Source organism: Halobacillus rhizosphaerae, from assembly GCF_046719735.1.
Lineage (GTDB): Bacteria > Bacillota > Bacilli > Bacillales > Halobacillaceae > Halobacillus_B > Halobacillus_B rhizosphaerae.
The window spans coordinates 57,672-115,342 of the sequence record NZ_JAUTWQ010000011.1 but is presented as its reverse complement, the minus strand read 5'-3'; the positions used below and the strand labels follow the sequence as shown (position 1 = coordinate 115,342).

Genomic DNA, 57,671 nt, shown 5'->3' with positions numbered 1-57,671 from the left:
CCCTTTACTATAAAAAAATCATTCAGGATGCACTTTAAAAGGAACCCGCGGGAACAGCAAAAAGGACTATTTATTATAATTAAATCCGAACAATGATGAAATGGTGCATCATTGTTCGAATTCTTTGTTAGGAGCAAGATTTCTAGACGTTTCTCTGCCGCCGCCATGGAATAATAGAGTATGGACGTATACATTATAAACTTAGGAAAAAATCTTTAGTCATCGTTTGTTTAAGTCAATCCCCAAGAGCCCTGCCAGCAAGCATTCTTAATACAGCGTCATCCATCGGCGGATTATGAAGTCCTGCTCGCACGTCACGATAATATTTTTCAAAAGAATATTTTCTGGATAATCCGCGGCCGCCGGCTATTCTCATTGCTAGATCGACAACTTCATTTGCCGCATTCGTAACGGCAAGCTTCACAGTAGCCAGTTCCGCTCCCATATTTTTTCGATATCCTGGTTCTTCATCCCATTTTCTAGCTGTTGCGTACATAAAAGAGTGGGCTTGAATCAGTTTCCATTCCATTTCACCGATCTTATCTTGAATATGAGCCGTTTCCGAAATCGGAGTGTCGAGACTGTTCGGCTGAAATGACTGGGCAAACTCTACGGCATCGTTCCTGGCCGCCACAGCAATCCCTAAATAACAGGCAGGGATATGGAGCAGCCAGCCTTTTGGAACAGGCTTTCCCTCAGCCTTAGTTTCCACCAGATCCTCTACATCAAGTTCTACCTGATCTAACACGAGATCATCACTAGCCGTGCCGCGCATCCCCATCGTATCCCATGTTTTATCTACAGAAACTCCAGGATGGTGACGATCGATTAGAAACCAGCCTACTTGGTCAAGATCTTCTACATAAGCAGACACAATGTAATAATCTAGATGTTCAGCCAAAGAGGTAAACGTCTTTCTGCCTGAAACGATATAAGTATTTCCATTTCGAGTGGCTGTAGTTTCCGGGATACCTCCTCTAGTAGGACTGCCCGTTGCTGGTTCAGAGGCAGCACGGTTAACGATTTTCTGTTCTTCTGAGACTTCCTTTGCCAAACGGGCAAACTGTTTCTTACTCCATATTTGTTCATCATTTAATTCCATAAGTATTCCCTGGTGCCATCCGATTGATAAAGCAACAGCACCGTCGCCTTCTGCAATCTTCTCCTGCAGCAATAAAAATTCATATAAAGATAGATCCTCTCCTCCAGAAGAAGGAGCCAAACTTAAGGAGGGATACTTTTCTTGTTTGATGACTTTCAGCGTATGAGGAGAAAATTGAGCATCCCGGTCTGTCTCTTTCACATGGGACTTAGCTTCTTCCGATATGCGTTTTGCTTTATCAAATAATCGCTTTTGCCGGTCATTTTTTACCCAATTATCAAAGATATCCTTCATTTCTCTTCACTCCTATCCTCTAGCATCTACTAAAACCTTACTAAACCAGTCGGGATTATGCTAACGAACGGCTCACTATAAGATCAGCCATTAAGCCATAAGAAACACTGCTCTCCAACCTTCCTCTCTCTTCTTTTTCCTGGATTCCCAATGATTTTTTAAAGGATTGGCCTGCTTTCTGGAGAAATAAGTATAGAGATCAAGTTTTTTCTACAAAAAGGAGGAATCGTGTGTTTAGACTTGGAAGTATCTTCATTCCCGTTACGAACCTTGATCAATCCATTGCTTGGTATCAAAAGACGCTTGAAGCTATATTAATCGATGAGTGGGATGGCAGTGAAAAAGGAGCGAGTTTCTTTTTTCCAGAGGGAGATATGCAGCTGGGTCTTATTGAAGTAGAACAAGCCCAGCCGACAGAGTTTAAAATCAGCGAGATAAAAAGCAATCCTTATTATAACTATATCGTTCAGGACATCGACCGAGCGTATCACCATTTACTGAATCAAGGTGTAGAAGTGAGCAGCTTAAAGGAAAATAAATGGATGTCTTATTTTGATTTTTTTGACCTCGACGGCAACGCTTTTAGTGTCGTGTATGAGAAACCAAGTTCTTCGTATCACGAAATGCAGCGAAAACAGCAAAAACGGAGCTCCTAGCCTCCCTCCCCTGGCCATATTTCCAGGGGAGTTCTTTTAGCGGATCGCGTGCAAAGCCTGCTTCACTGTAGCGTAACTTTTCAGTGATAGTTCGCTGAAATCAGCATAAGGAACACTTTGTATGGCAAATTCAGGCTTAATCCCCGTTATAATCAAGGTAGTACCCATCAAGTCCAGCAGCTGATTCAACTGGTAGATCCCCATATGAATCGCTTGATTGTAGGAATGTACGGCAGAAAGGTCCAGAATCAAGTAATCATCTTTAGACTCCTTCACATGGTGACTGACGTTATCCAGCATTTGCTGAAGCCGCTCTTCATCGATGGTTCCTACAAAGGGAAGTACAGAAATATGATCTTCTACAGGCACAATCGGTGTAGACAGACGTTTCACTTCTGAAGAGTAATGACTGGCAAGCTCCTCCGCTTCTTTCCTTACTGTAATGTCTTTCTGGACTCCCACAAAAAAGGTCTGGTTCATTTGCTTAATATAAACCGGGAAAATTTGCAGCTCATTCCAAAACATTCTGCCGTTCTTTTGATAATTCTTCAGCTCGACCTGAACCTCTTCATAGTTCTTAAGCCCATCACGGATTTTCATTAGGGCATTGGGGTCAGTACCTTCCCCTTGCAGAAAACGGCAGTTCTTTCCCACCACCTCATCAGAATGATAGCCGGTTAAATCTTCAAACCCTTTATTTATGTAGATAATTGGATTATCCTCTTGTTCAGGATCTGAAATAACCACTCCAGCCCCTACATAATCAATCGCCGTTTTGATAAACTCATTTTGCTGAATCTCTTTTAATTTTTCAAATGTATTTTCCTTCATATATGATCCCCTTTGGACAGTGAAATAATTATTATTATCATAGAATGTATTCACGATAATTTCCAATCATAAAGAATTCGATCCTGCCGTTTCTAGAAAAGAGACAAGACAATCTCAAATCCATGATTTATTCTCCGCAAACCGCACAAATGTATCCACTTGCGGTAAAGAGCGAATTCTCGGCTGGTAACATAGCCAGGTTTCCCGAGTTAACTGATGGTTATGGTCTTCCAAGGCTAGATGCGGCAGTTCTCTGCACTCGGGATCCAGAATACTTTGAGGCAGAACCGTCATCCCAAGCCCCCTTTTCATCAATTGCTTGGCAGTTTCAAACTGATCTACTTTGATGGATCGTTTGATGGAAAGCCCCTTTTTGTTTAACAGCCAGCCTTCTATCAGCTTTAAGAATTCTGAATCTGTTTTAAATTCGATAAAAGGGCGTGTTTCATTTCCTCCAATAGGTTTTGTATCACATAGATAAAGAGGATCGCTGAACATTTGGGAATAATGGTGGTCTTTCACCGGCTCGCCCCGCACAATACACACGTGAAAATCAGAGGCTGCCTGCCTGATTTCTTCACTCACTCCAGTGATCAGATCAATGCTCACCGCTGGGTATATTGCCGTATAAGCTTCAAGTAATTCAGGTAAATAATGCTGACTGACAAGAGAAGAAACACCAAGAGATAATTTCCCTGAGACCACCCCTTTAGAATGTGCCACTTGAGCATGAACCGCCCTTTCCTCCTTTAAAAGCTGTTTCGCATGCTCAATAATCAGCTCACCTGCTGCTGTCAGCACTAACTTCTTAGGGGTCCGGAGGAAAATCAATACGTCAAAATATTCTTCGATATACTTTAACCTCTGCGTGATGGCGGGCTGCGAAATCAGCACCTTCCTTGCCGTAGCACGAATGGTTTGGTTTTCAAATAAGTGCACAAGCAATTGATAATCATCTATTTTCATCCACTCACCCCCATAACAATTACTTATCACTTTTCATTATAAATCGATATTATATTTATTTCATCTGAAGTAATAAACTGGTAGTAATCAAAGGAAGGGGCGGATGAACGTGAATCGAGCCAATACGACTAAATTATTAGCTGCTTACTTCTTATACGAATGCGGCCGCGCCATGTATTTTGTATTAATCACCTGGTTTTTGTTCAAATGGACCCAAGACGCCATCTATACCGGTTTGTTTGTAAGCTTCGGCTTTATCCCTGGCCTTTTGTCTAATCTAGTGTTTGGAGTGCTGGTGGATCGATACAACCGTAAGCGATTAGCAAACCTGGCAGGTGCCATTAGCTTTGTGGTCCTCCTCTTGTTAATGGCAACAGCTATCACAGGGTATATTTCTCCCTGGACTATTATTGCCGCCCATATGATGATGCAGACAGCGGGGTCTCTCTATCGTCCATCCCTGCAGGCATTAACTGCAGAAGTATTCGATAAAGAGACCTTACCCAGAATTTTCTCTTTATCCAGTTCTGCCACAATCTCAGGAGGACTCGCAGGGGCAGCTATTGGCGGAATACTTTCAGGAATGGTTCCTATTAGCGGATCTCTAGGAGTCGTACTATCTTTATACGGGGCAGCCTGGACAGCCGTATGGCGGCTTCATTATGAAAGGAATAGCCAATTATCCCCTTCTAAATCCTTGAACATCATTGGAGAATTAAAAGATGGGTTCAACTATTTATCTCTGCATCCCATGCTATACGGCCTATTTGCTATGATGATGCTCGGACAATTAACTTTTCACACAACGATTGGGTTTTTATCTGTTTATACGAGCGAGTATCTGCATCAAAATTCGGTTACTTATGGATTGCTTGATGCTTGCTTTTCAGCTGGGGGGATACTGGCAGGAATTCTTGGCACCTGGTGGTGGTATAAGTGTAAAAACCGACTGGCAGTTTGGTCGCTTACGGCAATGGCGGCAGGACTTTTCCTGCTCGGTTGTACCCAGCATTTGCTATTCGTTTTCATTGGAGTTCTAGGTGTGGGGCTTGGTACCTCCTGGATAAGAGCCTTACTCCAATCCATCCAGCAAATGTCTACAGATAAAGAGTACCATGGCCGAATGTCCAGTTTTCGTATGCTGAGCAATCAGGCATCGGTCGTCATTTCCGGTCCTATTTTCGGGGTGATTGCGGCGTCACGCGGAGCAAATGAGGTCTTCTTGTTTCTTCTAGTTCCTGTAGCTCTAGGAATCATCTGGGCAGTCTTTCAATCCAACGATCCTGCTTTTGTCAAAATTACTAACAACAAAACCGCATAAAGATAAGGTATGTCTTTTGTTAAGACATACCTCATTACGTATATTGAACTTTTTTTATCATCTATGTCCAGGGTTGACTTGAGCGGGTTTTCTTCTTCGCTTACCTTGTTTCTTCCTTCGGTGTCCTATAAACCTTTTCAACCTCAACTCCCAGAGTCTTCAAATAATCGACAATCTGGTCTAGGCTTTTCATGATTTCACCTCAGTATTGTAAAAAAGATTTGGCTCGAAACCACACCACTTCGTTCCGATTTGTACTCTATACGAATGTCTCTAACTAAACGTTTCAATAAGTCGTATAATGCACCATACCCTGTATGCTGTTCAAGTATTCAATTTTTTACACATTTTAATATTTTTTATTGAAATGCCTTTGGTTATCTTTATTTGTCTTTCCACTACTTTAAATCCCATCACTTGAAAAAAAGGAAGAGCGGTTAAACTCGCTTCTGTACGCAAGTAATCATGGCGGGTACTTGCTTCTGCTTCCATCTTCCAGAGTAATCGGCTGGCCGCTCCTCTGCGCAGATAGTCTTTATGAACAAACAGGAGATCTGCAACTCCGTCCTTCGTTAATAGACTGCAGCCTGCTAATTCTCCATCCATGATAACGACCCAGGCTGAACCAGATTGAAAACGATCCGCCCAGACCCTTTCATCTTCAAAGCAAGACGCCCAAGCGCGGAGCTGAGTTTGCGTGTACTCCTTCTCATTTACTGTGAGGATCGTTTCTCTAATGATTCGGAGTACTGCCGGGAGATCTGCTCTTCGATATTTACGCAATTCCATAAAGGTTCACCCCTGTTTCTCTATCATAACAAACTACATGCTCCGAAAATATTTAAATTTGATGACAATTTAAAGGTGAAAGAGTTCATCTACCAATTGGATAAACACTTCAACATTTTTTGGCGTAGGATTTCCTGACCGTGTCACCCTTGAAAAGTAACGAGAAGCACGCTTTATAAACGGAAGCGGAAGCATGAGCTGAGTGACATCTGAATGATCCACCACTGTTTTCGAAACTAGCGTGATACCCAGTCCTTCTTTCACTGCCTGCACAACCCCATGGTTACTCCCTATCGTAATCATTTTCTTAGGTCTGATATTATAAGATTCCAGCATCGAGTCCATGACTGCCCGGCTCCCAGAACCTGCCTCCCTCGTAATCCAAGTTTGATCCTGCAAATCTTGAAACGTCGCTTCTCTAACTTTCCAAAGCGAATGTCCCTCCGGCACGAGGATGACCATTTCATCTTCTAAAAATGGGACGGAAGACAAATCCGTATGGTTTACCTGTCCTTCAACTAACCCAAGGTCTCGTTCATGTAAGTGGACCGCTTCATTAATTATTTCCGTATTAGCTATTTGAACATCTAAATCTACAGAAGGATATCTCGAATCAAATTCTTTAAGAAGTGCCGGAAGAATATATTCCCCTACAGTGTAACTTGCGCCGATCCGAATCAAGCCCCTTAATTGATTTTGGTGTTCCAAAACTTCTGATCTTGTATTCTCAATGATCCCTAAGATTTGCCTGGCCCGCTGATAGACAAGCCCTCCTGTATCTGTCACATGAAACCTTTTTGGGGAGCGGTCAATTAACGTGGTTTGAAAATATTCTTCAAGATTCTTTATGTGGAAACTTACCGTAGGCTGCGATAAATTAAGCGTTTTAGATGCCTTCGTGAAACTTTTAAGATCGATTACGGTAATCAAAGTCTTCATTGCTTCAAAGTCCATCATTCATCTCCTATCATTAATATTATTAATGATAAACATTATAAAGTTTTATTTTACTAATGTTAAGACCCTCTATATACTATGAAAGGTATAAATTTATTAGTAAAGAAGGGGTCCTGTTGGACGTTTCATTAAAATCATTCCACTCAAAAGCTGTGCTGACCGGAATCGGATTCACAGCACTCCTCGCATTCCTGAGCTTTGAGCTTGCCAAGCTTCCAGGAATCTCTAATGTAGGACCTCTTGCTGTCGGCATTTTAATTGCTATGGTTTACCGACATTTTCTTGGCTACCCTTCCACCATTCATGAAGGAATTCAGTTTTCTGCCAAAAAACTGCTGCGATTAGCCATTATTTTATTTGGCCTGAAGTTAGACATTCATGTCATTTATCAGGAGGGTCTCCCTCTTCTATTAAAAGATATAATGGTCATTCCCTTTTCCATCGGACTGATGATGCTGCTGGCCCGTGCATTTAAAGCAGATTATTCTTTATCCTTGTTAATCGGAATAGGTACTGGCGTATGCGGAGCTTCAGCCATAGCTGCTGTATCTCCCATTTTAAAAGTGAAGGAAAAAGATACTGCCCTCAGCGTGGCCATTATTTCGGTGATCGGGACCATCTTTGCGATCGGCTATACAATTCTTCGCCCCCTTCTTCCCATTAATATAGAAGCCTACGGGATATGGGCGGGACTTAGCCTGCATGAAATTGGGCATGTAGCATTAGCTGGAACCCCTGCCGGAGAAGCGGGACTTGGGATGGCTCTCTTAGCTAAATTAGGAAGAGTCTTTTTATTAGTACCTCTAAGCCTCCTTTTGGTATGGATCATGAAGAAAAGAAGTAAGGAGAGCAGTACTCAACAAGTTGTCTTTCCTTGGTTCCTCCTCGGTTTTGTGGCGATGAGTTTGTTCGGCAGTTTTGTAAATGGACGGTTGATTCAAATCTCTGCAAATGTACTGGATGGAATTTCCACACTCACTACATTTATTTTAACCATGGCAATGGTTGGACTGGGGCTGAGCGTTAGTGTGAGTGATTTGCGGACGAGAGCTTTCAAACCTATGGTTCTACTCATCCTCACTTCTCTTCTATTGTCATTGACTACGTATTTGATCTTATAGCATAGATTTGGAAGTCTTCCGTTACGGTTGGCATTGTTGAAGAGAAATACGGAAAATCAGCTCCTGCGTCACGAACAGCTTTATTAATTCAATAGATAGAAACTAAAGAGACCAAATCAAAATCGATTTGGTCTCCTAGTCTGTTTGCAGCCTCTCCATTGGAAAAGAACTGTTTTCCTAATGTATTCACTTGTTTAATCGTTTATCCGGTATTTATTTTCTTCATCTGAAAAACGATTATAACGGCGTTGAAACCAGAAGAAAAGATGGGTAACAAGCACTTTAATAATGGCATAACCGGGAATAGCAAGCACAATGCCTATCACTCCGAACAAATGACCCGCCGTTAATAAGACAAAAATTATTGTAACTGGATGGATATGCAGACTCTTCCCCATAATTTGAGGAGAAATAAACTTACCTTCTAATAACTGAACCACTGTCCAGACGAAAGCCAGCTTTAGGACCATAAATGGAGAGGTAACGATCGCGATAATTAAAGCTGGAGTAATAGCAATCGTCGGTCCAAGATAGGGGACTACACTGGTCACGCTTGCAATAGCGGCTAACAGCAAGGCATAGTCCAGTCCGATAATGACAAAGCCAATATACATCATGATTCCTATGCAAAAGCTTACAATAATCTGGCCCTGGATATAAGCGCTTAATTGATGGTCAATTCCATTGAACATACTGGCCAGTTCAGGTCTCGCCTTTGGCGGAAAAACCCGCAGCAGCATGTCGGGCAGTTTTTTTCCGTCTTTCAGTAAATAGAACAAGATGAACGGCAGCGTAACGATCGCAATCACTACACTTGTCACGGTGGAAATTAAATTTGTAATTCCCTGAACTGTCTGTCCGGCATAGGAAGACAGATTGTCCGGAAGCTGATTAAGTATACTATCCACATCTTGAAACGTATTTGTATAATAGCCGGCAAAAATGGAATTCCTCAGCCATTCATCAATGGAGTTTACTAACTGTCTCAAATAATGCGGCAATTCTTCAGACAAACTTACTAATTGCTTTTCCAGAAACGGGATGATTAAGACAACTAGAAATGTAATTAATCCAGCTACGAGCACAAGGGTGATTAGAATCCCCCAAATTCTCTTAATCCCCCAGCTTTCCATTAACATAATCAGCGGCCGCAATAAATAATACACGATGACTGCCAAAATAATAGGCAGAGCAATCGTTTCAAAAAACACAAGAATGGGCTTAAATAAAAAAGCAACGCTTGTGTACACAAACAGGTTCAAGCCCACCATTAACAAGACTCCTAATATGTAAAGCAAGTTGCGTCCGCCGAAAAAGCGAATGATCGGCGTCCCATCCCATCGATTCATAAGTCATTACCCCTTCTCGTATCTCCACACTGTTATTACATAGTTTACCATAAGAACCAAAAACGCAATCGCGCGGGCAGCCCTGATAAGCATAAGACAAGTGGTGAAGGGAAGCTTTCTTCGACTCGGGGGCTGGGCGCTGGTGCACGATGAAAACTTTCATACAGGAAATCATTAATAACTTTCTATACGACTAGAAAAAAATCGTGCCTGCTAAAGGCACGATACTCTAATATCTTTTGGAGCTTCTTTTTCTCATGAATTTCTTTACTACTGGATAAATAATCGGTCCATATTTCAACGCTCGCTTAAGCAATCTCGCCATAGTGGTACCTCCTTAGAAGCAGTATGGTCATACTTCTATTAATTCCCGAAAGATACTTCAAACAAACATCAGCGCCTGACGTCTAGCCTACAATTTTATGATACATGCTCTTTGCTTCTGCAATATCTTTGGTGCCATGAATTAATACCCGGCCATCTTTGAAAAATACAAGCCGTTGATTTCCATTCGTATAGGACAATAAAAATGGATTTTGCTCTACTATACCCTCGTGCAGTTGTTTCCGTAACTCATCTAAATTTCTCTCTTTTATTGGAGGACGGAGCTGAACCGTATCCCTTCCGCATAAAACGGCTGCTTTCGTCTGATAACCGGCGGATAAATAAGGGTAATCGGGATCCTTGCCGCATGAAGGGCAGTCATCCTTTTTCACTTGATTCACTTTAAACCCAGAGTATTGGTGGTTCCAAAGATCAAAGGTAATAAACTTATGATGAAGGGAGTCCATATCCTCTACTAATATCTTCATTGCTTCTGTTACCTGGTGAGCCGTAACCATTTGTACCGCTGGACTAATCACTCCAACCGTATCACATGTGGCTCCGCTCAAAGGAACAGTGTCCATTAAGCAATTCAAGCAAGGGGTCACACCCGGAAGGATGGTAAAACTGAGGCCATGACTTCCGACGCATCCTCCATAAATCCACGGAACCTGATATTTCTGCGCCATATCATTAATCAACATTCTGGTTTCAAAGTTGTCTGTGGCATCAAGAACCACGTTCACATCCGAAATAAAAAGCTCGAGTTCTTCACGCTGTACATCCATGATTCGGGCATCAACGGTAACCAGAGGATTAATTTCTGATAATCGCTTTCCAGCAGCAATTGCTTTAGGCATGCGTTCCAGAGCATCCGCTTCTGTAAAAAGCTGCTGTCTCTGCAAATTGCTCATTTCTACATAATCCCGGTCTACAATCGTTAGTTTTCCAATTCCGGCACGTACCAATTGCTCTGCACTAGACGTACCTAATGCACCAGCACCAACAACGAGAACATGCTTTTCACTTAATTTCCGCTGACCTTCTTCCCCAATGGGTGCGAAGAGCTTTTGCCTTGAATATCGATCTGAACTCATCTCACGACTTCCCCCATCCTGAATCTTCTTATCTATAAGTTTAGCATAGTCTTACCTCATTACACTGCCTCCGGAAATTTTGAGCGATTCCCCTACAATATTTTCAGCGGCATCTGTTAATAAATAGATAATGGTACGCGCTACTTCCTGAGGTGTACTTAATTTCCCAGAAGGAATTCCTTCTTTCGCAAGCTTTAATTGTTCCTCATAACTGCGCCCTTCACGCTCTCCCTTACCTTTAATTGCCTGCTGCCCCATTTCTGTATCTACGTAACCCGGACAAACTGCATTCACACGAATGTTATGTTCAATTGCCTCCACAGCAAGTGACTGTGTAAAGCCGGTAACAGCAAACTTGGACGCACTATATGCCGTATTACTATGGGTGCCTCTTAAACCGGATAAAGAAGAAAGATTCACAATGGCGCCTTTATTGAGCTGTTTCATATAATGATAGACTTCCTGAGTTAATAATACGGTAGAGAAATAGTTTAACTCCATAACTTTTCTAAGATCCTCTTCTTTTAATTGATCTAAAGATCCTCCGCCCATAATTCCTGCAGAATTGACTAACCCGGTGATGTCTCCATTTTTCTGATTTGCTTCCGTTACAAGTCTTTTGCGGTCCTCTGGTTTATTTAAATCTGCCGTTACGACAAGGACATCTGCTTGTTTACTAATTTGTATGCACTCATCTTTTAGTGCTTCCAGTTTTTCTTCCTTCCGTCCTGTAATGGTAACCCTCGATCCAGATCGCACTGCTTCTTTGGCCGTTTCATAACCAATGCCGCCTGTGGCTCCTGTGATCACAATATGCTGTTTTTCAAGTGCATCTTTAGCAAAAATTTGTGTCATTTTAAACGCCTCCTTTGCGATTGTATTGCACACTCGAGAGCGATTGAAACCTTCTCAGCGGGAAAAGTTGTTCGACAGGTTCACTATCTCCCATGGAACCCTGGTTTCATAGGTTGTTCATGGTTCATCGTCCAACTGTGTCTTTGAATAAGCAGTCTCTGATTGGAACGTGTCGGTATCTCAAGTAATTAGGTTGATACTGAGTCTTCAAGTAAAGCCCAGTATTGTGGAAGACTCATTTTCGAGATGGTTGGGTCCGTTATTGAAAATGAGAAGAGGGTGGCGAAGGAAATAACTCGCTTTCCTGTGGGGGAACCGGCAAGTCTCCTCGCTCGTATTCACTCCCTGCGGGGTCTTGCCTAGTACCTTCTCCCACGGGAGTCTCGTCATTTCCTTCGCCACCCATCGTGTGAAAATGAACGGCCCCATCCTGGTCTCCGAATCTGTCTCTTCCTCTGATACTAAACACGTGATTCGAATGAGTCCTGTTCAATATCTCAAGAAACTTTAAGAAATAGCTTAATTTAATAGTGTCCAAATATAGGAGGCACTTCATTGGCCAAGGAATGTCATCCGCCGCCCATGGAAGTGAGCAAATATTGAATTGCAAATTTCTGTGCTGATGCATATGGCTAAGTCATTTCCCGGTTCTTCACGCTTAACCAAACGCAATGGAATTGCTGAGATCTTTAGTAATGCTCCTGCATACTAACATTAGATTCTTTTTTTCCATGAAGGGGTTTCGAGATTCTCTTATGGTCAAGGGGCGGAGGGAAACGGCGAGACTCCTGTGGGAATTGCGGGACAGGTGAGACCCCGGAGAGCTTTGCTCGTGGAGGCTCAGCGCCCGCCCCACGGAAAGCGAGCCTTTTCCCGCAGCCCTAAACTCTCCTTGTAGTCTCGAAACTTATTTTTCTATATATGGGATGTTTAGTGTAATAATGAGCATGCCAAATCCATAAAAAAATCAGCGCTAAAACATCGAAATGTTTTGATTAGCGCTGACTCCATGGCACTCCATAAGGAATTACCGAAAATTTATTCATTTTTATTCGCATAGCTGACTTCACCACATTGTTTGATTATTTCCGTTTGCTGTTATGCTTACGGAAAGGGGAAAGAATTTTTCCACTCCGAGTTTTCTTCACGCCAGTTGAAACAGGCTTAGCTTCCTTAGCCTCGGAGCTATTCTGATAATCCTTCTCAAACATCTCACGGGCTTTGGAATAGAGCAGAGTCATTGTGGTGTACCTCCTTTCATTTGAAGTATACTTATCATTTTCCCGCTATGTTTTTACGTAAAACATAGCGATTGAAAGAAAACGAGAGATAAACGGCTAAATTTCTTGCTTCATCACCATTAGCCATCCTTTTTTCCCCATTTTCTTCTCCCCATCATGAAGGAATCCGGTTTTTTTGTAAAGAGATTGAGCAGAAATATTTTTTTCATTTACTGCCAATACTATCCAGTCAATTTCAGGAAAGTTTTCCCTCACATAATCTGGTAATTTATACAAGGATTCTTTAGCTACCCCTTTACCTTGCCGAGAATAGTCAATCATATAAGCGATCAGCAGGATCGCGTTAGTTCTTGCCGTATATTCCTGGACTCTAGGACCTGTTTGCAGGACAAACATTCCTGCTGGCTCGTCCCCAGACATGATCACCACTGGAGTTCGGGTAAAATCTTTCTTTGCTTTTTCAACAGAATCGCTGGCCATCGCCGTATAATACAATTGCTCTTCTGGTAAGTAAAATTGTGTAAGGGCAGCATCATCCGTAGGTTCATAAGGTTTCAACCATACTGACATGTTATTTTCCTTTCTCTTCCTGAATTCAATTGCGAGCAGAATGCTAGAAACAAACGCTAATCCTTCTTATAATATATAGTTAAGCATATGAAGAGGAGGAACGGATTCATGTTAAAAGTCGCTGCTCTTGTCGGAAGCATTCGTAAAGATTCTTATAATATGAAATTAACTCAATTTATTAAAGATCGTTATAAAGATCAATTTGACCTGAAAGTAGTCCCTATTCGTGACCTTGCCCACTATGATCAAGATATCGAACACGAAGCCCCACCTTCAGTCCAGAACTTTAAAGCCCAATTGTCTGACGCGGACGCATTTCTAGTTGTAACTCCTGAATTTAATCATTCTATTCCAGGCGTTTTGAAAAATGCGCTTGACTGGCTGTCACGTGGAGATCGGGAAATGGCTGGCAAACCCGCCTTTATCGCCGGTGCTACAATGGGGGTGCTCGGAACTGTTCGTGCGCAAATGCATTTAAGACAAATTTTGAACTCGCCAGGAATGAACTCCAATGTACTGCCAGGAAATGAAATTCTCGTTGGAACCATTCAAGATAAAGTCGATGAAACTGGAAAAATCACTGATCAAAAGACTATTGAATTTATTGATCAAGTGGTCGATAAATTTATTGTATTTGCTGAGACTCAGCGCGAGAAAGTTAATCAATAGAGATATTAACCTCCTGAATCGAATAGAATCAGGAGGTTTTTTGTATCCCGCTTCGTTGACAAGAATTAGTCTCTTTTTGAAACAGGACGCCCTTCCATTAATAAATCTACTAAATGGAGAGCTTCCACTGATTCATTAAGCTCCTCACGCTCTATCCCCATTTTCATTTGCAGTAAACACCCAGGATTAGTCGTAACAATGGCTTCCGGCTTCGTTTGTTTCACATCTTCCATTTTCACATCCAGAATCTCCATTGAGTCTTCATAATTTAAGATATTATAAATCCCCGCTGATCCACAGCAGAAATCTGGTCGGGAAAGCTCTTTCATGTGCAGACCTGGAAGGCTTTCCAGCAGAATTCTTGGCGATTCTGTGACTCTCTGTACATTCGACATATGGCAGGAAGGTTGATAAGTCACTTTACGATTGACTGAGGTGGTAAACTCGATGCCGTCCAGCTCGACTAGGACCTCGGAAATATCGCGAACTTTGGACACAAATTCCTCAGCTCTTTCATGCCATTCAGTTCCTGGTTCGAATAAATGAACATACTCGACCATTTTCGCTCCGCATCCTCCTGCATTGTTTACAATGTAATCCGCTTCCTCTACTTCGAATGCTTCAATATTCCGTTTAGCTAAATCCTTCGCAGCTTCTGCTTTTCCTGAATGGGCATGCAGCGCACCGCAGCACGTCTGATTTTTGGGAAGTACGACTTCAGCACCTGACAAACGAAGAAGTTCGACCGTTCTTTCATTTGTTTTGAAGAACATACTATCCATCACACATCCAGTAAAGAACGCAACCTTAGTTGTCAATTTATAATCCGGCAATACATGACGTTTCCTGGTTAACCGTTCCATTGGGTTGGGGAGATCCGGCAATACCTTTTCAAACTGCCCCAAATGTAAAGGAGCGGCACCAGTAACTTTCGTTTTTTGAGCCATCCATTGGAGACCAGATCTTTGATACAGCCATGAAGCATTGCCAAGGGTATTCATCCAATTGGAAGATGGAAAGAAGGAATTAAATATAAAATCTTCCATTTCCTGTTGCGACTTCGGCTTTATTTCATTGTCCTCAATAACTTCCTTCGCTCCCTCAAGAATGGCACCATACTGGACATTAGTTGGACAAACGGTCGTACAAGCCATGCACCCTAAGCATTTTTCGATGGGCGTTTTTAAATCTTCCACCGATGCCTTCTCTTCTGCTACCATTTTGACTAAATTAATTCGTCCCCGTGGGGAGTGGGTCTCCCTTTCCATCGTTTCATATGTAGGGCAGACTGGCAGACAATATCCGCACTGCACACAGTCAAAAGTTTTTTCGTATTGGATCTTATCTTGTAAAGCCTGAAGATTACTCATTGCGCAGCACCAGCTTCTGCCCTTTTTCCGGAAAAATTTTACCTGGATTCATAATTCCATTCGGATCCCAGCTGTCTTTAATTCTTTTCATCATATCGATCCCTACAGAACCAAGCTCTGATTCCATAAAGGGAGCCTTCATCGTACCAATTCCGTGCTCACCAGAAAGCGTACCTCCAAGCTCTATCGCGGCTTCAAAAATTTCCCCGACTGCTTGTTCCACTCGTCTCATTTCCTCCTGGTCCCTTTTATCACATAATACATTGGGATGGAGATTTCCATCGCCTGCATGACCGAATACCACTACTTCCACTTCGTATTTTTCTTTAATCTCCTGGAGTCTATCTATTAAATCCGGGATCTTACTACGAGGAACGGTGGCATCTTCAGAAACTTTAGTCGGTTTAATTTTGGCGATCGCAGGGGACACTTGTTTTCTGGACTGCCAGATGCGAGCAGCTTCCTCTTCCGTTTGGGGAATCACAGTTTCCGTTGCCCCAATTCGTTTCATAATCTTCAAGACTAGTTCTCTTTCCACTTTCAGCGCCTCCGGATGCCCATCAAGTTCAATAATCACCAACGCTTTAGCATGAACAGGCAGTCCCGCTGATTTAAAGTCCTCTACCGCTTGTATACATGCTTGATCCATAAATTCCATTTTTGAAGGGAGTATACCTGATGTCAGTGTTTTTGATATCGCTTCTCCCGCTTTCCGGACATTATCGAATACGGCAAGAATGGTCTGTACGGCAGGCGGTTTGGGAACAAGTTTCAGCGTAGCTTCTGTAATTACGCCTAGCACCCCTTCCGAACCAACAATCAGCTTTGTTAAATCAAAGCCGGTTACATTCTTAATCGTCTGCCCTCCTGTACGCATGATTTCCCCTTCTGGAGTAATCACTTCCAGTCCTAATACAAAGTCTTTAGTTACTCCATATTTTAACCCTCTTGGCCCGCCGGAGTTCTCAGCAAGATTACCTCCTATGGTTGCCACGTGGGCACTGCTCGGATCTGGCGCATACATAAGCCCGTGTTCTTCAGCGGCTTGATTAATATTGGCTGTAAGCGCGCTTGGAGATACGACAACGGTTAAGTCGTCCGGATGCACATCAATCATTGATGGCCATTGTGAAAGATCAAGCACCATCCCGCCTTTAACAGGCAGCGGACCTCCACTTAAACACGTACCTTGCCCTCTTGGATAGACAGGTACACGAAATTGATTCGCTATTTTAAGTATGTAAACCACTTGTTGTTTATTTTTAGCTTGAACGACGGCATCAGGCAAATACTCGCCAAAAGAAGCATCAAAGCTGTAACTGTATCGATCTGCGAGTTCTGTCATCACTTGGCTGTCTGGTAGATATTCTTTCAGTTCATTTATCCAGTTCTCCATGCTCATCCTCCGTTTCTTAAAGAGTACTTCCTATTCTTTACCCTTATCCTTCCTCTCTTTAACTCCTACTCTGCCAAACTATTGTAAGCGTTTTACTATTCCATTATAATTAACTTACTATTCTGAAATTAAAAGGCGGTCATGAGATGCTACATGAGGAAACGATAGGGACGACAAGAACAGGTCCATATTCTGAAGAGGATATAGGCAGTACCCATCTGCATCACCAATACCGGGTAGACTTAAGAATTCCGACTTTAAAAGAGTACAGCCAATTTATTACCCTTAACACGGTCAGGGACTGGTCGCAGCTTTCTTGGACAAAAATTGGAAAGCCTTATCAAGTGGAAGCTTCCGCAAAAGAACGTTCCGAATGGGAGAACGAGCATCACAGGGATATGGACCCCCATACGTCATGGACCTACTTTAACAAAGCTTTTCATGAATGGTTTGTTAAGGATGTCCCTAAAGAGATGACGCAGTCAAAGAAACAGTTTCTTAACAACCTGCGTTCCTTCAGCCCTCCTGAAGTGAAGCATGCAATCGGAGATTTAATCCGCATTCATCTTTGGAATTACGTTCATCGAATTCAGGACGGGATCTGGGACCCCAGGGGAAAGAGAGCACTCTTTGAAGGTCTCCATTTGAACAAGCCTCGTGTGTTGTTTCTAGGCGCAGCAGAAGGATATGAAGCCATGCAGTTCGGCGCCATGTATCCAGGCGCAGAAATTATAATGGTGGATTATGATGAATATTGCAAATCCACACGATTTGCTGAATTCCCGGACAGGTACCCATTTCTTGGAGAAAACCCACAGACCGGCCAAACGAAAGTGGTGTATAAGAATGATTTAAATATTGAATATCAAATTGCCGATATTCGTGATTTAGATTATGGAGCTGAATTTGATGTTGTCATGTCCGTGGGATTACTGGAGCATTTTCCTGATGAACACAAATATGAAGTTTGTGATTGGCACCGGAAGTTCTTAAAACCTGGAGGGTACGCGATCTTAACCACTCCGCGAAACCAACTGCGCTCTCGGCTGTATTACCGGGTCATGGCAGATGTAATGAATCACACGTATCGTGAATTAATGACCGTGGAACAAATGGGGCTTTATTTATATGAGAGCGGCTTTGATATTAAGAGGCATGGCTATATAAAAGTCCATAACGGCATAATCTGCCAGCCGCGTTAAAGACCTCACTCCGCCGGAATTGAGTTAAGGGAAATCGGTAAATAGAAATTGAAGCAGGGACAGAAGTCTTTTAGCCATTATTAAACCCGAACAATGAAGAAGTAACACTTTCATTGTTCGGGTTTTTTGCCCAGCATGATGTAGGATTTATTCACATTTACACAGGACATCTATTACGTTTCCCAAAATTATTCATCAGGGAAAAATAGAAACCATTCCAGCGTAGGAAATACACGGAGACTTTCTGCGGGAGGAAGGCATAGGTTTGACCCCGAAGTGCGCAGCACGAGGAGGCAAGCCAGCCGCCCGTGAAAAGCGGAGTGTATTTCCGGAGCGGTCTTTCTAAATAAGACCCTTTCTGGTACCTTCCTTCTCTTTAATCGTTACTTAATTGATCACAATAAATACGAATCGCTTCTTGATAAAATTCTGCCAGCCCCTCCTGCTTTTTATTAATATTCTTCTGAAATCGGGGGTCATTGACGTACATATCCCCCAGCCCACGAAAAATTTCCGGTGTACATTGATAAAAATAATCACTAATATGCTGCCTTTTATCGCCGATTAATTTCTGAATGGAAGGATCTCCTGCTCCCAGGTCCATCTTTTCAATAATTCCTTGTTCGATCTCTTCGTTTTCTTGATGGATTTTTTTCCAATCTTCCTCCGTATAGGAAGCGGTTTTTCTTTGAGATTCTTTATAGGAGTCTGTCTGCCCCCAACGTTCTTGCACTTCCTTAGCATATTTCTTCTGGTGTTCCTCTAACTTACTTCGATCAAAGGGTTCAAACCTATCCCGATTAGACATATATGTTCCTCCTGACATAGAATCGAGCGTCTGGTCAACGGAACGAATAATCCGCTCCAGCCGTTCTTTTTTCTCAAGCAAAACATGTTTGTGCTGAACAAGTGCTTTCTTATGATCAAAACCCTCATCTTCAAGGATTTCTTGAATTTCCCGCAAAGGAAACTGCAGTTCACGAAAGAACAAAATCTGCTGCAATCGAAGAAGATCGTCTTCGGAATACAAACGGTATCCTTTCTCATTTATCTTCGCGGGGGATAAAAGTCCAATCTGATCATAATAGTGAAGCGTGCGCACACTCACTCCTGCAAGCTTTGCCAGCTGTTTTACTTTAAGCATGGTGACCACCTCAATGCTAATATAATCTATACCGTAACGTTAGGGTCAAGGCGAAAAATAGAGTTTTATCACAAAATTTATAGAAATTTCACAATTATTGCTCATTATGCAAAATAATGGCTTGTTTTTGCCAATTAGTGTAATATAATTAAATTATATTAAGGAAAGGTTGAGAGGCTGCATGGGAGTTCATAACGTAATTGAACCTAGTCAATTAAATCGCGTTCACATGGATCGGGATTCTTCCATCTATGAAATCTATCATAACCACCTTAAACATAAATCAAAACACCAGGCAGCTGAATCTACTATGATTTACTGTCTTACCCATAGAAGTATGATTATCGAAGACCAGCTGGCTAGTTTAGAGTTTCTATATATGAATGACTATTTCACAGAATTGGAGCAGCTCTTGCACACCAGTCATTATAGTAAAGAAGTCCTTATGATGTATCGTGTTCTTTATAACCGAAAGAAAACACCTCTTAAGGAGAAGGACCTCAAATGGCTGATCCCTTTAAAGTTCAACCATCCTTCATTAAAATGTCTTCACTTATTCTTAATCGTTTATGCCTATTTTGACACCAAGCAGTATACTGGACTCGACAAGTACGTCGATGACATTTATTCTGCGCTCGTACAAATTAACGAACCACTCTTCCACTATTACATGAAACTCCGGTTTGAAGAACTGCTCTTTCAGCATTATTGGAAGACTAACAACGTTTTATTGGCGAAAAAGCATGCGTACCGTTATATTAATTCGGGTCTGACCCCAAGAAAACTCAGCAGGATGTACCATAATCTTGCGCTTTGCGATACATTTCAAGATTATGATTCTGCGATTTATAATGCTCAGTCGGCTCTGGGAATTGCCGTTAACTATAACTTAGATCATTCCAGGACAGCCCTTACGAACCACACGATTCCCTTTATTTCTGCTATTCATAAGAAAACAAAAGGAATATTAACTCCGGATCCGATTGAAACCGCTCATCTAGCTATTGCCAATCATAAGAATAAAAAAGCCGTGGATATTTTGAGCAAAGTACACAACCCGACTCCATTTCAAGAAACATATTTAGGTGCGGCAACGGAAGACCCGCTTAAATTAAATAAGGCAAAGAACAGATTTATTAATGACTATGGGGATTTATTTTTTGCTCAGCTTCCAGAACACTATCTTAAAGAATTAATAACCATTGTGTAAGCCGAACTTTTCTTTAAAAGCTTGAGAAATTCCCTCAGGCTTTTTTGTTTTCCATTTATTTCACTATCTGTTATACAAGACCTATCTCCTTAGAGCTTTAATTACGCCCTGGAAATTCGGCATCAAACAAAAGGAAACTTACTAAATTAAAAAGGATTTTCACCCTATTTGAAGAATGTAAGTAGCTAGAATAAATTTTTTTAAATGAGGTTGTTTGATATGAATATATATTGTCAAAGCGCATTTCATCAATTAGAAGTTGTTATTGCTTCCATCTCAGAAATTGTCGGCCAGCTTGATGAAGAAGATCTTAATTATCGGCCTACACCCAATAAGCATTCTGTAGGAGAATTGCTCGAACATCTTGCTGCGATCCCTGCAGCTGATGGCCATATTCTAGAAGAAGCTTCAGAGGAGGAAATGAATAATTTCTATCAATCGCTCTCTTTCCAAACTACGGACGAGATTCTTGGAGCAATGTTTCAACACTTCTCCCACTTGAAAGCTCAATTTGAGAACTATACAGAGGAACATTTGCACACTGAAACTACATCATGGTGGGGGGTTACCTATACCCGGTTTGAATGGCTTCTGGAAATCATCGCGCACATGTATCACCATCGTGGACAGCTCCACAGTATGCTGGTTCACACTTACAAAAAAGATCCAGGAGTACTATTGTTTGAATAGGCGCAAAAATTTTAATCATAGAGCTTTCCAATAACAAGAACCCGGACTATTGATTTCCAATGGTCCGGGTTCTCTGTTGAATAATTTTCTTTTATCTCATGTTATGCAGGCTTAGTCATTTGCTAAATATTGAATCGGCAGCTCTTCTTCCTTCACTCCGTCCCCGGCTTTACTCACATAATAAGCACTAGCTTCAGACCGGGAAGAAATGACATGCCTTAATTCTTTATCAACGTAATGGAGAGCTGCTCCATCATCAAGACCATATCCAGCCAACATATTCTCCTCTTGAATGGCTTGTTCAAAAGCAGGTCTGCGCTTTACTTCCCCATTATAATGAGGACAGCAGCTCCCTGACAGAATCCCCAGGCACTCAATGGGTTCAGGAGTATCTCCATAAGAATCTGTCAGCCCCTGGTCAAACCAGCAGATGGCTCCAGCACTCAAACCAGCAAGCACAATGCCACTCTCCCATGCTTCTACTAGAATCTGGTCAAGCCCCCATTCCTTCCATAGGGCAAGCAAATTCTTCGTACTTCCTCCGCCCACATAAATAATGTCCTGCTGCATTACGAATGAACGTATATCTCGTCCGGGGGGCTTAAACAAAGCTAAGTGAGTCGGTTCACAATCAAATTGTTTAAATGAGTCGTAAAATTTTTTCAATATAGGTTTCTGCATCGCCGCTAGCCGTGGGAATAAAGCATACTCTCGGATGATCTGAGTGAACCTGCCGCAGGACGTATTGATCCAGGAGAGGATTTTCCGGCTCCATAGAGAAGCCGCCTCCCCCCATAGCAATCACTTGCTTCATCGTTTCTACTCTCCTTAAACTATGCTGGTTTCTTGTATTAATATTTTATGAATAACTGAAGGCTTTGTAATTCCTGCAGTGAGACCATTAACCATTCGTTCTTCCCAGGGACGTCTGAATATCTTCTTTATAGGCATAAGAGAATAATAAGGAGACCAATATGCCTCCGCCAATTAAATTCCCAATACTTGCAGGTACTAAATTAAAGAAAATATATTCGTACCATTGATACTTATCTGTAGATAATATCCCCATGCTGAAATAACCCATATTCGCTGCACTGTGCTGGAAGTTGCCAGCCACGAACAAGATGACCGGCAGCATAGTACCGAGAAACTTTCCTGTAATATCTCTGGCAGCGGTTGTAAGAAAAGCCGCCATACCAATCAGCCAGTTTGCCAGAATACCGGAAATTAATATTTCAAACCAGCCTAACACACCGTCTTCCATAAATTTCATTTTGTGATCCAGATACATGGATAATTCATTATAGAACGATGGTGAAAGTGAGGCGGATAATTGTATAAGAATTCCCACCAAAAAGGCTCCAAGAATGTTCCCTACATAAGCTGAAGCCCAGAATTTATAGATTGTCCGCTTCATTAATCCTCCTTTATTAAATAAATAAGAAGGCAGCAGTACATTAATTTCCGTAAATAATACGGACCCTGAAATAAACACCATTGCATATCCTGAAGCAAAGCCAATTCCTGAAAGCAGGTGATAAAGCCCTTTAGATTCAATTCCTACAGCTAACAGGATGGAAAACACGGCGCCAAACGTCATAAAAGACCCCGCCGTCAACGCTAAAAGAAATTGCGCTCGAAACCGCTTATTTAAGTGGTCTCTTCCCTTTTCGCCAAATTCATCCACAATTTGTGATGGAATATAAAACTGGCGGCCAGGCTGATCTACTTGCCCATTTATCGTGGTATCTGTTTCTTTATTCTCTTTGTTTTCTTTATCTTGCATATTTTCTTCTTCCCTTGCCATACCTATCCCTCCAATGATTTTGCTATTCCCGGTATCCAAGGTATATAATCCCAATTTAGCGTGTTGGAATAACATTTCGTGAAATGTAGCACATTATAGGTAACGACGAACGATAAAGGAGCATAATTATGGCAAAACGAGAACAAGTTTGTTTAGCTTGCGACGGAAGAGGCCTTTTATCAGATGATGAAGAATGGAGCTATACTTGTAAGATTTGTAATGGTGAAGGGATCATGCCACAGAACGGAATCCCTGCCAACCGTCAGCTTGCTGATGTTGATGAAATGAACCGAATATTGGATTAAGGAAAAGAGATTGGGAAAGAGGTTTTTTAGCGATTATTAAATCCGATCGATGATGGAAGAATGTCGATAATATTCCATCATCGATCGGATTTTTTGTTTGTCTTATCAATAATTCCAGCGTAGGAAATACACGGAGACTTCTGCGGGAGGAAGGCACACCAGCCGCCCGCGAAAAGCTGAGTGTATTTCCGGAGCGGCTATTCAGGGTAAACTTCTGCCCTTCCCTCAATTGTCCGTTTTTTGGTGGAGGCATTTCTATATACCCCTGCCTCTTTTACATATCCTCTTAGTTAATACTAAGTGGAAGAAACCTGGTTAAGATTCTTCTCCCTCATAATAGCGAGGAGAAGATCTGCGAAATAAACATCCCATTGGGTCCCTTTCCCTTCTTCAATAATCCTCATTGCTTGTTCAATAGACATTCCTTTTCTGTAAGGGCGGTCACTAGTCATAGCATCAAAAGCGTCTGCTACTGCCATTAACCTTCCAAACAACGGAATTTCTGTTCCTGTCAGCCCATCAGGATATCCTTTCCCATCTAAACGTTCGTGATGAGAGCGAACTCCCGGGATTACGGGAAGAAGTTCGCTAGGGAGCTGAACCTGATGCAGTATATCTGCCCCAATCACAGGATGCTGCTTAATTTGTTCAAACTCCTCTTCAGTCAGAGATTCCTCTTTTAATAAGACATGATCTCGAACTCCAATTTTACCTATATCATGGAGAAGTGCGGATTTCCTTAGCAGGTCTATGTCCTCCAGGGAGAAATTTGCTCTGCTTGCGATTTGCACACAATAGTCAGCTACTCGAGCCGAATGCCCCGCTGTATATGGGTCCCTTGCATCGAGGGTAGCTGCAAACACAGTAAAGAAGCTCTCCAGCAGCTGTTCATTCCGCTCATCTCTTTCTTTTATACTAGAAACCATGTGGTTGAACCCTGTAACTAGTTTGGAAAATTCGTCTGAATAAATGTTATTCATATATTCCAATTCGCCGCTCCGCACCTCTTCAAACCTTTGCCGTAAGGAGTTCATAGGCTGCTCAATACTTCTATAGAGAAGAACCGCTATAACTAGCGCCATAAATAAGATGACGACGATGACCAATACGGACCAGCTCCAATAACTTTCCAAGCCCGAACCGCCCTCCTGACTAAGTCGAATCTGGGAAGCTAAAATAAACAGAAGTACAGGAAAGACCGCCGTGAAAAGGGAGCTGATAAGCATTTTCCTTTTAATACTTAAATATATTCTTCCCTCCAGCTTTAAAGCTGGATAGCCAAGCTCCTTTGTTCTGGCAGAAAAGGAATGAAGCAACAGCTGCACACTTTGGTACGTTAGAAAAAATTCGATTAAGGAATGAAGAACTGCGATAAGAAATGCACCACTCCACGCGAGCGCTATGTAATAGTACGGAAGGTGAATCCAGTCCAGATATATGCCGGTAAGAGACAGAAGCGAGGATGGTATAGCTAAACCAAATAAGTGCGGGCCCATGATACGCTTTACCGTTAACAGCGGAAATTGATGAGCTGCCAAATAGCCTTGCTTGACCGCGTGCATGGACGGTCGTTCACTGCGAAACACTTCTTTAATTGGTTTTACATGAGACCGATATATGATAAATTCTCCGGTCAGCATGATCACGACTGAGATGACCATGACTTTAACTAGATAATGAACTTCGGAATCAGATAATGACAGGGTGTGAAAAATAAATACACTGCCCACTCCAAAGACCGCGAGCAGTGATCCAATCATATAATTGAATAAAATACGACGTTGAAAGGCAGTAAACGGACCCATTAGATGCTCCTTTTTCTAATTCTATAGTTCTAGATGTAGGACTATTATATCAAAAACAGAGAGCCTCTTGTTACATTTTAGTCCACGGAAAAAGTAAAATCGAGCGGGGAATGAAAATAAAAAAGCCCGAACCAATGGTCATCCACGGTTCGGGTTTTGTAATAAAATTATTCATTAAGAATTAATAATTTTCCACTGAGCTTTCTTCTGTATTAGGTTTATTCTTAGACTTCCTTACGAGCGCCGTAATGCCGGCAATTAAATAGGCAATGCCCCCAAATATACCAAAGGCAATTGTACCGAGGGTGGTAACTACGCCGGTTACGATTAAAATAATCCCAGCAGCTTTCGGTTTTTTGTTTCCTTTAAGAAAGACAATCGCTACGATTCCAAGAATGATGGCAATGGCCGAGAATATGACGATAACTAAAGATCCCGTGCTGATGGCATCAATGATTTTATCGACTGAAACGCTGTTTCCCTGAGCATTGGGATTCGAATTCATCGCATCCTGCATCTGTTGTTTAAACTGCGCTTTCGTATCCTCCTGCATTGTCAAAACTCGAAAGCTGAAAAAGAACACAAGACCATAAATAACTAATCCGATAACCGAAAAGATAATTTCTGCTACTCTACTCATTTAAACTCCTCCTTTTTATTAAGCACTAGCTACATCACGCTTTGTAAAGAAAAACCATGCTAATCCAATAAATAACACAAAGTACACCGCTAACACACTCACAGAAAATGGTAAAGTCAACCCTTCAATGATAGGGCTTCCCTCAAAGAATACCGTTAAATCCGTATTGGCAAATAAAATATATTTGGCCCATTCTTTGCTGGCGACAAAAACCACTAATGTACTTCCTGACATCATTAGAAAAATCGCAACTCCAATGGATAGTGAACTATTTCTAAATACAGCAGAAATCATAAACGCAAAACTGGCCATCATGAGAAGATTTACTGAATTTAATAAATAAATCGAAATCGTATGCTGGAAGATCGGCGATTCGATAAACTCGCCCGAATGCTGGTACAAATAGGTTTGAGAAAAGCCGTCGATGCCAAACAACATGGCTCCGATGATAAATGAAAAAATATAAAGAAATACGAGCATCGTCAGGGCAAATACCAGGACAGATACGTACTTTGAGAATAGTATTTTAGCCCGGGAAATCGGCCGGATGAGTAACAGCTTTATGGTTCCCCATTTAAACTCATTGGCAATAATTCCCGCCGCTACAATAATGGTAAACAAACTGATGAGTGATATGTTAGTCTTGTTTGCATTAACAAAACTCCACGCATCATATTCTTTCGGTTTGATATTATGCTCAATCCGGTAATTGTTCTCGTCTATTTTGGAAGTGGACTGAGGATTATCCTGCACTTGTTTAGGTGCATCTTTCATCCCTTCCTTTATCTGATCATTTTCCGCCTGCAATTCCTGCTTCCAGTCATCTCCTGTTGGAGCACCTTGATCGGTGATTGAATCATTCACTTTCAAAAATACGCCAAATACAATAATCACCAGAGCCAAAACCCCGAACATAATCCATGTGGAGATTTGAGAATACATCTTCATTTGTTCATTACGTATCAGCTGGATAAAATTACTCAATAGATCCCTCTCCAATCAAATCCAGAAATTTATCTTCTAATGTGGCACGATTGACGTTCACTGCAAATACTTCTACTTGCCTCTCTACAAGCTTGTTAATCAGCAGCGGAACTTCCTCATGCTTCACTGTAAACACTAACGAGTCGTTTTCACGAACTGGCGCCTGTTTGGTGAGCTCTTCGACTACTTCCATAGCTGTTTCAACAGGAGTCGCATCAAGACGGACTTCCTTCTGGTCAGACTGCTGCAAAGCATCATTTACCGTCTGGATCGAAATAATTTCTCCATTTTTTATAATACCGATTCGATCACACATCATTTCCATCTCAGATAGGATGTGACTGGACACAATGACGGCCACTCCTTCTTCAGCCGCTAATTTTCTAATATAGGCTCTAATTTCACGGATACCTGATGGATCAAGACCGTTCGTCGGTTCATCAAGAATTAAAATAGAAGGATTATGTAAAAGTGCCTGGGCGATTCCTAAACGCTGTCTCATACCCAGAGAGTACTTCCCTACTTTATCCTTCAGACGTTTCTCTAAGCCCACGAGCTTAACCACTTCCATAATTCTATCCTGCGTTACTCCTGGAACCATTCTTGAATAATGAATAAGGTTTTTCCACCCGCTCATGAATGGATACATTTCTGGATTTTCAACGATTCCGCCTACGTGCTGGATGGCCTGTTTAAAATCCTTCTTGATACTTTTCCCATGAATCAGGACATCTCCCTCTGTCAACTCCATGAGACCCACCATCATCCGGATCGTTGTCGTCTTACCCGCACCATTCGGTCCGAGGAAGCCAAAGACCTCTCCACTATGTATCGAGAAATCCAACCCTTTAATAATCGGCTTATTTTTAATGGTTTTTTTAACATTTTTAAGCTCCATTACCGCTTCTTTCATAAAACTTTCCCTCCCTGTTCATTTCGCCACACCTATACTACGATAAACTGTGAAACACGTTTCATTATTTTTGATATTTATACAAATTTCCTTAAAAAGGGAGTCTCCATTAAGAAGACTCCCTCCTTATTAATCCCAACTTTTCAATATCGCCCAAAGCTTTTTCAATTTTTGTTCCACATATTTATTGTCTCCCTCTCTTTGCTTCTGCCACTCGTTATAACTTGCTGCTCCAATAAGAATGAATCCAGCGATCAGAAGATATGACCACCACGGCAGATTCCCCCAGTAAGGACGAGTCTGGTACATCACATTAAATATAAGCACACCCATTCCCACGAAAAAGTAAGACTTCATGCGAAGTTGCATCCCAGCAACCATGGATACAAGGGACAGCCCGCCAATGATCCACGCATCCCAAATGGTATGGCTCTGAATGGCATCGGCCACTAAATAACCAGCCACACCTAGTAACAATGCTAATTGGATGTGGTTAAGCAAGCTTTTATATGCGCTCCACGTTTTCCTCCGAAGCAAAGCCATCACTCCAAGCAGAGGAAGAACTTGAAGCTCTGCTTCCAGAATATCAGGAATGAACGGTTCGTAATCCAAAATGACCATCAGATAGCTAATATAGAAGCTAAGAATAGACAAGGTTTGAAAAACTCGATCCATTAGAACCAAACCCCAACGCTTCGCATTAACAAGGAACCAAACAGCAGCAAGCAGCACTGGCACTATTTTCAGCCAAATCGAATCATCAAAGTGAAGGACGGCAGCAGTTTGAAATGGATACAATAAGGCGGACCAGCTGTACACATCGGCGTTGAACTTTTTCTCTTTCCAATGAATAAGCCTATGATATAACCACCTGCCCGCGGCAAGAAGACTGGCAAACGTAAGAACAAGCAGACCTATCAACAGCGGCCGGCCCATCTCCCCACTCAGCCTCAGCCACATTGCTGCATAAATGCACAAGGGAACAAACGGAACAAGGCTCCATTTTTTATAATGAAGAAAAAATAAGATAAGCAGAAGGTAGCTCGTAATAGGAATAACTTCTAAAGAAGTGAGGTTCTCTTGATGACTAACGACCTCCGCTAATCCTATTGTAGAAAAGGGAATGAGGTACCATTCCACTCTTACTTTCCACTCCTTAGGCAACCATAACCAACCCAGAGAAAACAGAGCACTTGCAGCGAGCCACACATACGCATTCGAGACAGATAGGAGCAGGTTATAGTGCGATTTAAGGAACCAAAGGAGAAAAAAAACCACAGTCATTCCTGCATAAAGCAGCAATTTCCGCTGCCACTCTGTACGTTTAATGACCGATCCCCAAATATAGAGAGCGATCGGAACAAGCAAAATCAACGGATGAACAGCTTCATTCCATAACTGAGTCAAGTATACGATCCCAACCATCAAAGTAGAAATCACCTGGGCTAACCAAAAGAAATAGATCTCCAGCTGCGGCCAAATTCTCCTCCCCAGTTCTCTTATTGTGAGTAAAAATACTGGAGCAACCATCATATAATAAGTCGTTCCTTGAAAGGAAAGGATCGAAAGCGGCATCAGTAAAGACGAATAAAAAGCCAGACTTACAAGCGCTACCAGGGACCATAATCCAGAGATCCGTGAGTATTGGACAAGCCAAAACAGTACGCCCACCCCGATGAATAGAACGAGAGGTTTCATCAGCATAGGATCAATATACGGATCAATAATTAATTGCAGTAAAGATAAAATATAAGCACACTGGCCAAGATAAAAGCTGGAAAGGGATAATCGTGTTTCCTTGATTTTTTTCCATCCTAGATGAATGAAGAGAAGGACCAGGCCGGTAATTGCAAGATGGATAGACAGGCCAAGCTCTTCTTTATACACTTCGAAAAACTCGAAAAACCATGGATATAAACACATGGATGCAAGCAGCAAACTGAGCGGCTGGATCCATTGAGCAGAAGTAACTCCTTCAAAGCTGCGGCATTTCTTATAACCCGCATAAGCCAAACCACTGATTATGAAGAGCATAAAACCGTTCTCAGCATAGTCTAAATGCTGATGGTTATTGAGCATACATACAATAATCACTGTAATAGCTGTTACCATACTGCTTAGTCGGAAAGGCATCAGCCATTTGTTTGTTCCCCATAACACAGCGACTAAGAAAAGAATCGCTGCCGATGTAAAAAGGAACCATTCTATGGTCGAAAGACCCGTTACTACCCACAGCTGCCACATAGAAATAATGAGAAACACCGGTGTTAAGTATTGAAAGATCAGCTGTTTTGCTAAGTGGCTCAGAACAAAATAATTCAACGTGATTACAAGGTAAGCGAAGAGCAGAAGTAAAGATTCTTCTTGCTGCCGAATGAGAATCCCCTGCCAGCTTACATAGATAAATGCACACATAGAAATAAAAGCACTGGTATACTGAAACGTTTTCTGTATAAACGTATGATTCTTAGCGGCAAAGGCGAAGCCCATATAAACCATGGCAGCCGCACTATAAATGAGTAAATCAATGTCTTGCAAAGAAGAATGTTCCACTAATTGATAAATTCCATAGGCAAATAGCCCGCTGAAGACAAACTGATACTCCTTCGTTTTATAAACAAAGACCATGGCCATATACAAGACTGAAGTAAGGATGAGATTAAAACTGTAAAACAGTTCATCATCGTAAACAAACAGCAAGAGCAGAGTAGAAATTATCAAATTCAGCTGTGCATACAAAGGAACTTCTTTCATAAACAATGCTAACCTCTTACTGGAACGATATCGGAAGTATAAGAGAAGCAGCGCACCATTGAATATCATAAGCCAAAAGTAAAACGCATCAGCATGAACCTTCATTGCCCCCAGCCCAAAACCAGCGGATAAGGATAAGAATAAGAATGAAATCCAGACAAACAGCCTAGAATGGTGACGGTAAGCGTTTCTAACGTAGAGTGGAAGCGGCAAAAGCACCCCTATTAAACCAAGCAGAAAACGACCCTCTCCATCCATAGATAAATAGTTTCCTAATAATTCAAAATATCCAATCGCCACTATGACAATAGGAACAAGCAGACTTCCAAGAGTGAGAAAAGCAAATGCCGTCTGTTTAATCTTCAGAAACTTCTCAGAGATATAACTAAGGGCGAAGAAAAATAATGAAACAAAGGAAATAGCAAATACTTTAAGTCCAGGACCCATCTGGTTCCACTGGCTGGTGGCGACGACCAGCCCGCAGATCAATAACAGAACAACCCCTAAAATCAGCGACCATGTAATATTTCGCTCCCTTATTTGTTCTTTCGTTTTTACCTTTTTTTCCTTTGGAGGTTTGGTAGGTTTAGCTGTGATCTTCGGTTTAGCCGATGCTTCCTGTTCTTTGTTCTCTTTCACAGAACGTTCACTTTCACTCGCCACTGTAGTACTGTGGCAGTATCTTTCATGAGCGTCTCTTATCTGCTGAAATTCCGCAGATGAGATATACTCCCTCTCTCTTAATCGGTTCAATTCACTTAGAAAAACTCGCTTTTTTTGGTCTTCCGATAGCTGTGTCATGTTATCCCTCCTTATCCCGAAAGTGTTTGGTGTAATATTACACTATTACACACATGATTTCAACCTTATTTTTCCAAACGATCGATCATCTACTCCTCATAATGGAAGGGGACGCAAATCTTTGATAAACTGACTATATAGTGACTTTTTTTGGGGGGAATTATTATGAAAATCGTGTCTATTGAACCGACACCAAGCCCTAATTCGATGAAAATAAATGTAAATGAAGAGTTACCCAGCGGAGAAACTCATAACTATAAAAAGGATGATGATCTCACCCAGGCGCCGGATTTCATCCAGAACCTGTTTGCAATTGAAGGGGTGAAAGGCCTTTATCACGTTGCCGATTTTATCGCCTTAGAGCGTAACCCAAGAGAATCATGGGAAGTCATTCTGCCAGAGGTGCGGACGGCTTTAGGATCTGACGAACAACCCACTGAAAAAGTTTCAAATCAGAGCCAGAATGTGGAAGAAGCTTTTGGAGAAGTAAAGGTCTTTGTTCAAATGTTCCGCGGCATACCCATGCAGGTCAAACTCGAAGAAGGCGAAGAAGAAAAGCGTGTAGGTCTGCCCGAAGAGTTTATGGAAGCAGCCATGAAAGCGGCCCCTGCCTCCCCCAATATGATTATGGAACGTAAATGGGTGGAACAAAGTGCCCGTTACGGGGACCCTGATGAAATTGGGGAGCAAATAAAAGAAGAATTAACCGCCAGTTACGATTCTGCACGCCTTGAGAAGCTAGTTACCCAGGCATTTGAAGAGGAATCGCAGGAAACACCAGCGGAAGAACAAACCGAAGTTACTTTAGCCACACTTGATGATCCCGATTGGAAAGTCCGTTATGCAGCTCTGGACCAGATGAATCCGACAGCAGCAGACCTTCCAGTACTCAATAAAGCTCTTGATGATGAAAAAGCCTCTATTCGCCGGTTAGCTGCTGCTTATTTAGGAATGATTGAGGAGCCTGAAGTCCTGCCTTATTTGTACAAGGCCTTAAAGGATAAAACCGTAACAGTGAGACGAACAGCAGGCGATTGTTTATCAGACTTAGGATTTAAAGAAGCGATGCCTGAAATGATTAGCTCCTTAGCTGATCCAAATAAGCTTGTGAGGTGGAGAGCCGCCATGTTTTTATACGAACTAGGAGATGAGTCAGCCCTCCCTGCTTTACGTGAAGCAGCGAATGATTCAGAATTCGAAGTACGTATGCAAGTGAACATGGCCATCGAACGAATTGCCGGCGGTGAAGAAGCCAAAGGATCTGTCTGGTATCAAATGACCCAGGCTACTAAAAAATGATTTGAAGGAGAATGCCTCATGAATCCATATGAAGCTTATATGAAAGAAATATCTCAGCCCATGCGTGATGAATTAACGCACGCCGGTTTCTCTGAGTTAACTACACCTGAAGCGGTTGATGAATTTATCAGTGAGACAAAAGGAACTTCTTTAGTCGTGATCAATTCTGTTTGCGGATGTGCCGCAGGTCTCGCCCGGCCGGCAGCAAGAGAATCTTTAAGTAACGACAAAAAGCCAGACCACCTTGTTACTGTTTTTGCTGGTCAAGATGGAGAAGCTACGTCCCGCATGCGTGATTATTTTGAAGGATATGAACCTTCTTCTCCATCTATGGCCGTTCTTAAGGATGGGCAGGTGCTGCACTTTATACCACGTGAGGAAATCGAGGACTTTGAAGTGGAAGAGATTGTAGATAATTTAACTACTGCATATAATCAATATTGTTAATTTGTCTTTGAATTCAGACTAAGACAAAAACCGGAACCCATGTAATCCATGGTTCCGGCTTTTTGTGTGGAGCAAAAACATGCAGGGAGTATTAATCTATAAAGTTCTCGTTATTTCAAATCTCCTTTTTTTCTTTTCATCTATTACTTAATAAACGATTAATATTAATACGAAATGCTTCTCTTCATGTTATGTCCTATTTTAAAAGCCATATCAAGAATAAAATGACAGCTAGTATGGCCCAGAATACCGCCTGTTTACTTCTCAAATTTTTCGAACTCCTTTAGCACAATATTGAGTTAAGCGATCGTCCATTTGCCCAACGCAAAAAACTAACTTATATTTATCGGTTTAGCTAGGTAAGAATTATTTAAAAAGCTGCTCATTAAATACACTCATTGAATAGATGTTTTTTTCTAATAAGTTATCAATGATCTGCTTTATTACATGTGGCTCTCTTAAATCCTCGTCTCCAAATGTCGAAAGACCATTCACTTTAATCCATTTACTTTCCGTAATTTCGTCTTCTTCGAGATTTAATATACCCCCTGTGATTTCACCAATAAAATGAAACAAAATTACTTGATCGTTCGTATTACTAATAAAATTATATATCCCTGTCGTGCCAATCAGTTTTACATCTAACCCCGTTTCCTCTTTAACTTCCCTCTGAGCTGAATAAATAATGTTTTCACCATACTCTATATGTCCACCTGGAAAGTTCCAAATATCGACAGCATTAGGTTTGTTCTCTTTTATAATTAAGACTTTATCATTATCAAAGATTGATACACTTGCTACTAATACAATTCCATCTTGAGACATCTATTTCTCCTCAAATCTATTTGAAAATTATATGTATCTTAATTTGTATATAACCTCTTCTTTACAATTATTTCAAAACAAACACTGGAACTCAAGCCTATTCCCACTGAAAAAGGCTCACCTATACTGCAGATTAGCCCCCATTATTGGAAGAATGGAAACTAATACTAACTAACGGCCAAAAGAAATAATTAAATACCATTCCAAACTTAAGAGCTCTACCCACCAAAAGAAAAACCGAATATGATTAAAAGAAATATAAAAAAGAATAGTAGACTGACGATAAGAGTAATGATAGGTACTATTCTCTTTTCCCTCTCAATTTTTAAGCTCTTTAGCGAAAGTATGAGGCCAACTATGCTTGTAAATGGAGTGAATTTAATGAATTGAACCATAGCTCCTAAGCCGTTAATAGAAATCATTTTAATAATCGAAACAATCTGAATGAAAAATACAACTATTATTAACAAACATAACTTTCCTAAAATTGATTTTGGCATAATAATCCCCCAACCTATTCAACATCCAAATAAATAAATATATTTTTATGTAAAATTAACCAAACGCCTGGAAGGACAATAAATATGAAAACAAAGTCTCCAAACTTATGAAGAATCGACTCCAAAAGAATGATGTATTTCAATTCAACGTTCGCATTGTTCTCCCCTTCCATAGTATGAAGACACTTAACGTAACAATTATTAAGCTTGAATCGAAGAGAATTTGCGAAATATCTATATGGATACTTAATAAAGCAGAGACTAACGCATAACTCACAGGAATTAATCCAATAGAAACCATGGTGTTTAAGCTCATGACTCTCCCTAACTTATCTTTATGGACTTTCTCTTGGATTAAACTCATCACAGGGATATTAATGCTTGAAATGCAAACGCCTATTAAAAATAATAATATTGCTGAAAAATAGATATTGAAGATTTGACTATATAGGAACATTAGAAACCCTTCAGAAAAGAGGAACACTATAATCATGTATCCTCTATGATTTACGACATTCAGGTAGCCCATAATTACTGCACCGATCACCATTCCCATAGAGAATCCACTTTGCAAAACGCTGAGATTAATAGCTGCACCGCCAAACTTCTCATCCGCATATAGAGGAATACTTAACATTAATGGGCCGATAAAAAATAGGTTAGTGAATATAAAAGTCACCATAATTGTCACTAAAAATTTTTGTTGCTGGACGTATTTCACACCTATCATCAGGTTTTTAAATACAGATTTTTGCTTAGGTTTTTCCGCTTGTCCCTCCTTCTCTTTTATGTTAGCAAACATCCATCCGCTTAACAGTAACAGTAAACCATTACAGATAAATGCAGAGGTATAGGAAAAGGAATGAAGGAGTAATGTTCCTAAAAAAGGACCCATAACTAAAGCGAGTTGATTTGTTGTTTGTATAAAAGAATTTGCTTTAACAATATTCTCTTCTTTCACCAATGTTGGGACCAATGAGTCCCTTGCTGGCCAAAAAAATGCACTAATCGCTCCAAAAAGTAAGGCGAATATAAATAAAGGGAACAATTTTAACAGACCTATTTTAAAGAAGATAGCCATAATAACTAACAATATAAACCTAAGAAACAACGATGATGCTGCTATGTTGGTTTTTCTTTGCTCATCTGCAAGTACTCCTCCGAATGCCATGAGAACTACTCTAGGGATGGTGGTCGCCATCATAATAATCCCGAGAAATTGGTTTAAATCTAAATAATTGACTATGTACCACTGTTCAATTAGTAAGTAAATGGAACTAGCTAGTCCTGAAATCCCGCCTCCTATCCATAAAAAAATAAAGTTTTTGTTTCTAAGTAAGCTACTCCCTTTTGCGATAATCTCCATAATTCCTCCCCCCCTCTAATAATTAGATTGATATCTAATTCGATGTGTATCTAATATGTTAACATACAAATTTTATAGTGAGAAAAATAAAACGACACTCCTCTTAAGAATGTCGTTTCCTTGTTCAAATTAATTTATCCCTATTTTTGTGGAGAGTATTTTCCACCTGCAGTGACTTACATTCGGCCTAACCCAAGATTGAAAGCGGCTTGAACTAGGCTCTTATTCCCTTCTACGAATTCTCCGTCAGGCCCATATAAAGTGTCTTCAAGGCCAATTCGAGTATCTAACCCTCGGTCGATCGCATCTTTGAGCAATGCCCATGTAATTAACCCATCCCCGTGTTGGAGTCTCGGCACAAACACCTTGTATGTGTCGAGAATTCGGTGGATATCGGCCACCATAGAGAGTGCTGAGTCTTCACTTTCGCCCACTTGTGCAGCACCAGGTTCGACCAAGATGCGAGTTACCTGCACAGCCATTTCCGAAGCACAAAGTTTTTCGGCATCTTCAGGCGTCCAGACACCAGCTTCAATCCCAATCCCCATTTCAATAAGTTCCTTCATCACTTCGAAGGAGCCAGCTTCACAAACATTTACAGATGCGAAGTTGGGCTGAGTCCAACCACGGATTAGATGAAGGCGCTGCTGAACATCCGGCTCGATGTCCTCCTGAGTAGTTACACCAACCGGAACGCCACAAGCTGCTTGAACCTTGGCCACTACCTCATTAACAATACTTGGATCTAGTGTTTCATTCCCCTTATTATCCCGAGGGTGTAGGTGGATCAGTTTTGCACCAGAGTCAACGCAATCTTTTGCATCGGCGAGATATCGGAACAGCGGGATGGTCCACTCTTGTCCGGTCTCCATTCAAAGCAACTTGTAGTTTCATTGTAAATCACTCCTGTTCTGTTACTACTCCGCCGTATCTGCAGTAAGCTCCCTTTACATAAAGACTAGATTTCAAAATAAATTAGGTTAGGAATATAATCCCAGCAACTCTATTTCAAAAGTGTCTTGAGTTATGTAGATTGTTTTCTGAGAGTAAAAGTTGCATACTAATCAATCGTAACTTTTCTTCAATTCCCTTTGAATATAGGTTTGAAATAAAGCCACTACTAAACCTATGACAGCCAAAGCTATCACCTCATGAGTTATTACTTTTCCTAAACTTTTTTACTTAATCATTATTCAATTATCCTGCTCTTTTCTTGAATAAAGGGCAGCAGCTTCTTCAATGGGAGATTGGGGCCTGTCCCCACAAACAAACGCTTTCGTGTGCCGGAGATTAGACCCCAAATCCACTTATAAGTACTTATCACTAATCACTTTCAAATGGTGTAACTCATGCCCGGCAATGCCATATGCAATGATGCCTACCGAAACTGGGCTGTTCATTACAGTTCCACTGCGAACCCAAGCTGCATCATCAATGGTTGAAATAAGGCTTAGCGTGTTAGCGCGTACCGCGTCTAATCCAGCTAGTAACTGTTCCCAGGATAATTTATTGAAGTTTGCCATAGTGACGTATCGATCCTGTTCCATTGCTGGGAGAGGTTCACTTTCATTTCGTGCAATAGCAAGCATGCGATACGACATCACACGTTCCGAGTCGGTCATATGCCCAATCACTTCTTTTAAAGTCCATTTCCCGGGTGCATACGCCTTGCTTGCTGACTCCTCTGATACGCTGTTTAAGAGGGTAATGGTCTTTGTCCGTTGGTTACTAAGTATTTCTTCTATATCTCCATCTGGCACAAGACGAACATAATTATCATTCTCCGGATTATCAATACATAATGGTCGTGGACGCATAAGAAACCTCCTCATAGGAAATAGTTAACCCAACTTCTAGACTACTATTCGACTGGAAAGGGCATATTTCCTTTATTTATGATCTTTACCGAAAAACGAACGCAGTCATCAGCGAAAGAATACTCCATAAATTATAAAGCCTACTATTAGTAAGAGAATAATTACTCCAGTACCCTTCCAACCTAATCCGCCAACTAAATCAGAAGAAATGCTCCCGTGAATGCTGCTAGACGGATTGTTTAGTTCTTTTTGTCTTAGTCGATCTCTTCTTTCTTCAGGAGTTTCTTTTTCATTTCCCATCTAATCACTCCTATAATTATTTCTCTTTTTATACATACGATACTAATCGAAGGTAGTTTCAAAAATGGCTATTATCTCGAAATTCAAGTCTTAAACAAACCTGCCTTATTACAGAAAACTCTTCAAGAGCGTCCACTTGACAGATGACAAAATTAAAAGAAACCGTCTATGCGCTGACCTTCCGTCCATTAATAATATAAAATACACAATAACTTAGTAATAATACTGCTAAATAAAATAGCTCAGGATACTGAGTTTTAATACCATCCAGACGAGGATCGCCTACATTGAAATAATCGAAAAGAAAATTTGAAAGCATGAAGAGAATTAATGTAGCCCAACTTTGAATAACAGCTCTTTGTTTAATCCACTCTTTTCTTTCATCTTCTTTTGGCTTAAAGATAAATTCCTTACTACCAGATAACCAACCTACTATAACAAGCCAGACAATAGGAACAATCAAATATGTTAAAAATATACTCACTTTTTCCTCACCCCTATATGTTTATGGTGTAAAAACTTTATCAACGGTAGCCCCTAAATGCTTAGCTATATTAAAAGCTAATTTTAAAGTAGGATCATACTTGTTATTTTCAATCGCATTTATTGTTTGACGACTTACATTACAAAGATCTGCAAGTTTACCTTGTGAAACCCCTAGATCTTCCCTTAATGTCTTAATATGATTTTTCAAATCATTCCCCACTCTTTCTCTTCTGCATATGTCAAAAGTATTTTACACTTTAATGATAATAAAAACCAAATTAGGTATCAAATACTTTTTACACCTTGTTTGGTCTTTATTAATTTGGAAAATGAAATAATTCACCTTTTCATTAAAATTTGAATTCCAAATACTATCCTTACATTTACTAAAACCCCCCTCCGTCAGGCATCCCCCATCTAATTCCTATAGTAAAAGAAAACAGGAACTACTAATTTAACACTCTGTTCAATTGATGAAGAATATAATTAATAGTTTTGTAAGGATTTCTTAAGTGATCTGTAAGTCCTGCCTAGTACACTTTAATTAAATCGAAAGGAGTGAAGGTAAAATGAAGAAATGGATAACGATGGTAGGCATCCTGTCTGTATTGGTGTTAGCGGCATGCGGAACAAGCGATGATAACAATAATAACGGGGATGACCAAATGGACGACCAGCAGCAAGAAAATATGGACAGTAGTGATGACATGAAGGATAGTGACTCTGATATGAAGGGCGAAGACGACATGAAGGACAGCGACTCCGATATGAAGAGCGAGGACGATATGAAGGACAGCGACTCTGATATGAAGAGTGAGGACGACATGAAGGACAGCGGCTCCGATATGAAGAGCGAAGACGACATGAAGGACAGTGACTCTGATATGAAGGGCGAAGATGATATGAATGGCAGCGATGATATGGATAATAAGTAATTGAATTTAAAATCCCCTTTTTCGTTCATGCTATGATAAAGAAAAACAATGAACTACTAAAGGGGTGAATATATTGGAGAAAAAGTCCGTGCTTATTGCAGATGATGAAGCTTCCATATTGGATGTGTGCAGGCGGTATTTGGAACGTGAAGGTTATGAAATCTATACGGCTGCAAACGGAAGAGAAGCTTTAAGTATTTGGAGAAAACAGCATCCGGATTTAATCATCCTGGATTTAATGATGCCGATCGTTGACGGCTGGCAAGTTTGCGAAACGGTTCGTGCCGAAGATGAAACGCCGATTTTAATGCTTACTGCTAAGTCGGAAGATTATGACCGATTGTTTGGATTGACCATAGGGGCGAACGACTATATGAGCAAACCGTTTAACCCACAAGAACTGGTGCTGAGAGTTCGCTCGATCTTTCGTCTAGTCGGCTCTCGAACCACTCAGTCGGCATCAAAGGAAAACTTCAGAATCGAACTCGGGGGGATTACTTTAGATACAAGCACGAGAGAAGTAGTAGCGCATGGAAGTCCTGTATCCCTGACTGTGAAGGAGTTTGATCTTCTGCTATTGCTCGTCTCCCATCCGAGACAAGTGTTCTCCAGAAGTCAGCTTCTTCATAGGGTTTGGGATACCGATTATGATGGAGATACTACAACGGTCACTGTTCACCTTCGCCGTTTACGGGAGAAAATTGAAAAAGATCCCTCCCATCCCGCTTTACTGGAAACGGTATGGGGAATTGGCTACAAGTTTGATCCGGGGGAATCATCATGAAAATAAAAACCATCTTCCTGCTCGCCAACGGAAGTAGTATTTTACTCATGACTACGTTCTTAATTATCAGCTATTTCTATATGATTTTGTCGGTTTCGATGATCGGCTGGCTTTCCTTGCTTACTGTTCTTTCTGCTTTTATCTCTTTTTTAGTTTATTACTTGCTCACTTCTCCTGTAGAACGTTCAATTAAACGGTTAGCTGAGGAAGCTCACCATATCAGCGAGAACGATTTCGGAACTAAAATTCCAGAAGAAGGTCCTGTAGAAATCCGCTCTCTGACCCATCAATTTAACGGGATGAGCACACGGCTCAGCCAATCATTCCAGGCGCTTCAAAAAGCTGAACAGTCAAGACGGGAACTTGTAGCGAACATTTCCCACGATCTAAGAACACCTATGGCTTCTATTCGAGCTTTCATTCAGGCCATTCAAGATGGTGTGGTGGAAGATCCAAAGTCAAAAGCTCAATACATGCGGACCATTTCCCTTGAAGTGGAACGTCTTGATCAAATGATTCAGCAATTATTTGAGCTTTCTGTCTATGATTCCGGCACCATGCAGCTTCATAAAGAATGGACCGCACTTGACCAGTGGCTGCTCGAAGTCATGGAGCATAAGCGGTTTATTTTAGAAGAACAGCATAGAGAAGTGCACATTGACTTTCCAGAACGGGTAAAGGAAGTCTATATGGATGGCGAGAAAATGAAGCGAGTATTAGTGAACCTGCTGGATAATGCTCTCCGTCACTCTGAAGCGAGAACAGATATTAGAATCCGTATCCGTCAGCAGGACCGTTTCATTTTTATAGAGGTAGAAGATCAAGGAGAGGGTATCAGCCAAGAACATTTACCTCATATTTTTGACCGTACTTACCGAGTAGAAGCATCTCGAAATCAGAAATATGCAGGAACCGGGCTTGGACTCGCTATTGCTCGGCATATAGTGGAAGCGCATGAAGGGAAAATCTTTGCCGCCAGTGAATTGGGAACAGGGTCTACCTTTACCATACAGCTGCCGAGAGAAGGAAAGGGTGTTACGAGTGGATAAACAAGTATTTTTCAACCTCCAGAAGAAATTCGGTCAGAAACTAAAACAGATTCACCATTGGAATGCTATTCTTTTTACTGTTCTGGCGATCACTGGTTTTATTCTCTTCTCCACAAGTTTCAGACAGTGGTTTCCGCAGCTAAGAATTTGGGTGAGGGACGGTCACATTTGGATAGGTTTCCTCAGTGTTCTTCCCGTGCTCTTCTATGCACCTAAAATTGCTAAACATTTAAAGACGCTGCGAAAACGAAAAAATAACCGGGCCAATTTATACTTTGTACTCTTTGTACTGATCTCTCTCATTGTTTCTGGATTGGTCTTAACGTTCCATCGAAAGTTCGGACCGGGATTAAGTTCTTTTGCCCTGGTGGTTCACGATCTCTTCACTTATGTTGGTGTTCCGTACTTAATTTATCACAGTATTACACGTGCCCTTTGGTTTAAAAATTGGGAAAAGGCCCGACAGAAAAAGATTCAGGAAAAACATATGGTCATTGAAGAAGGAAATCCGATCATGAATCGGAGAACTTTGCTGCGCAGAGGAACAGGGACAACCATTGCCCTTATTTTCACCCCATTTATTTATCAATGGCTGAAGCCTTATTTTGGTTCTTCGGTAAGCTCGAGTTCACCATCTTCTACCCTGCCGCTGACTGAAACCTTCTCCCCTCTTCCGAAGCCCCTCCCTAAATCTAAACCTCCTGTGGGGGGAGGAAGGAAAGGCAGCTTTCGGTATTATACAGTCACCCGGATGCCTGAAATTAATGATAAAAACTTCTCGTTTAAAATTGATGGTCTAGTCGATCAGTCTCAGGCGTGGAATTGGGAACAGTTTGTCAACTTAAAGCGTGAAGTTCAAGTATCTGACTTTCATTGTGTCACAGGCTGGAGTCTTTACCACGTAACTTGGGAAGGCATTAAGTTAAAGGACTTACTAAATAAATCAGGTGTTAAACAGAAGGCCAAATATGTAAAATTCTATTCACAGGACGGAGTGTATACTGATACGCTGACCATCGATCAGGCCATGGCAGATGATGTACTCGTTGCCATGCTCATAGACGGGGAATTAATTGAGAATCGGAATGGCGGCCCTGTCCGCTTAATCGTTCCAGAGATGTATGCCTACAAATCTGTGAAGTGGTTAAATAGAATCGAGTTAATTGAGAAAGAACATACCGGCTATTGGGAACAGCGCGGCTACAAGAAAGATGCCTATGTAGATGCCTGAGTTTTAGGACAGCATTTCAGAACGAACTACACATAAACAGAACAAGAATATTTAAACACCACTAACCCCCGGACCATTTGCTTGGTTCGGGGGTTCTTAATTGAGATAAAAATGAGGACGCGAATCTTTGTAATAAGTTCCGTTTCCCATTTTATCTGTGGCTATTTGATTTCCTGATTTTCCTACTTCATCTTCCACTTCGGAGCTTTACGCCTCCATCTGTCTTCGTGATCTGTTGTTAATTCAGAAGAGCAATTGGGACAAAGGATCGCTTGTGATGGAATAGGCATACAGCAATACGGACATTCTTTCTTTGTCATCGAATCTAGTGGATGCTGATGAGGTTTCTTCCAGCGGTTAAGCTGGCGGACAACTAGAAATACAGCAAACAAAACGATTATAAATCTGACCGAAGCTGTAAAGAATAACCCATAGTTGATCGTTGCTGCTCCTGCCTCTTTTGCTGCAGACAGGGAAGGAAAGGTTTGGCCATTCAAGCTTATAAACAAGTTATCAATGTTCATCTTTGAGAAAAATAACCCGATGGGAGGCAGCAGCAAATCGGTCACTAAGGAATCAATAAAGCCGCTGAAAGCTGCCCCTAAAACCATCCCTATCCCTATTTCCAAAGCATTTCCCCTTACCGTAAACTGGCGGAATTCGTGTAATAAACCCATGAAATCAACACCTTCCTGATTTCATTGTATGAAGAATTCGGACGAGCTATGAGTATAGATGCGGGTGATCTAATTTCATTTATGGTCATAGATTTTACAATCAGTCCCCTTTGCCTGGAATTCTTATTTAAACTTTGGAGAGAAAGGATTATAATAAGATCACTCTAAGATTAGCTGGTGATGAATGAATGAATAGCAAAGTAGTGAATTTAAATCCGCCTCAATTTCTAATCGTTACCTTTTTAACTTTAATTATCGCAGGTACGCTCTTATTAAAGCTGCCCATTTCCACGGTACATTCGATTTCCTTTCTTAATGCGCTATTTACTGCAACGTCAGCGATGACCGTAACGGGTTTAGCTGTGGTTGATACAGGATCTGCGTTCACATTATTCGGGCAAACCATTATTATGGGGCTTATTCAGCTTGGAGGTCTTGGAATTATGACCTTTGCTGTGCTGATTTATATGGTGCTCGGCCGGCGAATTGGCATTAAGGAACGATTATTAGTGCAGCAGGCTCTCAACCAGACATCGGTGGGAGGAGTCATCCGTCTGGTAAAGAAATTACTTATTTTCTCCCTGTCTGTAGAAGCGGTTGCCGCCATTTTCCTTTCCGTTCGCTGGGTTCCTGAAATGGGCTATGCCAAAGGACTTTATGCTAGTATCTTTCATGCCGTCTCTGCCTTTAATAATGCGGGATTCTCGATCTGGTCCGATAGTTTATCGGGCTATGCCACAGACCCTGTTATCAATATTGTAATCAGTCTACTTTTTATTATCGGGGGCATCGGCTTTACCGTTGTATTTGATATGTGGAAAAGCAAAGAATTCAAAGACCTTATGCTGCATACGAAAATCATGATCATTGGCACCCTGGTCATTAATGTCATTAGCTTCTTCGTCATTTTTATTCTGGAATACAACAATCCGAACACCATCGCGGATTTCACCATAACTGGAAAAATGCAGGCTGCCTATTTTCAAGCGGTAACCCCAAGAACGGCAGGCTTTAACTCGATAGATATCGGGCAGATGGATGATGCCTCCTTGTTCTTTATGCTGATTCTCATGTTTATTGGCGGAGGAAGCGGATCAACGGCTGGTGGAATTAAATTAACCACTGCTTTAGCGATTGTGTTAGCTACCATCGCCTTCTTCAAAAATCGAGATAATGCGGTCGTTTATCGGCGCAGATTGGACTATGGGCTGATTATTCGTGCCTTGGCGTTAACCATGGGAAGTGTTTTTGTTATTCTTTGTGCCGTATTTCTGCTGGAGCTTTCGCAGAACGCCCCTTTTCTAGATGTATTATTTGAAACGATATCAGCATTCGGCACGGTTGGTCTCTCCATGGGACTCACAGGAAGCTTAACGATTTTCGGTAAGTTTATTATTATTATTACCATGCTGATCGGAAAGCTCGGTCCCCTTACCTTCGCATTCGCCTTTGCCAAGCAGACGCCGGATATTATTAAGTATCCAAGCGAAGATATTCTAACAGGATAAGGCCAGTTGACATTCACACTTACTTGTATAAAAATATGAGTACACTCAATAATGAGCGTACTCATGTTTTTTTAGGGAGCTGATGGTTTTGTTGAACCGCCGAAAGGAAAAGAAACAAGAAACAAGGGATGCCATTGTATCAGTTGCTAAACGGCTTTTTTTTGAACAGGGCTATGAAGAAACCACAACAGGTGAAATCGCTAAACAAGCCGATATTGGCGTGGGAACCCTGTTCAATTACTTCAAAACAAAAGCAGATCTGCTGGTGGAAGTATTCTCAGAAGACTTTGTGGAAGAACTTGATGATTTAGAAACGAGTCTCACAGAAGCGGATCTGCAATTTGCAGCTTCCGACCTTGTATATCAATACATTGAGCAGCGGATTAAACGGTATAAAGTTTTCACTAAGAAAATGATGAAGGATATGATAGGTGTGTCCCTTTCTGCCTTCAAGTCTAAGCCGGAGATTATGAAGAAATTTATCGGTTTGGATTTTATGTTCGTGGATGACTTAATCCAGTTTATGAATCAGCTGAAGGATAAGCATGTCCTGCCTCAAGAGTTTGACTCCAATCAAGCTGGGGAGATTATTTATAGCAGTCTTGCGTTCGAATTTCTTGTGTTTATCTATCAGGATGAGCTTATATTTGACGATTTTATGAATGGAGTGCAAAATAAGCTGCATTTCATATTCAGATCCTATTAATGGGATTGCTGTTAGTAATATTCCGTGAACCCCCGTTGTCGGAAAACTCAGTCTCAAGATAATTTGAAGATTTCCGTTACGGTTAACGGAGAGTCGAGGTCGGGGAAATGACTCGCTTTCCACGGGCGAACGGTGAGCTTCCTCGGCAAAGCCTGCGGGATCTCACCTGCCCTATCCTCCCATAGGAGTCTCCCCATTTCCCCGCCTCTTTATTATTATTGAGAGAACGGAAATATTAAAAGGTGATTGACATAAATAAGTGTTTCTTATACCAGCCAAAAGTGGCTCCCAAGTTTAATATCAGGATTATATTGGAGTTAGAATCGGTTTCTGTTACTATATTGGTCCGTTCATTCTTCATGTGATGGGTGGCGAAGGAAATGACGAGACTCCCGTGGGAGAAGGTGACAGGCGAGACCCCACAGAGAGTGAATACGAACGAGGAGGCTTGCCGGCTCCCCCACAGGAAAGCGAGTTATTTCCTTCGCCACCCTCCTCTCATTGTTAGTAACGGACCCAACAAGCTAGAAATCAAGTCTTTCAGAATACTGGTCTATACATCTATAGACATGAATATCCTGAGCATATAATCAGCTTGGAAACCACGGATAACTAAAAAAAGGTTCTTTATTTAAGCCATAAAAAAGTACCCGTCTCATTCAACAATGAATAAGACGGGTACTTTTATTTATTCAGAAAGACTTGAACGAAGGATTACTCACCCAGTGCGAGCTTCAGTTGATTCGCACCTACTTCATATTCTTCCATACCTTCAGTTTCGCCAAGCTGTAGTTCATCCACAAGGACATTATCACGTATCAATTGTTCATTTTGCTTAATCGCTCTTACTACTTCATCATCTCCATGAAGAGCAATATTCACACGACGATCAATTGGCAGATTCTTTTGTTTACGGCCATCCTGGATCACTCGGATCACCTCTCGAGCTAGACCCTCGAGGCGGAGTTCTTCGGAGATGGTAGTATCAAGAATGACGTGGAAATCTTGGTTCGATCCCATTGAAAGTCCGGCATCCGCTACTCGCTCAACAATTAAGAGATCATTGGGAACTTCAAGGTCTCCTTCATCGGTCGGCACTACAGCGTACCCCTGTTCCACAATTTTTTCTGCTTCTTCATCAGAAAGCTTTTGCAAATAGCCTTTCACGACGCCAACATTCTTGCCTAACTTAGGACCCGCTTCCCGGAAATTCAATTTAATCTCATAACGGACTAGATCATTTGAGGACTGCTTAACGACTACATCTTTCACATTGATTTCGTCCGCAATAATTGAACTGTACTGTTCCAGTGCTGCTCCTTGGTCAGGATTCACAGGAATGACGACAAGCTCTGCCAATGGCTGCTTTGTTTTTATAGCTTCTGTATTTCTTACTCCCCTGGCAAGTTCAACCACTTGGAGAACCGCATCCATTTCTTTTTCAAGCTGCAGATCCATCATAGAGGCATCTACTTTAGGGAAATGGGCTAGATGAACGCTTTCCCCAGTCAAGTTATGATAAATATCTTCTGCAACAAAAGGAACAAATGGTGCCAACAACTGACTTAACTGTGTTAACACTTGATGCAGGGTATGGTAAGCAGCTTTCTTCGTTTCTGTCATTCCTTCTTCCCAGAAACGGTCACGGGAACGACGGATATACCAGTTACTCACTTCGTCCAGATATTTTTCCAGTGCTTTTGCCGCTTTAGTGAAATCATAATCATCCAGGGCCACCTGCACTACGCCGCTGACACTGTGCAAGCGGGAAAGAATCCATCGGTCCAGCAGAGTTTTATCCCCTTGATCTGTTTCATCAAATTGATACTGATCGATATTTGCATAAAGCGTATAAAACCCATGAGTATTCACGAGTGTATCAATGACTTTGGACTTGGCTTCAATCACTACTCGCTCAGAGAATCGTTTGTTGTTCCATGGAGCACTATCAGCAAGCAAGGCCCAGCGGAAAGCATCGGCGCCGAATTTATTAACCAGGTCCATCGGGTGTAAAGCATTCCCTTTACTCTTCGACATCTTGCGCCCCTGTTCATCAAGAATATGACCTGTAGAAAGAACCCGTTTATAAGGTACTTTTCCAGTAAATAACGTGGATACGGCAAGCAGGCTGTAGAACCAGCCTCTCGTTTGGTCAACGCCTTCACAAATGACGTCTGCCGGGAATTGCTTATCAAACTGTTCCTGGTTCTCAAATGGATAGTGCTGCTGTGCAAATGGCATTGATCCGCTGTCAAACCATACGTCAATGACTTCAGGAACACGATTCATCGTTCCTCCACAGTGATCACAGTTCAACTGTACCCGGTCTACATAAGGCTTGTGAAGTTCTACATCTCCAATTTCCCCATTCGCTTTCTCTTGAAGATCTGCTTGACTATTAGGTGCGTATTGATGGTTACAGTCATCACAAATCCAAATGTTAAGCGGCGTCCCCCAGAAGCGATTCCGGCCGATATTCCAGTCGACCATGTTCTCAAGGAAATTACCGAACCGGCCATCCTTGATATGAGATGGGTACCATTCGACCTCCTGATTGTTCTTCAAGAATTGGTCTTTAAGAGCCGTCGTCTTGATAAACCAGCTTTCGATTGCATAATAAAGCAATGGAGAATCACAGCGCCAGCAATGCGGATAACTGTGCTCATACTTTTCTTTATGGAACAGCAAACCTTCAGCAGCTAAATACTTAACAATATCTACATCGCAGTCTTTTACAAATTTACCTGCAAAAGGAGTAATTTCTTCTGTGTAACGGCCTTGACCATCCACTACGTTAAAAAAGGATAATTGATGCTGCTTGACTAAATTGTAGTCATCTTCCCCGTAAGCTGGCGCAATGTGAACGACACCTGTACCGCTCTCAGCATTTACGAAATCCGCTTCAACGACAAAATGACCGCGTTCCGGCTTAACGAATGGAAATGGAGCTTGATAGGTAAGACCCGTTAGTTCGCTTCCTTTGTGCTTCGAAACGACTTCATATTCTTCTCCTAGCACTTTATCAGCAAGAGCTTCCGCCACAATATAGACTTCTTCTCCCTGCTTCGCTTTTACATAGGTCAAATCCGGGTGTACGGCAAGCGTTACATTGGCAGGAAGCGTCCAGGGAGTCGTGGTCCATCCTAAGAAAAATTCGTTTTCTGTACCTTCCACTTTGAATTTTGCCGTTGCTGATAAATCTTTTACATCTTCATATCCTTGCGCTACTTCATGGGAGCTTAAAGTCGTTTGACAGCTCGGACAGTAAGGAGTAACCCGATGGCCTTTACTTAATAGATCCCGTTTATGAAGGTCACTAAGAATGTACCAGACGCTCTCAATATAATTATTCTGCAAAGTGACGTAAGGATCATCCATATCCAGCCAGTACCCAATGGATTCCGTAAATTCACGCCATTGCTTTTCATATTCAAAGACACTTTCCTTACATTTTTCAATAAACTTCTCTACACCATAGGCTTCAATATCCTGCTTACCGGAAATTCCCAGCTGCTTCTCTACCTCAAGCTCAACTGGAAGACCATGTGTGTCCCATCCTGCTTTTCGCAGGACCTGGTAGCCATTCATCGTTTTATAACGGGCAACAAAGTCTTTAATCACTCGGCCAAGCACATGCCCTGCATGTGGCAGACCATTGGCTGTAGGAGGACCTTCATAAAAGACAAAAGTTTCTTGCCCTTCTCTCTCGTCCATAGACCGCTTAAAGACTTGATTCTCATTCCAGAAATCCTTTACGCGATTTTCGCGCTCCAATGCTGCTTCTTTCGTATTGACTTTACGCATAATTCCACCTCTTGCTGTATATTTTGGCATTAAAAAATCCGCCCCTAAACACAAATAGGGACGGATGTAACTTCCGCGGTACCACCCATATTCCGTAATGATTGACTCTTTACGGCACTTGGAAACAAACGGATAACGGCCGCGACCCGGTTTCACCTACTCAGTACTTTCAGCGAAACTTCTCAGAGATGATCTTCAGCTATACGATGAACATCGCCTTTCAGCAAGACAGCGACTCTCTTTGGAACACACGAACAGCTTACTCTTCTCGTCATCGAAAAAACGAATGATTTTGCCATAATCGTACACCGAAATGGGCATTCTGTCAAAGTATCCAGAAGTATAGAACTGATTACCTGAACTTATCAACGTTGATTCAAAAGCAATAGTATCTTTACCAGTATCGACGACTTACAATAAAAGTAATCCTATACTATGAAAGAAGGCGTTTCGATGTCAGAGGATATTAAGAAGAAAGTTCAGGATATCTTTTCGAAAAATAAGGAAGCGTACGTTTCGAGTAAAACTCACAGCAATCGTGCGGATCTGGATCAGATCACCAAAAGTTTGAAGCCGCAAACCAACTGGGTGGTATTAGATATTGCCACCGGAGGCGGGCATGTAGCAAAACAGCTCAGTCCTTCAGTTTCTACTGTATTTGCCAGTGATATTACGAAAGACATGCTCGAAAATACCGCTCACCATCTATCTCATTTGAAGAATGTTTACTATGTGATTGCGGATGCCGAGAACCTTCCTTTTCTAAACGAAATCTTCGACGCTGTTACTTGCAGAATTGCTCCCCATCATTTTCCTGAGCCAGAAAAGTTTGTTGAGGAAGTATCAAGAGTTCTTAAGCCGCAAGGGAAATTCCTGCTCATTGATAATACGGCTCCTGAAGATGACGAATTAGACTTCTTTTATAACACGTTCGAAAAGAAACGTGATCCGAGTCATTGTCGTGCCTTGAAGGTCTCCGAATGGAAAGAAATCTTAATGGAGAATCAAATGACCAGCATCAAAGAAAGCATACGGCAGAAACCAATGACTTTCCCGGATTGGGTAGCGAGAACAATGGACGATAAGACCATACAACAAGAAGTGGAGCAGTATTTCCTTCAAGCAACCGAAGATGCTAAGCGGTACTTCTCTATCAAGCAAACAAACGGTTACATGGAATCGTTTGCGATTGATGAATGGATGATTCTTCTGGAAAAAGTTTAAAACCTCGTATAAAAATACCTAGTATTGGAAAAATAAGCTAGGTATAGATGAATTTACAAACGAGGTGGAAGCAATTTGGATACCGTAGTCATGGCCCGGTCTCTCTTCGGCACATCTTTAGGATTTCATATTATTTACGCAACAATCGGTGTCGGAGTTCCCGTTATGATTATTATTGCGGAAGCCCTGCACTGGATAACGAAAGATAAAGATTACGCATTATTAGCCACACGCTGGACGAAAGGATTTGCGGTTTTACTCGCAGTAGCCATAGCTTCTGGTACCATTGTCGGTGTGCTAATAGCGTTATTATTTCCAAGCTTTATGGAGATCGTGGGGCAGGTCATTTCTCTGCCCTTCCAAATGGAGATCTTCGCCTTCTTAATTGAAGCTGTGTTTATGTCCATCTACTTATACGCTGCTGATCGGCTGCCTCCTGCTTTACGAATCTTGAGCATATTCTTCGTAGCAATCGGGGCAACTACTTCAGCGATCATGATTACAGATGTGCACGCTTGGATGAATACCCCGGCAGGATTTGATATCACCCCTGGAGGTGAAGTAACCAACATAGATCCGTGGGCGGCATTCTTTAATCCCAGCTTCGGAATTACGGCACTTCATGTAACGCTTTCTGCTTATATGACCGTTGCTTTTCTAATTGGCTCGATCGCAGCGCTTCGTTTACTTAAACGAAATTTATCAACCAGAGAACGTTCCTATCACCGGAAAGCGCTGATGATTTCTCTCTACTTTGGAGCCGCTATGTCGCTGACAACCGCTCTTAATGGACATGAAACAGCACAAATGCTTCACGAATATCTGCCTCGCAAACTGGCTGCAGCAGAGGGGCTATTTGAAACGACACGTTATGCGCCGTTATCAATTGGAGGCTACACGTCTCTCGAAGATAAAGAGGTAAAATATGCAGTCGAAATTCCCTACGCCTTAAGCTTCCTAGCAGGTAATCGATTTGATACAGAAGTAAAGGGCTTGAATGAATATCCGGAAGAACTTTGGCCACCGCTGTATATTCATATTTTGTTTAATATTATGGTCGGGGTCGGATCCCTGCTCATTGTCTTATCCCTATTCGCCATCGGCTGGAAGCACCTTTTGAAAAAGGAGTTCCCCGGCTGGCTGCTTGCGCTTCTTGTTGTCGGAGGTCCGCTTGCCATTATCGCAATCGAAACAGGCTGGTGCTTCAGCTGTATCGGCCGGCAGCCATGGACGATTAACGATGTGCTCAGAACGGATGCTGCTGCTACGAAATCGGCTAGTGTTGGCACGCTGTTTATTTTATTCCTGTCCCTTTATTTAACTCTATTGTTTGTGACCGCCTTTGTTCTAAGATTCTACTTTAAGAGACACCCCGTCGAAAATGAGCTTACTTCATAGAGGAGATGACCATTTATGCACGCATCAACGTTAGCCATCACTATATTATGGAGTTTCCTCTTTGTTTACTCTATTTTAGGTTCACTCGACTTTGGGGCAGGGTTTTGGGGAATGATTTATGGCGGGAATAAGAAAACAAATGCTTCCATCATTGCCAATCGTTTTTTATCCCCTACGTGGGAAATAACCAACGTGTTTTTTGTCATATTTGTCGTGGCACTCGTGAACTTTTTTCCGTTTGCCACAACAATGCTCGGAAGTTTACTTCTCCTCCCCGTCGGCCTCGGACTCATACTACTTACCATCCGAACCACCTTTATGGTGTTTGCTCATCACGTTCAAAAATTTAGAACTGTTCTGAGGATTACTTCCGGTTTTACCGGACTCTTAATTCCTGCTTTACTCGTCAGTATTCTGCCCATTACCTTGGGGGGATTTGTAGAATTAGAAAACGGCTATCCACAGCTTCTTTACGGGAAATTGTTTCAAGATCCCACACTTTACATGCATATTGCTTTCGGATTAACGACAGAGCTCTTCATCTCTTCGGTATTTCTAATGGACTATGCCAAAGAAGCGGACGATTGGTCCGCTTTCCAAACCTACCGAAACCATGCCATCTGGCTTGGCCCGATATCGATTATTATCGCTGCGCTTACGATAGGAACGATGCCAGAGGAAGCTTCCTGGATCGTGGATAATATTAAGGCGGATCCTGATTGGTTTATTGTTTCCACCTTCTTCTTTCTCGTTGGATACGGATTCTTATTTGTAAGAAAATACAAAAACTTTCGCGGCTCTCCAAGGCCGGCGGTCATCCTTATCATGCTGCAATATGCAGCAGCCATTTATGCCTATGGATCTGCCCATCTGCCTTACTTAGTATTCCCTCAGTTAACTATAGCGGACGGCTTTACGAATCCAACCATCTTTTATCAGTTATTAATTGTTTACGGAATTGGGTTTGCTATTCTTATTCCCGGGTTTATTCTATTTTGGAAGCTATTCTTAAAAGACCGGCGTTATTTAAAGCAAGAATGATCAAGAGTTGAGAAGCAGCCCGAACCATTGATTTCTTGTGGTTCGGGTTTACTTCTTCATTCAGCCCTATACCAATGCTCGAAAAAGCTGCATAGTCCGTGTTCCTGAAACGTTTATCCCTTTGCTTCTACCGGGTACATAGAACTATCTATATAAGAAAGAAGGAGATTGCCTATGAAATCCCTCAGCCATGAGTACTTAGAAGATGCCATTGAAGACAGCAGACCGTATGCTTCAAAAGGAACCGTGAACAAATCACTCCCTGATTTTGACGGTACGAAACAGGACCTGCTTGGCATCTCCATTATTACGAACGATCAAACCTGTTATTCTGGCGGCGATTCCAAACAATATGTTCCAATGCAAAGCACATCTAAAATTATTTCATTGATGCTTGCTCTCCATGATTTCGGAAAAGACCGGGTCTTTCAGGCAGTGGGAATGGAGCCTATGGGAGACTTCTTTAATTCAATCAGTCAGTTGGAATCTTATGATACAAGCAAACCTTTCAACCCTATGATCAACGCAGGAGCCATAGCTGTGTCAGCGTTAATTAAGGGTCACGATAATAAAAACAGGTTCGATCGCTACCTGAAATTTCTCCGAAGGATTACGAATAATTACGACCTGGATTTAGATGAAAAAGTGTATGAAGCGGAAATAGCAAACGGATCTAGAAACCGTGCGCTTGCTTACTTTATGCATAGCACAGGAAGCCTCGTCAGTGATGTGGAAGAAGCCCTTGACCTTTACTTCCGAATTAACTCTGTCATGATGTGCTGTGAGGATTTTGCTAAAGTCGGCACCTTTTTATCTCGAGGAGGACGAGCCCCTGACAATGACGAAAAACTAATTCCGCCCCACCATCTTCGGACTGTAAAAGCTATTATGATGACATCCGGTATGTATAACTCTTCCGGGAGGTACGCCGTTGAAGTTGGTTTCCCATGTAAAAGCGGGGTTTCGGGCAGTATCATAGGTGTTGTCCCCGGGATAATGGGCATCGGTATCGTCGGTCCTGCGATTGACGAAAAAGGAAACAGCACCGCAGGCGGGGCCTTGCTTAGGAAAATCTCTCAGGACTTAGAACTGAACATGTTTGGAACAGGCCATTTTTATGGCAGAACCCCAGAGGATCGTTAAATGATCGTTTAAGTGGAAGGGAAAGGATTTCGAGTCTTTTTAACGAATTATCCTTTAAAGGAGGTTCGGCTTATGACTGATTACTTAAGGGATTCTTTTCATCAATTCTTTGACCAATTCAAGAACCAGGCAGGCAAGCAGAATTTAAATTTTCTCAAGCAGACCATCTCAAAGGATTTTGCTGCACGAGAAATCCGTGGAGATGAAGTGGTCGATTATGTTTCTAACCAATCCATTGAAGGCTGGAAGCAGGCGTTTGATCACTTCTCTGGTATGGATATGGAATGGATTTATACGGACCATTCCATTACACAATTAAAAGAAGATGAATGGCAGGCAGCTTTCTGGGTCTCCATTATTGTAGAAGGTGAAAAGCTCCCTACTTCAAATTTATTTTTTGACACCTTTAAATATCTAAATGGAGAGTGGAAATTAGTTCGATCCTACATAGAATCAGGCGTCCAAAATCCTGCTTAACCGTTTTGTGACAGACTATGTCACCTTCTGTAGTTCATTCAAGTTCCTGCTTGTTCCAATAACCATAAGTATAAGTCAGGCTGATGCTGGGGGATATCTATTTATTTCAGGATATAATTTCGATATAAATCTTTCAATAAAGGGCAGAAGTAGGGAAGATTTTGATTTCGAGACATTTGTTGCGTCAAAGAAAGTGAATCTTCAGACTAAAGACTTGCGGTTTCCGTTACGAAGAATACAGGTTCAAGGTCGGGGAAATGACTCGGCCAGCTGCATCGCCCAGACACTCGCGTCATAAGCAGGAACATCAACGGAATGAAAGATCACATCCCTTTTGATGTTTCTGCTTATGCGTGTCGTGTCTATCGGGGCGATTCCACATTTGTTCACTTTCCATGGGCGGGCGGTGAGCTTCCTCGGGCATTGCCCTGTGGGATCTCACCCTGCCCTATCCTCCCATAGGAGTCTCCCCATTTCCCCGACCTCTTTATGATTATGGAGAGAACGGAAATATAAAAAGTACCTGCTAAACAAAAACCAGGGAATTCTAAATAGCCTAATATAGAAATCCCCCCCTTGATTCATAAGTAACATCAATTCTGTAAGATATTTTCTTTCGTAGCGAAGTTTGTTCATCCATATTAGATAGTGCGGGAAACCGTTGCTCATTCCCTCACAACCATAGCTGGATGAACGCCACTTATTACAAATAAAATGCTTCTTCATTACCAACCTCCCGCAGGGTTCTAAATCAGTATTTTCGCACCATAAAGAGCTTTGCTCGAGGAGGCTCAGCGCCTGCCCCACGGAAAGCGAACCTTTTCCCGCAGTCCCTAAACACTCACTATCGTCTCGAAACTAAGTCTACAAGAATAGAAAGCCTTTATGGAATGACATTTAATTAAAAAATTCAAATAATTCACTTTTTTCTGTTGTAAAATCATTCGAAGTAGTGTAGATTAGTGAGAAGGATTTTTTACTACGGAAAAATTAAATAGCGTTTTCTCTTATCAAGAGAGGCAGAGGGACTGGCCCGACGAAGCCTCAGCAACCACTGGTTTGACCAGAAAGGTGCTAACTCCAGCAAGTTGATTCATCAACTTGGAAGATAAGAAGAAGGATCATTCATTCTAAAGTCTTCTTCTTATAAGAAGGCTTTTTTTGTTTTTTAAATTACAATTTGTGCTTGAAAAGGAGAATGAAAAATGTCTACCCCTCATAACGAAACGAAATTTGTTCATACCGGAAAAAACAACGGAGATCCCACAGGTGCCATCAGTGCCCCTGTCTACTTCTCCACCCCTTACCAGCATAAAGGGATTGGAGAATCTACAGGGTTCGATTACTCTAGAACGGGCAATCCTACCCGAGCTATCTTAGAACGGACCATTGCAGAAATTGAAGAAGGAGAGGCTGGGTTCGCTTTCAGTTCAGGGATGGCCGCCATCCAAACCGTGATCTCGTTATTTAACCAGGGGGATGAAATTCTCGTTTCGGAAGATCTATACGGAGGGACATATCGATTATTTGAACACGTAAGCGAGCACTCCGGAGTCACCTTCCATTATTCAGATAGTCAAGATTTATCCAATCTTGAAGCGAAAATTACGGAGCAGACAAAAGCTATTTATGTGGAAACACCGACCAATCCATTAATGCACGTCGCAGACATTCCCAAAATTTCCGAGGTCACAAAGAAGCATAATCTGTTGTTAATCGTGGATAACACCCTGTACACGCCTTATCTGCAGCAGCCTTTAAAAGAAGGCGCCGACATCGTCATTCACAGTGCCACCAAGTATCTCGGAGGACATAATGATGTACTGGCAGGGTTACTAGTCGCTAAAAAACCTGAAGTTTGCGAGAAACTTGGAATCTATCAAAATACTGCCGGCGCTGTATTGTCCCCTTTCGATTCTTGGCTGCTCATGCGGGGCATGAAGACATTGGCATTAAGAATGCGCCAGCACGAAGCAAATGCAAAATCAGTCGTGCAATTTTTAGAAAAACATCCCGCCGTAGCTAATGTGCTGTATCCAGGACGAGGAGGAATGGTTTCTTTTCGGTTAACTTCGGAGCATTGCATCGATCCATTTTTAAGAAACTTGCAGACGATTACTTTTGCGGAGAGTTTGGGCGGTGTAGAAAGCTTTATTACGTACCCAGCCACTCAGACTCATGCGGATATTCCGGAAGAAAAACGAACAAGCTACGGCGTTTGCAACCGGCTCCTCCGCTTTTCCGTCGGCATTGAACATATCGATGACCTGCTTGAAGATCTCGACCACGCTTTGGCTATTTTAGTAAAGGAGGAATTGATAAAATGACAAACACACAGCATTCCTTTCAAACACGTCTGCTTCACAGCAAGCATAAGTTTGACCCTGAGACAGGAGCGGTGAGTGTGCCGATCCAACAAGCCTCTACGTTTCACCAGAAAAACTTTGACCAGCCGGGAAAATACGACTACAGCCGCTCAGGTAACCCAACAAGAGAAGCTTTGGAAGAAACCATTGCAAGTCTTGAAGGCGGCAGCCATGGCTTCGCATTTGCTTCTGGAATGGCGGCAATCTCTACCTCGTTTATGCTGCTGTCGCAGAATGATCATGTCGTCATTTCTGAAGATGTGTATGGAGGTACTTTCCGTATGATCCACGACGTACTTCACAGGTTTGGAATCGATCACACATTTGTAAACATGACCGATCTTCATGAAGTAGCAACCGCTATTCGGCCGAATACAAAGGTGGTCTATATTGAAACCCCGTCCAACCCTTTATTAAATATTACCGATATTAGGGCTGTAGCTAAACTGGCGAAAGCCAATGGCTGTTTGACCTTTGTAGATAATACATTTATGACCCCCGCCCTTCAGCGGCCACTTGAACTGGGGGCAGATGTCGTGCTTCATAGTGCCACGAAGTTTATTGCCGGCCATAGTGATGTGGTCGCAGGTCTTGCAGTTGTAAACCACCCTGCTCTAGCTGAACAGTTGTCTTTTCTACAAAATGCTTTCGGTTCCATACTGGGAGCGCACGATTCCTGGCTCGTGTTAAGAGGATTAAAGACACTTGATTGCAGACTAAAGCAATCTTCTGAATCTGCCCAAAAAATTGCTGCCTATTTACAACAGCATCCGAAAGTGGAGCAAGTCTATTACCCAGGGTTCACCTCTCACCCCGGTCATTCCACTCATTCTTATCAAGCACAAGGGGCAGGTGCCGTTCTTTCCTTAAGATTGAAGGACGAAGCTGCGGTTAGAGAATTCTCCAAGCATCTGGAAATACCCGTCTTCGCTGTAAGTCTAGGCGCAGTGGAATCGATCCTCTCCTATCCCGCTAGAATGTCTCACGCTTCTATGCCGAAGCATGAACGGCTGAAACGAGGAATTACAGATGGTCTCTTGCGTTTATCGGTCGGACTAGAGAAGCCTGAAGATCTTATTCAAGACTTTGAACAGTCACTTGCTCATGTGGAAGCAGATTCTTTGG

General features: G+C 41.8%; 53 protein-coding genes, 1 pseudogene, 1 riboswitch and 1 other annotated feature (2 of these 56 cut by a window edge). Of the genes and pseudogenes, 24 read left to right on the top strand and 30 right to left on the bottom strand.

Features of this window, described 5'->3' with window-relative positions; all coding sequences use genetic code 11:
- A protein-coding gene (locus Q7A53_RS13315; RefSeq protein WP_411789658.1) for an ABC transporter permease crosses the window boundary here: on the top strand, window positions 1-38 show its end. It extends 1,897 nt beyond the left edge of the window; only the last 38 of its 1,935 coding nucleotides appear in the window; its start codon lies off the left edge, out of view; it ends in the stop codon at window positions 36-38.
- 197 nt (window positions 39-235) lie between these two features.
- Here Q7A53_RS13315 and Q7A53_RS13310 read toward each other — a convergent pair whose 3' ends face one another.
- The gene (locus tag Q7A53_RS13310) at window positions 236-1,396 is read right to left on the bottom strand and encodes an acyl-CoA dehydrogenase family protein (protein WP_411789657.1); all 1,161 of its coding nucleotides are present in this window, start codon (window positions 1,394-1,396) and stop codon (window positions 236-238) included.
- Between the two features lie 230 nt (window positions 1,397-1,626).
- Here Q7A53_RS13310 and Q7A53_RS13305 point away from each other — a divergent pair, with 230 nt between their 5' ends.
- Window positions 1,627-2,052 carry a VOC family protein gene (locus Q7A53_RS13305; RefSeq protein ID WP_411789656.1) on the top strand — a complete coding sequence of 142 codons (426 nt, stop codon included), beginning with the start codon at window positions 1,627-1,629 and terminating at the stop codon, window positions 2,050-2,052.
- 36 nt (window positions 2,053-2,088) lie between these two features.
- On the opposite strand, the gene Q7A53_RS13300 is transcribed toward Q7A53_RS13305, so the two are convergent.
- Window positions 2,089-2,883, bottom strand: a complete 795-nt coding sequence (locus tag Q7A53_RS13300; protein ID WP_411789655.1) for a YtvA family blue-light photoreceptor — start codon at window positions 2,881-2,883, stop codon at window positions 2,089-2,091.
- A gap of 114 nt (window positions 2,884-2,997) precedes the next feature.
- Complete coding sequence (locus Q7A53_RS13295) at window positions 2,998-3,849, bottom strand: LysR family transcriptional regulator (RefSeq protein WP_411789654.1); 852 nt, start codon at window positions 3,847-3,849, stop codon at window positions 2,998-3,000.
- A 103-nt stretch (window positions 3,850-3,952) separates the two neighbouring features.
- Here Q7A53_RS13295 and Q7A53_RS13290 point away from each other — a divergent pair, with 103 nt between their 5' ends.
- Window positions 3,953-5,170, top strand: a complete 1,218-nt coding sequence (locus tag Q7A53_RS13290; RefSeq protein ID WP_411789653.1) for an MFS transporter — start codon at window positions 3,953-3,955, stop codon at window positions 5,168-5,170.
- A 324-nt stretch (window positions 5,171-5,494) separates the two neighbouring features.
- Here Q7A53_RS13290 and Q7A53_RS13285 read toward each other — a convergent pair whose 3' ends face one another.
- Window positions 5,495-5,959, bottom strand: a complete 465-nt coding sequence (locus Q7A53_RS13285) for a GNAT family N-acetyltransferase (RefSeq protein ID WP_411789652.1) — start codon at window positions 5,957-5,959, stop codon at window positions 5,495-5,497.
- Between the two features lie 69 nt (window positions 5,960-6,028).
- The gene (locus Q7A53_RS13280; RefSeq protein ID WP_411789651.1) at window positions 6,029-6,913 is read right to left on the bottom strand and encodes a LysR substrate-binding domain-containing protein; all 885 of its coding nucleotides are present in this window, start codon (window positions 6,911-6,913) and stop codon (window positions 6,029-6,031) included.
- Between the two features lie 119 nt (window positions 6,914-7,032).
- Here Q7A53_RS13280 and Q7A53_RS13275 point away from each other — a divergent pair, with 119 nt between their 5' ends.
- Window positions 7,033-8,037, top strand: coding sequence for a YeiH family protein (locus Q7A53_RS13275; protein WP_411789650.1), 1,005 nt, complete (start codon window positions 7,033-7,035; stop codon window positions 8,035-8,037).
- Between the two features lie 194 nt (window positions 8,038-8,231).
- Here the strand turns inward: Q7A53_RS13275 and Q7A53_RS13270 are convergent, their stop codons facing one another.
- The 5 genes from Q7A53_RS13270 to Q7A53_RS13250 form a co-directional block, all read right to left on the bottom strand.
- Window positions 8,232-9,386, bottom strand: coding sequence for an AI-2E family transporter (locus tag Q7A53_RS13270; RefSeq protein ID WP_411789649.1), 1,155 nt, complete (start codon window positions 9,384-9,386; stop codon window positions 8,232-8,234).
- Between the two features lie 407 nt (window positions 9,387-9,793).
- A complete protein-coding gene (locus Q7A53_RS13265; protein WP_411789648.1) occupies window positions 9,794-10,807 on the bottom strand; it encodes a MoeB/ThiF family adenylyltransferase in 1,014 nt (337 codons plus the stop codon).
- A 51-nt stretch (window positions 10,808-10,858) separates the two neighbouring features.
- Window positions 10,859-11,662, bottom strand: coding sequence for an SDR family NAD(P)-dependent oxidoreductase (locus Q7A53_RS13260; RefSeq protein WP_411789647.1), 804 nt, complete (start codon window positions 11,660-11,662; stop codon window positions 10,859-10,861).
- 1,082 nt (window positions 11,663-12,744) lie between these two features.
- Window positions 12,745-12,903: a hypothetical protein gene (locus tag Q7A53_RS13255; RefSeq protein ID WP_411789646.1), complete on the bottom strand. Its 159-nt coding sequence runs from the start codon at window positions 12,901-12,903 to the stop codon at window positions 12,745-12,747.
- Window positions 12,904-12,999: 96 nt separating this feature from the next.
- Window positions 13,000-13,473, bottom strand: coding sequence for a GNAT family N-acetyltransferase (locus tag Q7A53_RS13250; protein WP_411789645.1), 474 nt, complete (start codon window positions 13,471-13,473; stop codon window positions 13,000-13,002).
- A gap of 108 nt (window positions 13,474-13,581) precedes the next feature.
- Between Q7A53_RS13250 and Q7A53_RS13245 the strand changes: the two genes are divergently transcribed.
- A complete protein-coding gene (locus Q7A53_RS13245) occupies window positions 13,582-14,142 on the top strand; it encodes an NADPH-dependent FMN reductase (protein ID WP_411789644.1) in 561 nt (186 codons plus the stop codon).
- A gap of 65 nt (window positions 14,143-14,207) precedes the next feature.
- Here Q7A53_RS13245 and Q7A53_RS13240 read toward each other — a convergent pair whose 3' ends face one another.
- Window positions 14,208-15,512: a (Fe-S)-binding protein gene (locus tag Q7A53_RS13240; RefSeq protein WP_411789643.1), complete on the bottom strand. Its 1,305-nt coding sequence runs from the start codon at window positions 15,510-15,512 to the stop codon at window positions 14,208-14,210.
- Complete coding sequence (locus tag Q7A53_RS13235; RefSeq protein WP_411789642.1) at window positions 15,505-16,908, bottom strand: FAD-binding oxidoreductase; 1,404 nt, start codon at window positions 16,906-16,908, stop codon at window positions 15,505-15,507. Before Q7A53_RS13235 ends, Q7A53_RS13240 begins: the two co-directional genes overlap by 8 nt.
- A gap of 146 nt (window positions 16,909-17,054) precedes the next feature.
- Between Q7A53_RS13235 and Q7A53_RS13230 the strand changes: the two genes are divergently transcribed.
- Window positions 17,055-18,110, top strand: a complete 1,056-nt coding sequence (locus Q7A53_RS13230; protein ID WP_411789641.1) for a class I SAM-dependent methyltransferase — start codon at window positions 17,055-17,057, stop codon at window positions 18,108-18,110.
- A gap of 376 nt (window positions 18,111-18,486) precedes the next feature.
- Here the strand turns inward: Q7A53_RS13230 and Q7A53_RS13225 are convergent, their stop codons facing one another.
- Window positions 18,487-19,254, bottom strand: coding sequence for a MerR family transcriptional regulator (locus tag Q7A53_RS13225; RefSeq protein ID WP_411789640.1), 768 nt, complete (start codon window positions 19,252-19,254; stop codon window positions 18,487-18,489).
- 181 nt (window positions 19,255-19,435) lie between these two features.
- Between Q7A53_RS13225 and Q7A53_RS13220 the strand changes: the two genes are divergently transcribed.
- Together Q7A53_RS13220 and Q7A53_RS13215 are read left to right on the top strand one after the other, a co-directional pair.
- The gene (locus Q7A53_RS13220) at window positions 19,436-20,464 is read left to right on the top strand and encodes an AimR family lysis-lysogeny pheromone receptor (RefSeq protein WP_411789639.1); all 1,029 of its coding nucleotides are present in this window, start codon (window positions 19,436-19,438) and stop codon (window positions 20,462-20,464) included.
- 219 nt (window positions 20,465-20,683) lie between these two features.
- Window positions 20,684-21,154, top strand: coding sequence for a DinB family protein (locus Q7A53_RS13215; RefSeq protein WP_411789638.1), 471 nt, complete (start codon window positions 20,684-20,686; stop codon window positions 21,152-21,154).
- A 111-nt stretch (window positions 21,155-21,265) separates the two neighbouring features.
- Here Q7A53_RS13215 and Q7A53_RS13210 read toward each other — a convergent pair.
- Both Q7A53_RS13210 and Q7A53_RS13205 read right to left on the bottom strand, forming a co-directional pair.
- Window positions 21,266-21,968 (bottom strand): annotated as a pseudogene (locus Q7A53_RS13210) (Type 1 glutamine amidotransferase-like domain-containing protein).
- 87 nt (window positions 21,969-22,055) lie between these two features.
- On the bottom strand, window positions 22,056-22,961 hold the full coding sequence (locus Q7A53_RS13205; RefSeq protein WP_411789637.1) for a formate/nitrite transporter family protein: 906 nt from the start codon (window positions 22,959-22,961) through the stop codon (window positions 22,056-22,058).
- A gap of 128 nt (window positions 22,962-23,089) precedes the next feature.
- Between Q7A53_RS13205 and Q7A53_RS13200 the strand changes: the two genes are divergently transcribed.
- Window positions 23,090-23,266, top strand: a complete 177-nt coding sequence (locus Q7A53_RS13200; protein WP_411789636.1) for a hypothetical protein — start codon at window positions 23,090-23,092, stop codon at window positions 23,264-23,266.
- Between the two features lie 296 nt (window positions 23,267-23,562).
- On the opposite strand, the gene Q7A53_RS13195 is transcribed toward Q7A53_RS13200, so the two are convergent.
- The 5 genes from Q7A53_RS13195 to Q7A53_RS13175 form a co-directional block, all read right to left on the bottom strand.
- The gene (locus Q7A53_RS13195; protein ID WP_411789635.1) at window positions 23,563-25,071 is read right to left on the bottom strand and encodes an HD-GYP domain-containing protein; all 1,509 of its coding nucleotides are present in this window, start codon (window positions 25,069-25,071) and stop codon (window positions 23,563-23,565) included.
- 181 nt (window positions 25,072-25,252) lie between these two features.
- Window positions 25,253-25,711, bottom strand: a complete 459-nt coding sequence (locus Q7A53_RS13190) for a DUF4064 domain-containing protein (protein WP_411789634.1) — start codon at window positions 25,709-25,711, stop codon at window positions 25,253-25,255.
- Window positions 25,712-25,729: 18 nt separating this feature from the next.
- On the bottom strand, window positions 25,730-26,695 hold the full coding sequence (locus Q7A53_RS13185) for an ABC transporter permease (RefSeq protein WP_411789633.1): 966 nt from the start codon (window positions 26,693-26,695) through the stop codon (window positions 25,730-25,732).
- Window positions 26,688-27,608, bottom strand: coding sequence for an ABC transporter ATP-binding protein (locus Q7A53_RS13180; protein WP_411789632.1), 921 nt, complete (start codon window positions 27,606-27,608; stop codon window positions 26,688-26,690). The genes Q7A53_RS13185 and Q7A53_RS13180 overlap by 8 nt, the downstream gene beginning before the upstream one ends.
- Before the next feature lie 129 nt (window positions 27,609-27,737).
- A complete protein-coding gene (locus Q7A53_RS13175; protein ID WP_411789631.1) occupies window positions 27,738-31,163 on the bottom strand; it encodes a hypothetical protein in 3,426 nt (1,141 codons plus the stop codon).
- Between the two features lie 165 nt (window positions 31,164-31,328).
- Between Q7A53_RS13175 and Q7A53_RS13170 the strand changes: the two genes are divergently transcribed.
- Window positions 31,329-32,462, top strand: coding sequence for a conserved virulence factor C family protein (locus Q7A53_RS13170; protein ID WP_411789630.1), 1,134 nt, complete (start codon window positions 31,329-31,331; stop codon window positions 32,460-32,462).
- 18 nt (window positions 32,463-32,480) lie between these two features.
- Window positions 32,481-32,909 (top strand): BrxA/BrxB family bacilliredoxin, encoded by a 429-nt coding sequence (locus tag Q7A53_RS13165; protein WP_411789629.1) that lies wholly within the window; start codon window positions 32,481-32,483, stop codon window positions 32,907-32,909.
- A gap of 366 nt (window positions 32,910-33,275) precedes the next feature.
- On the opposite strand, the gene Q7A53_RS13160 is transcribed toward Q7A53_RS13165, so the two are convergent.
- The 8 genes from Q7A53_RS13160 to Q7A53_RS13125 all read right to left on the bottom strand — a co-directional run bounded on the left by Q7A53_RS13160 (window position 33,276) and on the right by Q7A53_RS13125 (window position 38,411).
- Window positions 33,276-33,734: an NUDIX hydrolase gene (locus Q7A53_RS13160; protein WP_411789628.1), complete on the bottom strand. Its 459-nt coding sequence runs from the start codon at window positions 33,732-33,734 to the stop codon at window positions 33,276-33,278.
- A gap of 218 nt (window positions 33,735-33,952) precedes the next feature.
- The gene (locus Q7A53_RS13155) at window positions 33,953-34,234 is read right to left on the bottom strand and encodes a hypothetical protein (RefSeq protein WP_411789627.1); all 282 of its coding nucleotides are present in this window, start codon (window positions 34,232-34,234) and stop codon (window positions 33,953-33,955) included.
- A gap of 139 nt (window positions 34,235-34,373) precedes the next feature.
- On the bottom strand, window positions 34,374-35,600 hold the full coding sequence (locus Q7A53_RS13150; protein WP_411789626.1) for an MFS transporter: 1,227 nt from the start codon (window positions 35,598-35,600) through the stop codon (window positions 34,374-34,376).
- Window positions 35,601-35,776: 176 nt separating this feature from the next.
- Window positions 35,777-36,472, bottom strand: a complete 696-nt coding sequence (locus tag Q7A53_RS13145; protein WP_411789625.1) for a 3-keto-5-aminohexanoate cleavage protein — start codon at window positions 36,470-36,472, stop codon at window positions 35,777-35,779.
- A 435-nt stretch (window positions 36,473-36,907) separates the two neighbouring features.
- Window positions 36,908-37,417 carry a DinB family protein gene (locus Q7A53_RS13140; RefSeq protein ID WP_411789624.1) on the bottom strand — a complete coding sequence of 170 codons (510 nt, stop codon included), beginning with the start codon at window positions 37,415-37,417 and terminating at the stop codon, window positions 36,908-36,910.
- 108 nt (window positions 37,418-37,525) lie between these two features.
- Window positions 37,526-37,717 (bottom strand): DUF6366 family protein, encoded by a 192-nt coding sequence (locus tag Q7A53_RS13135; RefSeq protein ID WP_411789623.1) that lies wholly within the window; start codon window positions 37,715-37,717, stop codon window positions 37,526-37,528.
- Between the two features lie 166 nt (window positions 37,718-37,883).
- The gene (locus tag Q7A53_RS13130) at window positions 37,884-38,201 is read right to left on the bottom strand and encodes a hypothetical protein (RefSeq protein ID WP_411789622.1); all 318 of its coding nucleotides are present in this window, start codon (window positions 38,199-38,201) and stop codon (window positions 37,884-37,886) included.
- Window positions 38,202-38,222: 21 nt separating this feature from the next.
- On the bottom strand, window positions 38,223-38,411 hold the full coding sequence (locus Q7A53_RS13125) for a helix-turn-helix transcriptional regulator (protein WP_411789783.1): 189 nt from the start codon (window positions 38,409-38,411) through the stop codon (window positions 38,223-38,225).
- 361 nt (window positions 38,412-38,772) lie between these two features.
- Between Q7A53_RS13125 and Q7A53_RS13120 the strand changes: the two genes are divergently transcribed.
- The 4 genes from Q7A53_RS13120 (at window position 38,773) to Q7A53_RS13105 (ending at window position 42,202) form a co-directional block, all read left to right on the top strand.
- Window positions 38,773-39,138: a hypothetical protein gene (locus Q7A53_RS13120; RefSeq protein ID WP_411789621.1), complete on the top strand. Its 366-nt coding sequence runs from the start codon at window positions 38,773-38,775 to the stop codon at window positions 39,136-39,138.
- A gap of 73 nt (window positions 39,139-39,211) precedes the next feature.
- A complete protein-coding gene (locus Q7A53_RS13115) occupies window positions 39,212-39,922 on the top strand; it encodes a response regulator transcription factor (protein ID WP_411789620.1) in 711 nt (236 codons plus the stop codon).
- A complete protein-coding gene (locus tag Q7A53_RS13110; protein WP_411789619.1) occupies window positions 39,919-40,971 on the top strand; it encodes a sensor histidine kinase in 1,053 nt (350 codons plus the stop codon). Before Q7A53_RS13115 ends, Q7A53_RS13110 begins: the two co-directional genes overlap by 4 nt.
- Window positions 40,964-42,202, top strand: a complete 1,239-nt coding sequence (locus Q7A53_RS13105) for a molybdopterin-dependent oxidoreductase (RefSeq protein ID WP_411789618.1) — start codon at window positions 40,964-40,966, stop codon at window positions 42,200-42,202. The genes Q7A53_RS13110 and Q7A53_RS13105 overlap by 8 nt, the downstream gene beginning before the upstream one ends.
- A 182-nt stretch (window positions 42,203-42,384) precedes the next feature.
- Here Q7A53_RS13105 and mscL read toward each other — a convergent pair whose 3' ends face one another.
- Window positions 42,385-42,879: a large conductance mechanosensitive channel protein MscL gene (gene mscL / locus Q7A53_RS13100; protein WP_411789617.1), complete on the bottom strand. Its 495-nt coding sequence runs from the start codon at window positions 42,877-42,879 to the stop codon at window positions 42,385-42,387.
- 188 nt (window positions 42,880-43,067) lie between these two features.
- On the opposite strand from mscL, the gene Q7A53_RS13095 reads away from it, so the two are divergent.
- Together Q7A53_RS13095 and Q7A53_RS13090 are read left to right on the top strand one after the other, a co-directional pair.
- Window positions 43,068-44,387 carry a TrkH family potassium uptake protein gene (locus tag Q7A53_RS13095; protein WP_411789616.1) on the top strand — a complete coding sequence of 440 codons (1,320 nt, stop codon included), beginning with the start codon at window positions 43,068-43,070 and terminating at the stop codon, window positions 44,385-44,387.
- A gap of 88 nt (window positions 44,388-44,475) precedes the next feature.
- Window positions 44,476-45,093 (top strand): TetR/AcrR family transcriptional regulator, encoded by a 618-nt coding sequence (locus Q7A53_RS13090; protein WP_411789615.1) that lies wholly within the window; start codon window positions 44,476-44,478, stop codon window positions 45,091-45,093.
- A gap of 714 nt (window positions 45,094-45,807) precedes the next feature.
- Here the strand turns inward: Q7A53_RS13090 and ileS are convergent.
- Window positions 45,808-48,897 carry an isoleucine--tRNA ligase gene (gene ileS, locus Q7A53_RS13085; RefSeq protein ID WP_411789782.1) on the bottom strand — a complete coding sequence of 1,030 codons (3,090 nt, stop codon included), beginning with the start codon at window positions 48,895-48,897 and terminating at the stop codon, window positions 45,808-45,810.
- Window positions 48,898-48,950: 53 nt separating this feature from the next.
- Window positions 48,951-49,181, bottom strand: a binding site (T-box leader).
- 169 nt (window positions 49,182-49,350) lie between these two features.
- Between ileS and Q7A53_RS13080 the strand changes: the two genes are divergently transcribed.
- The 7 genes from Q7A53_RS13080 to metC all read left to right on the top strand — a co-directional run.
- Window positions 49,351-50,121 carry a class I SAM-dependent methyltransferase gene (locus Q7A53_RS13080; protein ID WP_411789614.1) on the top strand — a complete coding sequence of 257 codons (771 nt, stop codon included), beginning with the start codon at window positions 49,351-49,353 and terminating at the stop codon, window positions 50,119-50,121.
- Between the two features lie 75 nt (window positions 50,122-50,196).
- A complete protein-coding gene (locus tag Q7A53_RS13075; protein WP_411789613.1) occupies window positions 50,197-51,519 on the top strand; it encodes a cytochrome ubiquinol oxidase subunit I in 1,323 nt (440 codons plus the stop codon).
- Window positions 51,520-51,534: 15 nt separating this feature from the next.
- Entirely contained in the window at window positions 51,535-52,560 is a 1,026-nt protein-coding gene (locus Q7A53_RS13070; RefSeq protein ID WP_411789612.1) for a cytochrome d ubiquinol oxidase subunit II, read from the top strand.
- Window positions 52,561-52,734: 174 nt separating this feature from the next.
- A complete protein-coding gene (glsA, locus tag Q7A53_RS13065; RefSeq protein ID WP_411789611.1) occupies window positions 52,735-53,703 on the top strand; it encodes a glutaminase A in 969 nt (322 codons plus the stop codon).
- Between the two features lie 72 nt (window positions 53,704-53,775).
- Window positions 53,776-54,180, top strand: coding sequence for a flavoprotein (locus Q7A53_RS13060; RefSeq protein WP_411789610.1), 405 nt, complete (start codon window positions 53,776-53,778; stop codon window positions 54,178-54,180).
- 1,004 nt (window positions 54,181-55,184) lie between these two features.
- A riboswitch (SAM riboswitch) is annotated at window positions 55,185-55,295 on the top strand.
- Window positions 55,296-55,385: 90 nt separating this feature from the next.
- Window positions 55,386-56,507 (top strand): methionine biosynthesis PLP-dependent protein, encoded by a 1,122-nt coding sequence (locus Q7A53_RS13055; protein ID WP_411789609.1) that lies wholly within the window; start codon window positions 55,386-55,388, stop codon window positions 56,505-56,507.
- Window positions 56,504-57,671, top strand: the 5' portion of a protein-coding gene (gene metC, locus Q7A53_RS13050; RefSeq protein ID WP_411789608.1) for a cystathionine beta-lyase. 20 nt of this gene lie beyond the right edge of the window; the window shows 1,168 of its 1,188 coding nt (coding positions 1-1,168); it begins with the start codon at window positions 56,504-56,506; its stop codon lies beyond the right edge, outside the window. The genes Q7A53_RS13055 and metC overlap by 4 nt, the downstream gene beginning before the upstream one ends.

Bases quoted from the DNA above. Each gene is read 5' to 3' on its own strand.
- Q7A53_RS13310 (WP_411789657.1), bottom strand. From the start codon at position 1,396: ATGAAGGATATCTTTGATAATTGGGTAAAAAATGACCGGCAAAAGCGA.
- Q7A53_RS13300 (WP_411789655.1), bottom strand. From the start codon at position 2,883: ATGAAGGAAAATACATTTGAAAAATTAAAAGAGATTCAGCAAAATGAG.
- Q7A53_RS13295 (WP_411789654.1), bottom strand. From the start codon at position 3,849: ATGAAAATAGATGATTATCAATTGCTTGTGCACTTATTTGAAAACCAA.
- Q7A53_RS13290 (WP_411789653.1), top strand. From the start codon at position 3,953: ATGAACGTGAATCGAGCCAATACGACTAAATTATTAGCTGCTTACTTC.
- Q7A53_RS13285 (WP_411789652.1), bottom strand. From the start codon at position 5,959: ATGGAATTGCGTAAATATCGAAGAGCAGATCTCCCGGCAGTACTCCGA.
- Q7A53_RS13280 (WP_411789651.1), bottom strand. From the start codon at position 6,913: ATGGACTTTGAAGCAATGAAGACTTTGATTACCGTAATCGATCTTAAA.
- Q7A53_RS13270 (WP_411789649.1), bottom strand. From the start codon at position 9,386: ATGAATCGATGGGATGGGACGCCGATCATTCGCTTTTTCGGCGGACGC.
- Q7A53_RS13265 (WP_411789648.1), bottom strand. From the start codon at position 10,807: ATGAGTTCAGATCGATATTCAAGGCAAAAGCTCTTCGCACCCATTGGG.
- Q7A53_RS13260 (WP_411789647.1), bottom strand. From the start codon at position 11,662: ATGACACAAATTTTTGCTAAAGATGCACTTGAAAAACAGCATATTGTG.
- Q7A53_RS13255 (WP_411789646.1), bottom strand. From the start codon at position 12,903: ATGACTCTGCTCTATTCCAAAGCCCGTGAGATGTTTGAGAAGGATTAT.
- Q7A53_RS13250 (WP_411789645.1), bottom strand. From the start codon at position 13,473: ATGTCAGTATGGTTGAAACCTTATGAACCTACGGATGATGCTGCCCTT.
- Q7A53_RS13245 (WP_411789644.1), top strand. From the start codon at position 13,582: ATGTTAAAAGTCGCTGCTCTTGTCGGAAGCATTCGTAAAGATTCTTAT.
- Q7A53_RS13240 (WP_411789643.1), bottom strand. From the start codon at position 15,512: ATGAGTAATCTTCAGGCTTTACAAGATAAGATCCAATACGAAAAAACT.
- Q7A53_RS13235 (WP_411789642.1), bottom strand. From the start codon at position 16,908: ATGGAGAACTGGATAAATGAACTGAAAGAATATCTACCAGACAGCCAA.
- Q7A53_RS13230 (WP_411789641.1), top strand. From the start codon at position 17,055: ATGCTACATGAGGAAACGATAGGGACGACAAGAACAGGTCCATATTCT.
- Q7A53_RS13225 (WP_411789640.1), bottom strand. From the start codon at position 19,254: ATGCTTAAAGTAAAACAGCTGGCAAAGCTTGCAGGAGTGAGTGTGCGC.
- Q7A53_RS13220 (WP_411789639.1), top strand. From the start codon at position 19,436: ATGGGAGTTCATAACGTAATTGAACCTAGTCAATTAAATCGCGTTCAC.
- Q7A53_RS13215 (WP_411789638.1), top strand. From the start codon at position 20,684: ATGAATATATATTGTCAAAGCGCATTTCATCAATTAGAAGTTGTTATT.
- Q7A53_RS13205 (WP_411789637.1), bottom strand. From the start codon at position 22,961: ATGGCAAGGGAAGAAGAAAATATGCAAGATAAAGAAAACAAAGAGAAT.
- Q7A53_RS13200 (WP_411789636.1), top strand. From the start codon at position 23,090: ATGGCAAAACGAGAACAAGTTTGTTTAGCTTGCGACGGAAGAGGCCTT.
- Q7A53_RS13195 (WP_411789635.1), bottom strand. From the start codon at position 25,071: ATGGGTCCGTTTACTGCCTTTCAACGTCGTATTTTATTCAATTATATG.
- Q7A53_RS13190 (WP_411789634.1), bottom strand. From the start codon at position 25,711: ATGAGTAGAGTAGCAGAAATTATCTTTTCGGTTATCGGATTAGTTATT.
- Q7A53_RS13180 (WP_411789632.1), bottom strand. From the start codon at position 27,608: ATGAAAGAAGCGGTAATGGAGCTTAAAAATGTTAAAAAAACCATTAAA.
- Q7A53_RS13175 (WP_411789631.1), bottom strand. From the start codon at position 31,163: ATGACACAGCTATCGGAAGACCAAAAAAAGCGAGTTTTTCTAAGTGAA.
- Q7A53_RS13170 (WP_411789630.1), top strand. From the start codon at position 31,329: ATGAAAATCGTGTCTATTGAACCGACACCAAGCCCTAATTCGATGAAA.
- Q7A53_RS13165 (WP_411789629.1), top strand. From the start codon at position 32,481: ATGAATCCATATGAAGCTTATATGAAAGAAATATCTCAGCCCATGCGT.
- Q7A53_RS13160 (WP_411789628.1), bottom strand. From the start codon at position 33,734: ATGTCTCAAGATGGAATTGTATTAGTAGCAAGTGTATCAATCTTTGAT.
- Q7A53_RS13155 (WP_411789627.1), bottom strand. From the start codon at position 34,234: ATGCCAAAATCAATTTTAGGAAAGTTATGTTTGTTAATAATAGTTGTA.
- Q7A53_RS13150 (WP_411789626.1), bottom strand. From the start codon at position 35,600: ATGGAGATTATCGCAAAAGGGAGTAGCTTACTTAGAAACAAAAACTTT.
- Q7A53_RS13145 (WP_411789625.1), bottom strand. From the start codon at position 36,472: ATGGAGACCGGACAAGAGTGGACCATCCCGCTGTTCCGATATCTCGCC.
- Q7A53_RS13140 (WP_411789624.1), bottom strand. From the start codon at position 37,417: ATGCGTCCACGACCATTATGTATTGATAATCCGGAGAATGATAATTAT.
- Q7A53_RS13135 (WP_411789623.1), bottom strand. From the start codon at position 37,717: ATGGGAAATGAAAAAGAAACTCCTGAAGAAAGAAGAGATCGACTAAGA.
- Q7A53_RS13120 (WP_411789621.1), top strand. From the start codon at position 38,773: ATGAAGAAATGGATAACGATGGTAGGCATCCTGTCTGTATTGGTGTTA.
- Q7A53_RS13110 (WP_411789619.1), top strand. From the start codon at position 39,919: ATGAAAATAAAAACCATCTTCCTGCTCGCCAACGGAAGTAGTATTTTA.
- mscL (WP_411789617.1), bottom strand. From the start codon at position 42,879: ATGGGTTTATTACACGAATTCCGCCAGTTTACGGTAAGGGGAAATGCT.
- Q7A53_RS13095 (WP_411789616.1), top strand. From the start codon at position 43,068: ATGAATAGCAAAGTAGTGAATTTAAATCCGCCTCAATTTCTAATCGTT.
- ileS (WP_411789782.1), bottom strand. From the start codon at position 48,897: ATGCGTAAAGTCAATACGAAAGAAGCAGCATTGGAGCGCGAAAATCGC.
- Q7A53_RS13080 (WP_411789614.1), top strand. From the start codon at position 49,351: ATGTCAGAGGATATTAAGAAGAAAGTTCAGGATATCTTTTCGAAAAAT.
- Q7A53_RS13070 (WP_411789612.1), top strand. From the start codon at position 51,535: ATGCACGCATCAACGTTAGCCATCACTATATTATGGAGTTTCCTCTTT.
- glsA (WP_411789611.1), top strand. From the start codon at position 52,735: ATGAAATCCCTCAGCCATGAGTACTTAGAAGATGCCATTGAAGACAGC.
- Q7A53_RS13060 (WP_411789610.1), top strand. From the start codon at position 53,776: ATGACTGATTACTTAAGGGATTCTTTTCATCAATTCTTTGACCAATTC.
- Q7A53_RS13055 (WP_411789609.1), top strand. From the start codon at position 55,386: ATGTCTACCCCTCATAACGAAACGAAATTTGTTCATACCGGAAAAAAC.